The organism is Pseudovibrio exalbescens (assembly GCF_028737195.1).
Lineage (GTDB): Bacteria > Pseudomonadota > Alphaproteobacteria > Rhizobiales > Stappiaceae > Pseudovibrio > Pseudovibrio zosterae.
On record NZ_JAQZAJ010000001.1, the window covers coordinates 857836 to 915506 of the forward strand.

At 57.2% G+C, this 57671-nt stretch carries 42 protein-coding genes (2 of these 42 only partly in view); 17 read left to right on the forward strand and 25 right to left on the reverse strand.

The features are described from left to right. Nucleotides 1-39, forward strand: the end of a protein-coding gene (locus tag PUV47_RS04085; protein WP_274217187.1) for a pirin family protein. It extends 885 nt beyond the left edge of the window; 39 of the gene's 924 nt are visible here — the last part of the coding sequence; its start codon lies beyond the left edge, outside the window; it ends in the stop codon at nucleotides 37-39. Here the strand turns inward: PUV47_RS04085 and PUV47_RS04090 are convergent. From PUV47_RS04090 to PUV47_RS04100, 3 genes are all read right to left on the reverse strand, one after another. Then, nucleotides 36-689 carry a DUF6030 family protein gene (locus tag PUV47_RS04090; protein ID WP_274217188.1) on the reverse strand — a complete coding sequence of 218 codons (654 nt, stop codon included), beginning with the start codon at nucleotides 687-689 and terminating at the stop codon, nucleotides 36-38. The genes PUV47_RS04085 and PUV47_RS04090 overlap by 4 nt on opposite strands. Nucleotides 690-938: 249 nt before the next feature. Beyond that, the gene (locus PUV47_RS04095; protein WP_274217189.1) at nucleotides 939-2438 is read right to left on the reverse strand and encodes a phosphomannomutase/phosphoglucomutase; all 1500 of its coding nucleotides are present in this window, start codon (nucleotides 2436-2438) and stop codon (nucleotides 939-941) included. Between the two features lie 83 nt (nucleotides 2439-2521). Next, the gene (locus PUV47_RS04100; RefSeq protein ID WP_274217190.1) at nucleotides 2522-3928 is read right to left on the reverse strand and encodes a mannose-1-phosphate guanylyltransferase/mannose-6-phosphate isomerase; all 1407 of its coding nucleotides are present in this window, start codon (nucleotides 3926-3928) and stop codon (nucleotides 2522-2524) included. A gap of 198 nt (nucleotides 3929-4126) precedes the next feature. On the opposite strand from PUV47_RS04100, the gene PUV47_RS04105 reads away from it, so the two are divergent. From PUV47_RS04105 to argE, 7 genes are all read left to right on the forward strand, one after another. After that, nucleotides 4127-5407, forward strand: a complete 1281-nt coding sequence (locus PUV47_RS04105) for an acetylornithine deacetylase/succinyl-diaminopimelate desuccinylase family protein (RefSeq protein ID WP_274217191.1) — start codon at nucleotides 4127-4129, stop codon at nucleotides 5405-5407. A gap of 34 nt (nucleotides 5408-5441) precedes the next feature. After that, on the forward strand, nucleotides 5442-6950 hold the full coding sequence (locus tag PUV47_RS04110) for an ABC transporter substrate-binding protein (protein WP_274217192.1): 1509 nt from the start codon (nucleotides 5442-5444) through the stop codon (nucleotides 6948-6950). Between the two features lie 178 nt (nucleotides 6951-7128). Beyond that, complete coding sequence (locus PUV47_RS04115) at nucleotides 7129-8076, forward strand: ABC transporter permease (protein WP_274217193.1); 948 nt, start codon at nucleotides 7129-7131, stop codon at nucleotides 8074-8076. A gap of 2 nt (nucleotides 8077-8078) precedes the next feature. Beyond that, nucleotides 8079-8936: an ABC transporter permease gene (locus PUV47_RS04120; RefSeq protein WP_274217194.1), complete on the forward strand. Its 858-nt coding sequence runs from the start codon at nucleotides 8079-8081 to the stop codon at nucleotides 8934-8936. After that, nucleotides 8936-10585, forward strand: a complete 1650-nt coding sequence (locus tag PUV47_RS04125) for an ABC transporter ATP-binding protein (RefSeq protein WP_274217195.1) — start codon at nucleotides 8936-8938, stop codon at nucleotides 10583-10585. The genes PUV47_RS04120 and PUV47_RS04125 overlap by 1 nt, the downstream gene beginning before the upstream one ends. Before the next feature lie 205 nt (nucleotides 10586-10790). Continuing rightward, nucleotides 10791-11693 (forward strand): ROK family protein, encoded by a 903-nt coding sequence (locus PUV47_RS04130; protein WP_274217196.1) that lies wholly within the window; start codon nucleotides 10791-10793, stop codon nucleotides 11691-11693. Nucleotides 11694-11775: 82 nt separating this feature from the next. Further along, nucleotides 11776-12921 (forward strand): acetylornithine deacetylase, encoded by a 1146-nt coding sequence (argE, locus tag PUV47_RS04135; protein ID WP_337994493.1) that lies wholly within the window; start codon nucleotides 11776-11778, stop codon nucleotides 12919-12921. A 901-nt stretch (nucleotides 12922-13822) separates the two neighbouring features. On the opposite strand, the gene PUV47_RS04140 is transcribed toward argE, so the two are convergent. Both PUV47_RS04140 and PUV47_RS04145 read right to left on the reverse strand, forming a co-directional pair. Beyond that, nucleotides 13823-14470 (reverse strand): ferric reductase-like transmembrane domain-containing protein, encoded by a 648-nt coding sequence (locus PUV47_RS04140; protein ID WP_274217198.1) that lies wholly within the window; start codon nucleotides 14468-14470, stop codon nucleotides 13823-13825. Between the two features lie 19 nt (nucleotides 14471-14489). Continuing rightward, on the reverse strand, nucleotides 14490-14984 hold the full coding sequence (locus tag PUV47_RS04145) for a twin-arginine translocation pathway signal (RefSeq protein ID WP_274217199.1): 495 nt from the start codon (nucleotides 14982-14984) through the stop codon (nucleotides 14490-14492). Nucleotides 14985-15428: 444 nt separating this feature from the next. Here PUV47_RS04145 and PUV47_RS04150 point away from each other — a divergent pair, with 444 nt between their 5' ends. Both PUV47_RS04150 and PUV47_RS04155 read left to right on the forward strand, forming a co-directional pair. After that, nucleotides 15429-17603 (forward strand): anthranilate synthase, encoded by a 2175-nt coding sequence (locus PUV47_RS04150; protein WP_274217200.1) that lies wholly within the window; start codon nucleotides 15429-15431, stop codon nucleotides 17601-17603. A 144-nt stretch (nucleotides 17604-17747) separates the two neighbouring features. After that, complete coding sequence (locus PUV47_RS04155) at nucleotides 17748-17930, forward strand: hypothetical protein (protein WP_274217201.1); 183 nt, start codon at nucleotides 17748-17750, stop codon at nucleotides 17928-17930. 65 nt (nucleotides 17931-17995) lie between these two features. Here PUV47_RS04155 and ilvD read toward each other — a convergent pair whose 3' ends face one another. The 8 genes from ilvD to PUV47_RS04195 all read right to left on the reverse strand — a co-directional run bounded on the left by ilvD (nucleotide 17996) and on the right by PUV47_RS04195 (nucleotide 28760). Then, on the reverse strand, nucleotides 17996-19843 hold the full coding sequence (gene ilvD / locus PUV47_RS04160; RefSeq protein WP_274217202.1) for a dihydroxy-acid dehydratase: 1848 nt from the start codon (nucleotides 19841-19843) through the stop codon (nucleotides 17996-17998). A gap of 278 nt (nucleotides 19844-20121) precedes the next feature. Beyond that, the gene (locus PUV47_RS04165) at nucleotides 20122-20871 is read right to left on the reverse strand and encodes a hypothetical protein (protein ID WP_274217203.1); all 750 of its coding nucleotides are present in this window, start codon (nucleotides 20869-20871) and stop codon (nucleotides 20122-20124) included. A 135-nt stretch (nucleotides 20872-21006) separates the two neighbouring features. Continuing rightward, nucleotides 21007-22347 (reverse strand): NAD(P)/FAD-dependent oxidoreductase, encoded by a 1341-nt coding sequence (locus PUV47_RS04170; protein WP_274217204.1) that lies wholly within the window; start codon nucleotides 22345-22347, stop codon nucleotides 21007-21009. A 73-nt stretch (nucleotides 22348-22420) separates the two neighbouring features. Further along, nucleotides 22421-23188 (reverse strand): 3-hydroxyacyl-CoA dehydrogenase, encoded by a 768-nt coding sequence (locus PUV47_RS04175; RefSeq protein ID WP_274217205.1) that lies wholly within the window; start codon nucleotides 23186-23188, stop codon nucleotides 22421-22423. Between the two features lie 79 nt (nucleotides 23189-23267). Next, on the reverse strand, nucleotides 23268-24695 hold the full coding sequence (locus tag PUV47_RS04180) for an adenylate/guanylate cyclase domain-containing protein (RefSeq protein ID WP_274217206.1): 1428 nt from the start codon (nucleotides 24693-24695) through the stop codon (nucleotides 23268-23270). A 103-nt stretch (nucleotides 24696-24798) separates the two neighbouring features. Further along, nucleotides 24799-25620, reverse strand: coding sequence for an MBL fold metallo-hydrolase (locus PUV47_RS04185; protein ID WP_274217207.1), 822 nt, complete (start codon nucleotides 25618-25620; stop codon nucleotides 24799-24801). Nucleotides 25621-25658: 38 nt separating this feature from the next. Continuing rightward, nucleotides 25659-26096, reverse strand: coding sequence for a cyclic nucleotide-binding domain-containing protein (locus PUV47_RS04190; RefSeq protein WP_274217208.1), 438 nt, complete (start codon nucleotides 26094-26096; stop codon nucleotides 25659-25661). 81 nt (nucleotides 26097-26177) lie between these two features. Beyond that, on the reverse strand, nucleotides 26178-28760 hold the full coding sequence (locus PUV47_RS04195) for an ATP-binding cassette domain-containing protein (protein WP_274217209.1): 2583 nt from the start codon (nucleotides 28758-28760) through the stop codon (nucleotides 26178-26180). A gap of 272 nt (nucleotides 28761-29032) precedes the next feature. Between PUV47_RS04195 and PUV47_RS04200 the strand changes: the two genes are divergently transcribed. Genes PUV47_RS04200 through PUV47_RS04220 form a run of 5 tightly spaced genes read left to right on the forward strand, consistent with a single transcriptional unit; the run spans nucleotide 29033 to nucleotide 34590 of the window. Further along, nucleotides 29033-30274, forward strand: a complete 1242-nt coding sequence (locus PUV47_RS04200; protein WP_274217210.1) for a glycosyltransferase family protein — start codon at nucleotides 29033-29035, stop codon at nucleotides 30272-30274. Nucleotides 30275-30287: 13 nt separating this feature from the next. Next, nucleotides 30288-31511, forward strand: coding sequence for a glycosyltransferase family 4 protein (locus tag PUV47_RS04205; protein WP_274217211.1), 1224 nt, complete (start codon nucleotides 30288-30290; stop codon nucleotides 31509-31511). Between the two features lie 8 nt (nucleotides 31512-31519). Then, nucleotides 31520-32638 carry a glycosyltransferase family 4 protein gene (locus PUV47_RS04210; RefSeq protein ID WP_274217212.1) on the forward strand — a complete coding sequence of 373 codons (1119 nt, stop codon included), beginning with the start codon at nucleotides 31520-31522 and terminating at the stop codon, nucleotides 32636-32638. Next, a complete protein-coding gene (locus tag PUV47_RS04215; protein WP_274217213.1) occupies nucleotides 32639-33790 on the forward strand; it encodes a glycosyltransferase family protein in 1152 nt (383 codons plus the stop codon). Further along, nucleotides 33787-34590, forward strand: a complete 804-nt coding sequence (locus PUV47_RS04220; protein ID WP_274217214.1) for a polysaccharide deacetylase family protein — start codon at nucleotides 33787-33789, stop codon at nucleotides 34588-34590. The genes PUV47_RS04215 and PUV47_RS04220 overlap by 4 nt, the downstream gene beginning before the upstream one ends. Nucleotides 34591-35100: 510 nt before the next feature. Here PUV47_RS04220 and PUV47_RS04225 read toward each other — a convergent pair. The 7 genes from PUV47_RS04225 to PUV47_RS04255 form a co-directional block, all read right to left on the reverse strand. Continuing rightward, the gene (locus PUV47_RS04225) at nucleotides 35101-35691 is read right to left on the reverse strand and encodes a class I SAM-dependent methyltransferase (protein ID WP_274217216.1); all 591 of its coding nucleotides are present in this window, start codon (nucleotides 35689-35691) and stop codon (nucleotides 35101-35103) included. A 65-nt stretch (nucleotides 35692-35756) separates the two neighbouring features. Then, nucleotides 35757-36932 carry an ABC transporter permease gene (locus tag PUV47_RS04230; RefSeq protein WP_274217217.1) on the reverse strand — a complete coding sequence of 392 codons (1176 nt, stop codon included), beginning with the start codon at nucleotides 36930-36932 and terminating at the stop codon, nucleotides 35757-35759. Continuing rightward, a complete protein-coding gene (locus PUV47_RS04235) occupies nucleotides 36929-37954 on the reverse strand; it encodes an ABC transporter permease (protein WP_274217218.1) in 1026 nt (341 codons plus the stop codon). Before PUV47_RS04235 ends, PUV47_RS04230 begins: the two co-directional genes overlap by 4 nt. Nucleotides 37955-38000: 46 nt before the next feature. Beyond that, nucleotides 38001-39848, reverse strand: coding sequence for an ABC transporter substrate-binding protein (locus PUV47_RS04240; protein WP_274217427.1), 1848 nt, complete (start codon nucleotides 39846-39848; stop codon nucleotides 38001-38003). 41 nt (nucleotides 39849-39889) lie between these two features. Then, nucleotides 39890-41785, reverse strand: a complete 1896-nt coding sequence (locus tag PUV47_RS04245; RefSeq protein ID WP_274217219.1) for an ABC transporter ATP-binding protein — start codon at nucleotides 41783-41785, stop codon at nucleotides 39890-39892. 244 nt (nucleotides 41786-42029) lie between these two features. Then, a complete protein-coding gene (locus PUV47_RS04250; protein WP_274217220.1) occupies nucleotides 42030-43838 on the reverse strand; it encodes an adenylate/guanylate cyclase domain-containing protein in 1809 nt (602 codons plus the stop codon). 197 nt (nucleotides 43839-44035) lie between these two features. Next, nucleotides 44036-45187 carry a CaiB/BaiF CoA transferase family protein gene (locus PUV47_RS04255; RefSeq protein ID WP_274217221.1) on the reverse strand — a complete coding sequence of 384 codons (1152 nt, stop codon included), beginning with the start codon at nucleotides 45185-45187 and terminating at the stop codon, nucleotides 44036-44038. Nucleotides 45188-45431: 244 nt separating this feature from the next. Here PUV47_RS04255 and pepN point away from each other — a divergent pair, with 244 nt between their 5' ends. Both pepN and PUV47_RS04265 read left to right on the forward strand, forming a co-directional pair. After that, nucleotides 45432-48071, forward strand: a complete 2640-nt coding sequence (gene pepN / locus PUV47_RS04260) for an aminopeptidase N (protein ID WP_274217222.1) — start codon at nucleotides 45432-45434, stop codon at nucleotides 48069-48071. A 179-nt stretch (nucleotides 48072-48250) separates the two neighbouring features. Beyond that, nucleotides 48251-50599, forward strand: a complete 2349-nt coding sequence (locus PUV47_RS04265) for a PAS domain-containing sensor histidine kinase (protein ID WP_274217223.1) — start codon at nucleotides 48251-48253, stop codon at nucleotides 50597-50599. Between the two features lie 57 nt (nucleotides 50600-50656). Here PUV47_RS04265 and PUV47_RS04270 read toward each other — a convergent pair whose 3' ends face one another. From PUV47_RS04270 to PUV47_RS04290, 5 genes are all read right to left on the reverse strand, one after another. Further along, nucleotides 50657-53653, reverse strand: a complete 2997-nt coding sequence (locus PUV47_RS04270; protein WP_274217428.1) for a bifunctional [glutamine synthetase] adenylyltransferase/[glutamine synthetase]-adenylyl-L-tyrosine phosphorylase — start codon at nucleotides 53651-53653, stop codon at nucleotides 50657-50659. Then, nucleotides 53613-55085, reverse strand: coding sequence for a sensor histidine kinase (locus PUV47_RS04275; protein ID WP_274217224.1), 1473 nt, complete (start codon nucleotides 55083-55085; stop codon nucleotides 53613-53615). Before PUV47_RS04275 ends, PUV47_RS04270 begins: the two co-directional genes overlap by 41 nt. Continuing rightward, on the reverse strand, nucleotides 55069-55749 hold the full coding sequence (locus tag PUV47_RS04280; RefSeq protein ID WP_274217225.1) for a response regulator transcription factor: 681 nt from the start codon (nucleotides 55747-55749) through the stop codon (nucleotides 55069-55071). Before PUV47_RS04280 ends, PUV47_RS04275 begins: the two co-directional genes overlap by 17 nt. 206 nt (nucleotides 55750-55955) lie before the next feature. After that, nucleotides 55956-57458 carry a Do family serine endopeptidase gene (locus PUV47_RS04285; protein WP_274217227.1) on the reverse strand — a complete coding sequence of 501 codons (1503 nt, stop codon included), beginning with the start codon at nucleotides 57456-57458 and terminating at the stop codon, nucleotides 55956-55958. A gap of 158 nt (nucleotides 57459-57616) precedes the next feature. Then, a protein-coding gene (locus tag PUV47_RS04290) for a bifunctional alpha/beta hydrolase/OsmC family protein (protein ID WP_274217228.1) crosses the window boundary here: on the reverse strand, nucleotides 57617-57671 show its end. Its footprint extends 1190 nt past the window's final position; the window shows 55 of its 1245 coding nt (coding positions 1191-1245); its start codon lies beyond the right edge, outside the window — the gene reads right to left on this strand; it ends in the stop codon at nucleotides 57617-57619.

The following is a 57671-nucleotide window of genomic DNA, read 5'->3' on the forward strand; positions in this document are numbered from 1 at the left end:
GATGTGGAAGAGTTCATCCCTCTTCCCGGCATGAGCTAAAATCCATTAGGGAACAGCACAAAGGGTGGGTGACCGCCCTTTGTCCGCCTTGCAAGCAAGTGTCTGCTCACAGGTTTGGCCTCGCCCTCTTCGGTGAGGCCTGACAGCGTCAACACCTTCCAATGCACCCCGCCAATGCGCTGGTCGAAACTGCGCCCTTCCCGGAAAGCGGTCAGAACCCCTTCAGGCGGTGCCTCGCCAAGATCAGCCAGTACCGTTTCCAGTGCATTGGTTATGAGACCAATAGCGGGGCGCATGAGTGCATCCTGACCCGCCGTACCCTGAAATCTGATCGAAGCTACATCGGAGACTGACGGCCCGCGCATGGAAAAGAACACCGTCGCTTGATCGGCTGCCTGTGCGGTCTCATCATCACGCCTGCTTTCAAGGAGCGGGGCGCGTCCAATGGTAATCACATCGGAGCTGCAGCCATATCCGGGCCCCATGGTGAGACGACGCCATCCCTTGTTTTGAAACCCCTCCTCAGCAAATCTTTGGCACAGGTCCTGTGGCGTTGCCTTGATAATGCGGCGAAACTCCTGCTCAAACTCCACTTCTCTGGCCAACATGCGTGCGCTGGTAGGGTCGAGCGCCGATGGACTTGCCGCATCATCACCACCAAGGGCCACGAACCATTGTGCAATCTCCATCCGGTCCCCGGAACTCAAAAGCGCCCAGTAAAGCCCCAGCACACTGCAAGCCATAAACACACTGACGCACAGCGTGGTTGCCACTTGCACAGCAAAGTGGCGCGACCGTCTTTCTGACCCGGATTTTACATTTGTTGGCTTGCTTTCCCTCACAGTCCCAAGGTTGCGCCAAAACAAAAAAAGCGCCACCCCTCGTTCTGAAGGGTGACGCATGAAACTTGAGCCGTTCGCTACGAAACGGGTCAGAAGTTAGAGAGTCTGATTGTACTCACCGACCTCTGGGTTTTCACGAAGGACCGCGTCAACCGCCTTGAACATCTCGTGCAGACGCTCCTCGGAGACCGGGCTTTCCACCACCACGACCAGCTCTGGTTTGTTGGAGGAAGCGCGAACGAGGCCCCAGGTGCCGTCCTCGGAGACAACGCGAACGCCGTTTACTGTGATGAGGTCTGTGATGGCTTGACCGGCGACCTTCTCCCCATTGGCGTGCATGTCCTTGAAACGCTTTACCACCTTGTCGACGACATCGTACTTCTCTTCATCGGAGCACTTGGGCGCCATGGTTGGAGAGCCCCAGGTCTTGGGAAGAGCGCGGCGCATGTCGGCAACGGTCTTGTCTGGATTGCGGTCCATCATGTCGAGAACCGCAATGGCGGAGACAAGGCCATCATCATAGCCACGGCCAATTGGCGCGTTGAAGAAGTAGTGGCCAGACTTTTCGAAGCCCGCAAGGGCCTGAAGGTCGGTCACGCGGCGCTTGATGTAGGAGTGGCCGGTCTTGAAGTAGTCGGTCTTTGCCCCGTTCTCCTTGAGGACAGGATCAGTGTTGAACAGGCCCGTGGATTTAACATCCACCACGAACTGGGCGTTGTCATAGATGGCGGACAGATCGCGAGCCAGCATGACGCCGACCTTGTCTGCAAAGATTTCTTCACCTTCGTTGTCCACGATCCCGCAGCGATCGCCATCACCGTCAAAGCCGAGCCCCACTTCCGCGCCGGTTTCAAGCACCTTGTCGCGGATTGCATGAAGCATCTTCATGTCTTCAGGGTTCGGATTGTAGTTCGGGAACGTGTGGTCCAGCTCACAGTCGAGCGGTATCACATCAACACCCAGCGCTTCCAGAATGCGCGGTGCAAACGCACCGGCCGTTCCGTTACCACAGGCAACCACAGCCTTGATCGGGCGCTTCAGTTTCTCGCGTTTTGTCAGGTCGTTGAAGTAGCGCTCTGCAAAGCCGGCATGGAACTCATAGGAGCCCCCGCCCGGAAGCTTGAAATCGCCAGCAAGAACGATGTCGCGCAAACGTCCCATCTCATCGGGACCGAATGTCAATGGGCGGTTTGCACCCATCTTCACCCCTGTCCAACCGTTGTCATTGTGCGAGGCGGTGACCATTGCAACGCAAGGCACATCCAGCTCGAACTGGGCAAAGTAGGACATGGGCGACATGGCAAGGCCAATGTCGTGAACCTTCATGCCGGATGCCAGCAAACCGTTGATGAGGGCCATCTTGATAGACGCGGAATACCCTCGGAAGTCGTGACCTGTCACGATCTCGGGGCGTACACCGAGCTCATGCACCAGAGTGCCGAGCCCCATGCCCAGCGCCTGAATGCCCATGAGATTGATTTCTTTTTCAAACAACCAACGTGCGTCGTACTCGCGGAACCCCGTTGGCTTGACCAGAGGTGTCGTCTCGTATTCCAGAGTGTTCGGGGTCAACTGAGCAACAGGTTTATCAAACATAAAAGCTCCTAATGCGAATAGGTTGGGTGTTATTTAACAGCCTCTTATGACGTTTTGCCAACCGGCTAAACAAGTCGCAGGCCCTATTCATTGGTTGTTGTCGGTTCTCGCAGGATGTCATCGTCATGAATCAGAGCGCCAGATTGCACCTCGATCATGCGCACATCAATCATCCCCGGATTATGGAGTTTGTGAGGCGCGCCAAGGGGCACGAACACGGATTCGTTTTCACTCACATATTTCGTTGAGCCATTCACAGAGACTTCCAAGGTTCCCCCCATGACGACCCAATGTTCGGCGCGGTGGATGTGCCGCTGCAAGGTGAGTCCCTGCCCCGGTTTGATCATCATGGATTGAACACGGAAGCGGTCTCCGCGTGAGATCTCCTCGGTCCATCCCCACGGGCGATATACCCGGCGGTGCTGCACCGTCTCCGGCCGCTTTTCCGCCTCCAGACGGGCCACGATGTTTTTCACCTGCTCTGCGTGTTCTTTGGAGGCCACCAGCAGCGCATCCTTGGTGTTCACCACCAGCACGTCGTTGAGGCCCAGTACACTTACCAGCGCATCATCAGAGTAGACGAGGCAATCCTTGCTGTCTTCAAAGATGGCTTCGCTCAGCGAGGTATTGCCGTCATCGTCCTTGGGCATGGTCTCCCAAATGGCCCGCCAGGACCCCAGATCGTTCCACTGAGGATCCATGGGAACGCAGCGAATACCGGGTTGCTTCTCCATAATGGCGTAGTCGATGGAGATGCTCGGCACTTTTTCAAAGGCGTGCGCATCCAGACGCAGGAAATCCAGATCAGCGCGGGCGCCAATGTATGCTTCGCTGACCGCGTTCCACACATCAGGAGCATATGTCAGGAAGCTCTCTTTCATGGCCTTGGCACTGAACAAGAAAATCCCGGCATTCCAGAGATAGGTTCCCTCCGAGACGAAACGTTCGGCGACCTCTTGCGTCGGTTTTTCAACGAACCGGTCCACCATCAACGCATCAGCGTCGGACGGGATGAACTTTATGTAGCCATAGCCTGTGTGCGCCATTTCCGGCTTGATGCCGAATGTGACGATGGCCCCATCCGAGGCGGCTGGCACACCCAGTTCCACGGCTGCTTTGAAGGCGTCCTCGTCGCCGATGAGATGGTCAGAGGGCAGCAGCAGCACGAGCGTTTCTTCATCTGTCTCAAGCGCCATCATGGCTGCAAGCGCCGCAGGGGCTGCAGTGTTGCGCCCGCACGGCTCCAAAACGATGCTCTGGGCCTCTACCCCCAGTTCCTGCAGCTGTTCGCCAATAAGGAACCGGTGATCTTGATTGGAGATCACCAATGGGGCAGCAAAGCCATCGCCCATGGTCCGCTTGCAGGTTTTTTGGAAGAGGCTCTCGCCATCGAACAAGGGCAGAAACTGCTTTGGTCTTTCGCGCCGTGACAAGGGCCACAAACGTGACCCGAATCCGCCCGACAAAATCGCAGGAATTATTTTCGGCATCTGTTCCAAGTCCAAATTCAACCTATACGGCAAGCAGCGCCGGTTTCAATCTATCCGCGCCATCAACAACGACAATAAACTTAACTAGCTGCAATAGTTCGCTTTTTCTAGGGCAAGAATATCACTGTCACCAAAAGGCTTCCCATCTTAGCATCTCTACGGCAAGATACCTCCGTTATTTTACGGAGATGCTGTTCAATGCTCGGGGACCTTGGCAAACGAATTGAGAGTAAACGCGAGGAGCTTGTTTGCCTGACCCAAGACTTGATCAGGATACCAACCGTGAACCCGCCTGGAGAAGCCTACGCACCTTGTGCAAAATACATTGGTGAGCGCCTGTTTTCCCGCGGATTTACAGTGGAATACATACGAGGCGAAGGGACGCCCGGCGACAGCGCCAAACACCCGCGCATCAATGTTGTCACCCGCCGCGAGGGCGCTCGCCCAGGCGCAACGGTCCATTTCAACTCACACATTGATGTGGTGCAAGCTGGTGAGGGTTGGACGGTGGATCCTTTCGCCGGAGTTGTGCGCGATGGCCGGGTTTATGGTCGCGGGGCCTGCGACATGAAAGGCGGGCTTGCAGCCTCCCTCATCGCAGTTGAAGCATTTCTTGAATGCTTCCCGCATTTTCCCGGAGCCATTGAGATTTCTGGCACGGTGGATGAAGAATCAGGTGGTCTGGGCGGCGTCGCTTATCTGGCGCAAAAGGGCTATTTCTCTAAACCACGCGTGGACCACGTCATCATCCCCGAACCGCTGCACAAAGACCGCATTTGTCTCGGGCATCGGGGTGTTTGGTGGGGCGAAGTTGAGACCCATGGCGCCATTGCGCATGGATCCATGCCGTTTCTGGGGGACTGCGCCGTACGCCATATGGGAGCGTTTCTGGAGGCTCTGGAGAAGCGCCTTTATCCCAAGCTGGCGGCAAAACACACGGAAATGCCTGTGGTTCCGGAAGGTGCTCGCAAGTCTACACTCAACATCAATTCCATCCATGGAGGTCAGCCTGAGGGCTTTGACGGGCTGCCTTCCCCTTGTGTGCCGGACAGTTGCCGGATCGTGCTGGACCGCCGCTATCTCATTGAAGAAAATCTTGATGACGTTAAAACCGAAGTCATCGCCTTGTTGGATGAACTCAGCAAAGAACGGGATAACTTCCGATACACGATCAAAGACCTACTTGAAGTCATCCCGACCATGACCGAAAAAGACGCGCCGGTCGTGAAAGCTGTGGCAGAAGGCATTGAAGCGGTTCTGGAAAGGCCCGCCGAGATGGTGATTTCACCCGGCACCTATGACCAAAAACACATTGCGCGTCTGGGTCACTTGCACGACTGCATTGCCTACGGTCCGGGGCTTCTTGAAATGGCTCACAGGCCCGATGAGTTTGTCGTGATTGATGACATGGTGGACAGTGCCAAAGTCATGGCGCATGCAACCCACGCACTACTGTTTGGTGGAACAGGCGCACTTTAAGGCTTTGACACCGCCCGTTTTGGAGGGGGATACTATGAAAGTTCAAGGGACACTGAAGGCCCTGCGTTCACTCGCAGTTGGCGTGGCCTTGGTGGTAAGTGCTTCACCACTGGCGTTATCCGTGGCGCACGCAAAATCTGCTCTTTCTCTGGGCATTGTGCTGGAACCGCCGCATCTCGACCCGACTGCGGGGGCGGCCGCAGCCATTGATGAAGTGACTTATGCCAACGTGTTCGAGGGATTGACCCGCATTGGCCCGAACGGTGAGGTTTTGCCTGCTCTTGCAAAGTCCTGGGAGATTTCCGAGGATGGCCTCACCTACACATTCGAACTTCAAGACGGCGTCACGTTCCACGATGGAACGCCATTTTCTGCCGAGGATGTGAAGTTCTCACTGGACCGCGCCCGGGCCGAAGACAGCACCAACGCACAAAAGCCTCTGTTTGCAGCCATATCAGCCGTCAATGTAGCGGATGAAGATACGGTTCAAGTCACCCTGTCAGAACCTGTTGGCAGCTTCCTGTTTAACCTTGGCTGGGGCGATGCGGTGATCGTTTCCAAAGAAAGTGCAGCGGGAAACAAGACCAATCCGATAGGAACCGGCCCTTTCAAGTTTGACCGTTGGATCAAGGGGCAAGAAATTTCGCTGGATCGCTATGAAGGCTATTGGGGCACGCCCGTTGCCTTGGAAGAAGCATCCTTCAAGGTTATTGCTGATCCAAATGCCGCTTTTGCGGCCATGATGTCAGGCGACGTTGATGCATTTCCGAACTTTCCAGCACCTGAAACACTGATCCAGTTTGAAGCGGATCCGCGTTTTAAAGTGGCTGTGGGCTCGACAGAAGGCGAGACCATCCTTGCTATGAACAATGAGAGCGGCCCGCTCTCCAACAAGCTGGTGCGTCAGGCCATTTCGCACGCGGTCAACAAGCAAGCGCTCATTGATGGTGCCATGTTTGGTCGTGGCACGCCCATTGGCTCCCACTTTGCGCCGCACCATCCGGCCTATGAAGATCTGACGGGTACCTACACCTTTGACCCTGAAAAGGCCAAGGAACTGCTGAAAGAAGCCGGCTACGCGGAGGGCTTTACCGCGACCTTGAAGCTGCCACCGCCTCAGTATGCGCGGCGCGGCGGCGAGCTGATCCGCTCTGACCTGCAAAAAGTTGGCATCAATCTGGAAATTGTTCCGCTGGAGTGGGCTCAGTGGCTTTCTGAGGTGTTCCGCGAAAAGAATTACGACTTCACCATCGTGTCTCACACGGAGCCGATGGATATAGGCATTTATGCCCGCGATGACTACTACTTCAACTACAAGAACCCGGCGTTCGACGACATCATCACCCAGCTCAATCGGGAAACCGACGAGGAAAAACGCTATGCCTTGATGAAGCAGGCGCAAGAAATGATCGCAGCCGATGCTGTGAATGTTTTCCTGTTCCAATTGGGCAAGGCCGGTGTTTGGGATGCCAATCTTCAGGGCCTGTGGGTGAACTCGCCGATTCAGGCAAACGACATCACCGGCGTTTCTTGGAAAAACTAGATCAAACAGCAGGATGCGGGTGAAGCCTGTCTTCATCCGCATGGCTGATATTACCCGGAAAGGCTCGCATTAAAAATTGCATGTGCCCGCCGGATAGGTTAGTCCCGACACGAGATGGGCGGGTTTGCCCGCCCTGCTCATTCGCCCGGACCTTTGTTCCTCAAGCCGTTGGTTTGCCATGTTTTCTTACGGAGTGCTGCGCCTTCTCGGCTTATCACTGACACTCTTTGCGGCAAGCATTGTGGTGTTTGTCGTGCTTGAGGTGCTGCCCGGAGATCCAGCTCAGGTGATGCTCGGAATCAGTGCGCAAGAAGATACGTTGGCGGCCTTGAGGGAACAGTTGGGCCTGAACGCCCCCGTCCTGACCCGGTATGTGGACTGGGTTCTTGGCATGCTGCAGGGCGATTTTGGCATAAGCTATACCTACAACGTCCCGGTTTCCGAGCTGATAGCGGAGCGCGCAGCCGTCAGCCTGCCGCTTGCCGCAATCGCCCTGATCCTGTCCACCGCAATTGCGTTTCCCATTGGTATTATGGCGGCTCGGTTCCGAGGCAAGGCACTGGATACGGGGATCATGGGGCTCACTCAGGTGGGCATAGCTCTGCCGAACTTCTGGTTTGCGATCCTGCTTGTTTATGTGTTTGCAATCACCTTGCGGTTGTTGCCCTCAGGTGGTTTTCCCGGCTGGGACCAAGGTGTTCTCAATGGTTTGGAAGCGCTTATTCTGCCAGCAATTGCCCTTGCCTTGCCGCAAGCGGCGATCCTTGCCCGCGTAATGCGCTCCGCCCTGATTGATGTGATGAGCGAGGACTACATTCGTACCGCCCGCGCCAAGGGCCTTTCTGCACGGGTAACCCTGTGGCGTCACGGCGTACGCAATGCCCTTATTCCAGTGCTGACAATCCTCGGCCTTCAATTCTCATTCCTTGTCGCCGGTACCGTCATCATTGAAAACGTGTTTTATCTGCCGGGCTTGGGTCGCCTGATTTTTCAAGCCATCACCCAGAGGGACCTCATCACTGTCAAAAGCGGTGTCATGGTATTGGTGGCATTGGTCGTGCTTATCACTTTCATCGTGGATCTGGCTTATGCAGCAGTCGACCCACGCCTGCGGCGGGGGCGCTGAGTATGGACACGTTCGAAGCCCCAATCCACCCCTTCCGCCGGGCATGGAAGAGCCGCTCCTTCCTTATAGGCCTCTGTCTTGCCTCACTAATTTTGATTGCGGGCTTTATCAGCCTGTTCTGGACCCCTCACGCCATTGACAGCCTGAACGTGGCAAACCGGCTTCAGGCTTCCAGCAGTCAGCATTGGCTGGGGACCGATCAGTACGGCCGCGACATCCTTTCCATGCTTATGATCGGCGCGCGCACCTCCATCATTGTGGCGCTGATTGCTGTAGGCATCGGTCTGCTCTTTGGCGTGCCACTCGGGCTGTTGGCCGCCACAAAACGCGGGCTTGTGGAAGAAGCCGTAATGCGCACCAACGACCTGATTTTTGCATTTCCAGCAATTCTCTCGGCCATCCTTATCACTGCGCTCCTCGGACCGGGCGCTGTGAACGCAGTAATCGCCATTGGCATTTTCAACATTCCCGTGTTTGCACGTGTTGCGCGTGGGGGTGCTCTGTCGCTTTCTGGACGGGATTTCCTGCTGGCGGCACGCCTTTCTGGCAAAAGCGGCCTGCGCATTACGCTTGAACACGTGCTGCCGAACATCGCCAATCTTTTGATCGTACAAGCGACCATACAACTCTCACTTGGCATATTGGCAGAGGCTGGCCTGTCCTATCTTGGCCTTGGGCCGCAGCCGCCGCTGGCGAGCTGGGGACGCATGCTGAATGAAGCGCAAACAATGATGGCGTTTGCACCGCAGCTTGCGCTGTATCCAGGATTAGCCATTGTTGTCAGTGTGTTGGGCTTCAACCTTCTGGGAGATGGGCTGCGCGATCTGCTTGATCCTCGCCTGAGACGGAGGATCCGCTGATGGCCGTTTTCTCCGCAAAAAACCTGAGTGTTTCCATCAACGGAACACCGATCCTGAAGAACGTGAGCTTCTCCCTTGCCAAGGGCGAGATACTCGGGCTTGTGGGCGAAAGTGGCTCCGGCAAATCCATGAGTGCCTTGGCGGCAATGCAGCTGCTGCCGGATGGTGCGACGCAAGACGGCTCCATTCGCTATAAAAAGCATGAGATTGTAGGCGCTTCCGAGCGCACCATGAACGAGGTCCGGGGTCGGTCCATCTCCATGGTGTTTCAAGAGCCAATGACGGCGCTGAACCCCACCAAGACCATCGGCGATCAGGTGAGTGAAGGCTTGTTGTGGCACTTCAAGATGACCCGGCAACGGGCACTGGAGCGCACTCAGAAGGTGCTGGAGCGTGTGGGCCTGCCCTTCGACAATCACATGCTGGACCGTTATCCGCACCAGCTCTCAGGGGGACAAAGGCAGCGCGTTGTCATTGCCATGGCCATCGCCTGCAAGCCGCGCTTCTTGATTGCGGATGAGCCAACAACAGCGCTCGACGTGACCATTCAGGCGCAAATCCTTGCTCTGCTTAAGGAAATTGTTCGCAAGGACCAGATGTCCCTGCTGCTGATCAGCCATGACCTTGCCGTGGTGGCAGATATGGCTGACCGGGTTGCCATCATGAAGGACGGGGAAATCGTTGAACATGGGCCAACCGGCCAGCTGTTCCGAACCCTGTCCCACCCCTACTCACAGCAGTTGGTTGAAGCCTCCAGCCACATTCCCAAAGCGCGCACGCGGCCATTGGACCCGGATGCCAAGCCACTGCTTGCGGTTGAGGGGTTGGTGCGCACCTATCCGCTGCCAAAACGCTCTGTCTTTGAAAAGCGTCAGTACCATACGGCCGTGAACACGGTGTCCCTGCGCATCCTGCCCCATGAGTCCGTTGGGCTTGTGGGCGAAAGCGGATGCGGAAAATCCACCCTTGCCCGAACAGTGCTTGGTTTGGAAGAGCCCACCAAGGGGCATATCAGCTTTCTTGGCAAGAACCCGTTTGAGGTGTCTCACAAGGAAGAAAAGGCGCTAAAGCGCGGAATTCAGGCGGTTTTTCAGGATCCATATGGCAGCTTTGACCCCCGTCACACGATCGCCAAGACGGTAGCAGAGCCGCTGCACCTGTTGCGTCACGAGATTTCCGAGACGGCCAAGAACGGCAAGGTGATTGCCGCGCTGGAAGCCGTGGGCCTGAAGCCGCAGGATGCCCACAAGTACCCCCACGAGTTTTCTGGCGGGCAGCGGCAACGCATTGCCATTGCCCGGGCGCTGGTGACCGAACCACAGCTGATTGTGGCTGATGAGCCGGTATCCGCTCTGGACGTTTCCATTCGCGCTCAAATTCTTGATTTACTTGCAGATTTAAGGGACAGGCTGGGCGTTGCCTATCTGTTTATCAGTCACGATTTGTCCGTTGTGCAGGCCATTACCGACCGGGTGATCGTGATGAATGGCGGCCGAATTGTCGAAGAAGGAAGCACCGAGCAGGTGTTCCGCCACCCAAAGCACCCCTACACCCGCATGTTGGTGGCCGCCGCGCCCGACCTCAACGCGTCATTGAAGCGGCGCCACAAAGCCGAGATCAAGGCCAGAACGGCACGGCAAAAAAGCTAAGGCCCGCGCCTTGGCCGTTGAAGGGGGATAACTTTGCGCTGATCTTGCGTTGGTTTGAATGAAACGCGGAGTTTCTGCACCAGCGCGAAAACAGCCCCCCCCTACAGGGCGTGAATACCCAACTATGTGATTGCGCGGGCTGGTGAAATATGAGGGAGTTCTCATAGACTACGCCAAGCAAATCAAATGGGAGGATGTTCAGGCCATGAGACTTGGACTTGATTGGGGTGGCACTAAGATCGAAATCATCGCACTGTCTGATCAGGGCGAAGAGATGTTTCGCAAGCGCGTGGACACGCCGCGCGATGACTACAATGGCTGTATTGATGCGGTTGTCGGTCTGGTTTCAGCCGCTGAAGAAGCGACCGGCCAACGGGGCTCTGTCGGCATTGGTATTCCGGGTTCAATCTCCCCTTCTTCAGGTTTGGTGAAAAATGCTAATTCAACCTGGATGAACGGCAAGCCATTGGACAAGGATCTGGAACAGGCGTTGGGCCGCCCGATCCGCATTCAAAACGATGCCAACTGCCTTGCGGTTTCCGAGGCAACGGATGGTGCCGGGGCAGGCTTTGCGGTGGTGCACGCCATCATCATCGGCACGGGTTGCGGCTCCGGCATTGCCATCAACGGCAAGCCGCTGCGCGGTGCCAACGGGATTGGAGGCGAATGGGGCAGCACATCGGTGCCGTGGCTCCGGCCTGAAGAGCACCCCGGCCCGACAAACTGGACCGGGCAGCACAGCCCGATTGACCTTTTATGCTCCGGCACCGGCTTTCAGTGGGACTATGAAAACGCCACTGGCACGAAGCTGAAGGGGAAGGAAATCGTGGCGCTGATGCGCAACGGGGACGCCCAGGCGCGCGGCACCTATGAGCGCTATGTCAGCCGGCTTGCCCGCGCCATGGCCATGGTCGCCAACCTGCTGGACCCGGATTGTTTCGTGCTTGGTGGAGGAATGTCTAACCTGGAAGAACTCTACGAGGACTTGCCAAGTGCGATGCGTCCCTACATCTTCTCTGATGGGTATGAAGTTCCAATCCGCAAAGCCTTGCATGGAGATAGCTCTGGCGTGCGCGGTGCTGCGTGGCTCTGGAACGATGCCATTTGAGAAGGCGGGTCCTTCCCCTGCTGCAACAAGTTCCCCGTGAGAGGACACCTCTCGCGGGTTTGAAAAATGAGAAATGAGTGGAATGAACAGTACAGAAATCCTTAGCAAACTGGTTGGCTTTGATACCGCGAGCGCCAACTCAAACCTGCCACTCATTGACTGGGTTGAAGACTACCTCAAGGAATTTGGGCTGGAGCCTTACCGGGTCTATGACCACACTGGTGAAAAGGCGAACCTGTTTGTGACCATCGGCCCTGACGACGCGGCTGGCTACATTCTCTCCGGACATACGGATGTGGTTCCTGTTACCGGGCAAGACTGGTCGCAGGACCCGTTCACCTTGACCGAGAAAGACGGCAAGCTTTATGGCCGTGGCTCCTGCGACATGAAAGGCTTTCTGGCCTGCTGTCTTGCCAAGGTGCCAAAGATGGTGGAAGCGCGTTTGAAAAAGCCGCTGCACCTGGCGTTTTCCTATGACGAGGAAGTGGGCTGCATTGGTGTGCGCGGTCTTCTGGAGGACCTGAAGACCAGGGGTCTTGACGTTGAAGCCTGCTTTGTGGGTGAGCCAACGGACATGCAGGTGGTGTTGGCGCACAAATCCAAGGCATCCTATAGCGTTGTGTTTACAGGACTATCCTGCCACTCCTCGCTGGCGCCGCACGGGGTGAACGCGGTTCACTACGCCGCTCGCTTCGTGAACAAGATTGAGCAGATGGCAAAGGAGCTGGCCGCTGGCCCACGGGATGACTTGTTTGATCTGCCGTTTTCTACGGCGCACACAGGCGTCATTCGCGGCGGGACGGCGCTGAACATCGTGCCGGAACAGTGTGAGCTGATGTTTGAGTTCCGCGTGTTGCCGCGTGAGAGCCTTTCTGCCTGTGTTGCGGAAATCAAGCGCTATGCCATGGAAGAACTGCTGCCGGAGATGCGGGAGGTCTATCCTGAGGCCAATATCGAGTTCATCCCGTCCTCCGAAATTCCGGGGCTGGATACGGAAGCGGAGGAACCGGTGACCATTCTGGCCAAGCGCCTTGCCGGGCGGAACGATCATGCCAAGGTGGCCTATGGCACGGAAGGTGGCCTGTTCCAGCAAATGCTGGGCATTCCAACCGTGGTGGTTGGCCCGGGCTCCATCGAACAGGCGCACAAACCGGACGAGTTCATCAAGATCTCCGAGATGCAGAAATGCGAGCGCTTCCTGGATCATCTGATTGAAACGGCTTCCTAGCGGTGCAAGCCCCTGCCTTGTGGCTGATGGCTTATGGCTTGTGGCTCTGGATGCCGGACCGGCGCTGCGCTGGTCCGGCATGACATCCAAGGGGATGGTGCTCGGGCGTTTTTCATTACCCAGCAACCCCGTGCTTGATTACTAACTGTCATCCCGCACTTGATGCGGGATCCAGCCGGGCAAGCGCACCACCCGCCGTGCCCTGTGGCTCTGGATACCGGATCAGCGGCTCGCTGCGCTCTCCTTGTCCGGCATGACGCTGGTGGGGTGGATGGGGTTGAGGATCGCACTGGCGCTGAAAGGGCCAAGCGCCAGCAATTCAGGCGCTCGCTGTCTCTATGAAACAAGATCTCTTGAAGGCTGGCAGCATTGCCTCAGACCACCATGGTCCTCCCGCACTTGATGCGGGATCCAGTCGGGTGACTGCCCCACCCGCCGCGCTCTGTGGCTCTGGATACCGGATCGGCGGTTCGCTCCGCTCCCCTTGTCCGGCATGACGCCGGTGGGGAGGATGGGGTTGAGGATCGCACTGGTGCTGAAAGGGCCAAGCGCCAGCAATTCAGGCGCTCGCTGTCTCTATGAAACAAGATCTCTTGAAGGCTGGCAGCATTGCCTCAGACCACCATGGTCCTCCCGCACTTGATGCGGGATCCAGTCGGGTGACTGCCCCACCCGCAGTGCCTTGTGGCTCTGGATACCGGATCGGCGGCTCGCTGCGCTCTCCTTGTCCGGCATGACGCCAGTGGGGGATGATAGGGATCGACAAACATGAAAGAACTGGAGAAGCTAAGGCTATAACTAGGCTGAAAAATTATTGTCTTGCGGGTAGTTACTTGCAAGACCGACTTGATGCTGGATTGGTGCTGTGCTGATGTGGGGCGGAGGGCGCGGGTGTTGCCGGTTAGTCTGAGAGGGCCTTGCGGTCTAACCTTCGGCGTCTTGAGAGGGGCTTCACCACCCAATGGAGGGCCAGAGCGCCTGTGGTTGTGGCGAGCACTGCCACGCACAGCACCCATTTGGAGACCTCCTCCATGGCGCCCTGGATCATCACGGCATGGATGACGGTGGAGATGACCACCACGAGTGCAAGGCCATTGTGAACAAGCTGCCAAGTGGAGAAGCGCAGCCGCAACCGGCGGCGGCAAACCACAAGCACTGCCGTGATGACAACGCCCCACATGGCGATGACGCCATAGATGGAAAAAGCGGTGGGAGAGACCAGCAGCAGCGCATCCACTGTGTCCGCCGGGCTGGTGATATAGAGCCCGCCCACATGAAGCAGCACGGCCACCACAATGCTGGCACCGACCCAGCGGTGCCACAAACGGCTGTGCGCCTTGTTCACCCCCGGCAGCGCGCCAAGGGCAAGCAAGGGCTGCAGCAAGAACAGGGCAAGCGCCACTATGCCAGCGAAGCCGCCGATGATGTAGGCCATGCTGCGGTAGCCAAGATAGGGGCTTGTGGTGGCCAGAACGACCGGCACCGCCACCAGAAGCGCGATGCCTGTCCAGATGCCAAAACTGACGAGGTTCTTGTGCTGTTTGGCCATGTTCCTTTCGAAAATCCCGTCAGGCCGGAGCCAACACAAAATCAGCGTTTACCGAGGTGTCGCGGGCACTTGGCATGACCGGGCGCAAGAACACGGTTTTGAAAGCGCCATCATCATAGGCAAGGTGGGCGTGCGGCTCACCGAAGTTTGGAACAATCTGCTCTGTCTCCAGCCGGAAGGTGCCATCGGCGGCGGTCAGCACGCTGCCGTGATTTCGCGGCTCTCGCTCTCCGCCGATTGTGGTTGCGGCCCAGATCTGAATGCGCACGCCGGAAAGCGGTGCGCCATCCCCTGCCCGGCGAACGGTGCCGGTGACCCAGAACCCGGAGCCCAAACGGTCAACAAGGGGCGCATTGGGGCGATAGTTGTTGGCCCCGCCGCGCATGGTGGGCGTTGGGGCAAGGCCCTTGGCCTGTGCCGGAAGCGTGAGCGCAAGGGGGCTTTGGGTCAGCACCAGCCCGGCAGCCCCTGCGGCTACGAGAAACCTGCGGCGGTTCATTTCATTTGATCTCATTGGGATCTCGCTTCTTCGTTAGATGCTGATGCGGCGCTTGGCATGGGCAAAAGCCGACAGACCTAACCTAGCGGAAACTACTTAAACCACACAACAAGGGGCAGGCGCACATTTGCGTGAGGTGGCCCCCATGGCAGGACCACGCCCCCGTAGCGATGGCCTGCGAGCAAAGCAGGCCCAACATAGCTGTTCAGCAGGCGGGGGCCTGACAGATTAGGGCGTTGCCTCTTTCTGTGCTCTGTTGTAAGCAGTTTGCCATGATTATTTTGTCGCATCAGATTCTGCAGGGTTGGTGGCGCGCTTAACGGCGGCCCCTGACAACGCATGTCCTGAGTTGACAAGTTGAACAGAAACCGCCGCGCTCCTTCGCAGGCGGTTTTGTTGTATCTGGCGCCTGTTTTTCGCATGTTTTGCAGGGCGCGGCCAACCAGTTGGAGTTGAGAAATGCCAGACTTGGCGGCACAGACTTACCTGACCAAAGGCGGCATCACCATTCGCCGCAAGACACGCCCAGCGAACTACGAAGCAGGCACGTCTGAGTGGATGGATCGGCTGGATCGGCAGCGCGGTGCTGTTCTTTCGTCCTCCTATGAGTATCCGGGCCGCTACACCCGCTGGGATATGGCGCTGGCGAACCCGCCGCTTCTGCTGGAGAGCAACGACCGGGCGGTGATGATCCGCGCGCTCAACCAGCGCGGTGAAGTCTTGATGCCGGTTGTTCAAAGGGCATTGCAAGATCACCCTGACATTGCCAGCTTCACAGCCGAAGGCAGCCGCATCGATCTGACCATCAAGGTCCCTGATCGTGCCTTCACGGAGGAGGAACGCTCCCGTCAGCCCTCCACGTTCTCGGTTGTGCGCACGCTCATCGAGCTGTTTGGCTGCGACGATGACCAGCTCGGGCTCTATGGGGCGTTTGGCTATGACCTGACATTCCAGTTCGAGCCGATCAACCTGAAGCTGGACCGTCCGGGCGACCAGCGTGACATGGTGCTGTTCCTGCCTGACGAAATCCTGATCGTGGACCACTATGGCCGCAAAGCCCATGTGCTGGAATATGAGTTTGAGGTTGACGGCCAGTCCACGGAAGGCCTTGCACGGACCGGGGAAGAAACCCCCTATGTTCCAGCAGGTGAAACACCGGGACGCGGGGATCACGAACCGGGCGAATATGCACAGCTGGTGCATAAGGCCGTGGAGTATTTCCGCCGGGGTGACTTGTTTGAGACGGTGCCAGGCCAGACCTTTTATGAGGTCTGTGAAAACCCGCCTTCTGCGGTTTCCCGCCGCCTGCAGCAGATCAACCCATCCCCCTATTCCTTCTTCATCAATCTGGGGGAGAGCGAATATCTGGTGGGTGCCTCTCCCGAAATGTATGTGCGCGTCACGGGTGGCCGCCGGGTGGAAACCTGCCCGATTTCCGGCACCATTCGCCGGGGCCGAAACGCCATTGAAGACGAAGCGCAAATTCGAAAGCTGCTGAACTCCGCCAAGGACGAAGCCGAGCTGACCATGTGCTCCGACGTGGACCGTAACGACAAGAGCCGCATCTGCGTGCCGGAGTCCGTGCGGGTCATCGGCCGTCGGCAGATCGAGATGTACTCCCGGCTGATCCACACCGTGGACCATATCGAGGGCACCTTGTTGCCTGATAAAGACGCGCTGGATGCATTCCTCTCACACACCTGGGCAGTGACTGTGACCGGCGCGCCGAAGCGCTGGGCCATGCAGTTCATCGAGGACCATGAGAAAAGCCCGCGGGCGTGGTATGGCGGTGCCATTGGCGCTGTGCTGTTCAACGGCGACATGAACACCGGGCTGACCCTGCGCACCGTGCGCATCAAGGACGGCGTGGCGCAGATCCGCGCCGGGGCAACGCTGCTTTATGACAGCATCCCGGAGGATGAAGAGGCCGAGACAGAGCTGAAGGCTTCTGCCATGCGCGCTGCCGTGCGCGAGGCCGGATTGGCGCTTGCGCCGGAAGCAAAGGCTGAAGCCGCAAAGCCGGGAGCAGGCTTGAAAATCCTTCTGGTGGACCACGAGGACAGTTTCGTCCATACGCTGGCCAACTACTTCCGGCAGACGGGCGCAACAGTGGTGACATACCGCACGCCGGTTGCGGAAGAAGTGTTTGATGAGGTGAAACCGGATCTGGTGGTACTCTCCCCCGGCCCCGGATCTCCAAAAGACTTCGACTGCGCGGCAACCATTGCCAAGGCGCGCGCACGTGAGCTGCCAATCTTCGGCGTTTGCCTCGGTCTTCAGGCGCTCACGGAAAGCTTCAGCGGCACGTTGGGGCAGCTTGATGTGCCGATGCACGGCAAACCGTCTGCGGTCACGTTCACCGAAGGCTCCAAGGTGTTTGCCGGCCTTGCGTCACCTGTAACGGTGGGCCGCTACCACTCCCTGTTTGCCAAACGGGACACGCTGCCGGCTGAGCTGAAAGTGACCGCTGAGACCGAAGACGGAGTGGTGATGGCCATTGAACACGAGAGCCTGCCGATCAGCGCGGTTCAGTTCCATCCAGAATCAATCATGTCTCTGGATCAGGATGCAGGCCATGCAATCATCCGTAACGTGATCAACCAGGCGATTATCTACAGAAAAACACGGATGTAGCCTACATGCACTCAGTGGCGGAAATCCGCCACTGATTTTCCCTAGTATTGTTCCGAGGCCCAGTTAACCATCTTTAGTGAGTTTTCATTAACTCCTGTGGGCTCAGGCTGGGACGTGCCAAGGGAAATGAGGGGGGCATCTCTCGTGAAAAACAAGGAAGCACTCGCGCTTTGTGGCATGGCAGCGGGCGCGTTCATCACTGTTGGACTGCTATTTGCGATGCAATTCACCGGCCCGGCGGAGTACCTCATGGGTGCTGCCATTGGGGCGCTGGTTGCAGATCGCGCATTCAGCTTCTCTTGGTTTCAAAAAGAGAAGCTGTACTGACACAACAAAAAAGCCGGGGATGGGAGTTCCCGGCTTTTTGCTTTTTCAAGGTCTCAAGCGGATGCTCAATCCACCTTGCGCACGGCACCCATAGCCGCGCTGGTTGTCATCTTGGCATAGGCCTTCAGCGCCGTGGAGACTTTGCGCTTGCGCTTTTCAAGCGGCTTCCAAGCGGCATCGCCCTTGGCTTCCATCGCTGCGCGGCGCTCGGCCAGCACCTCGTCGGAAACCTCCATGCGAATGATGCGGTTCGGGATATCGATGTAGATCATATCCCCCTCTTCCACGAGGCCGATGTTGCCGCCTTCAGCCGCCTCTGGGGAGACGTGTCCGATGGACAGACCGGAGGTGCCACCAGAGAAGCGACCATCGGTGATGAGCGCACAGGAAGCCCCCAGACCCTTGGACTTCAGATAGCTGGTTGGGTAGAGCATTTCCTGCATGCCCGGCCCACCGCGCGGCCCCTCGTAGCGGATGATGACAACATCGCCCGCTTTGACCTTGCCGGTGAGAATGTCGCTGACAGCCTTTTCCTGACTTTCAAAGATGCGCGCCGGACCGGTGAACTTGAGGATGCTTTCATCCACCCCTGCTGTCTTCACGATACAGCCGTCGATGGCCAGATTGCCATAAAGCACGGCCAGACCGCCGTCCTGCGAGAACGCATGTTCCTTGGAGCGGACAACGCCGTTTTCGCGGTCGTCATCAACGCCTTCGGCATAGCGAGAATTCTGCGAGAACGCCTGAGTGGTGCGTACGCCGCCCGGCGCTGCTGTGTAGAACTCACGCACACTGTCCGACGGGTTGCGCATGATGTCCCAACGATCCAGCGCATCCTTCATGGTGGCAGAGTGGACGGTAGGAACGTCCGTGTGCAGAAGGCCTGCGCGGTCCAGCTCGCCGAGAATACCCATGATTCCACCAGCGCGGTGGATGTCTTCCATATGGACGTTCTCAATGCTTGGCGCGACCTTGCAGAGCACGGGAACGGAACGTGACAGACGGTCGATATCATCCATGGTGAAATCGATCTCGCCTTCCTGCGCGGCCGCGAGCAGGTGCAAGATGGTGTTGGTGGACCCGCCCATGGCGATGTCCATGGTCATGGCATTTTCGAAGGCGCGGAAACTGGCAATGTTGCGCGGCAATACACTTTCGTCGCCCTGCTCGTAGTAGCGCTTGGTCAAATCCACGATGAGGTGACCGGCTTCAATGAAAAGGCGCTTGCGGTCGGCATGGGTTGCCAGCGTTGAGCCGTTGCCCGGCAAAGACAGGCCCAGCGCTTCGGTCAAGCAGTTCATGGAGTTCGCCGTGAACATGCCAGAACAAGAGCCACAGGTTGGGCAGGCTTCGCTTTCGATGGACTTCACGTCCTCATCGGACATGGAGTCGCTGGCCGCGGCCACCATGGCGTCAACCAGATCGAGCTTGCGGGCTTCGCCGTTGGCCAGAGTGACCTTGCCGGCCTCCATGGGGCCGCCGGAAACAAAGACGGCAGGAATGTTGAGGCGCATGGCGGCCATGAACATGCCTGGCGTGATCTTGTCACAGTTGGAAATGCAGACCATGGCATCCGCGCAGTGCGCGTTGATCATGTATTCCGCCGCATCGGCAATTAGCTCGCGAGACGGCAATGAGTAGAGCATGCCATCGTGCCCCATGGCGATGCCATCATCCACCGCAATGGTGTTGAACTCCTTGGCGACACCGCCCGCCTTCTCCACTTCACGGGCAACGAGCTGGCCAAGATCCTTCAAGTGTACGTGACCTGGCACGAACTGGGTGAAGGAGTTCACAATCGCGATGATTGGTTTGCCGAAGTCGTCATCCTTCATGCCGGTGGCGCGCCACAGGCCGCGAGCCCCGGCCATGTTCCGGCCGTGGGTGGAGGTACGCGAGCGATAGTTGGGCATTGGCTTCCTCTAGAGTTGATTTCCAACCAGCAGCTTGCGCAGCATTGTTAGAAATTCAAGATTATTTCCGCAATTTTCGAAACCCTACACCATTTCAAAGCAAAGGTGTACCCGCCAGTACGGCTTATTCCCCATCGATCGATTGAACTAATCTCTTTAAAGGAACGGTCCAATCTCAATTTTCGAACCATCCCGACGGGGCAAGCCGATACAAAGAAGGCCCGGCAGGATGACCGCCGAGCCTTTTGTTCATGCATTTTGGCGCCGTCGGCGCGGTTCTAGCTGCGCTTGAGTGCGACGATGTAATCCTCTTTGGGGAAGCTGGTGTCGTAGTCAAAACGATAGCCGGTCGCTCCCTCAGGATCCTTGCGGAACCTGAAAACGTTCACGTTGTACAGCACCGGTGCGTTGCTGTTTTCCCAAAGATCCACGCTCTCGCCAATGACATTGAGCTTGAAGGTGGTATCCCCAAGGGTGACCTCGACCCCGTTTTTCTCGCCCTTTGTTCCTGCAACACTGAAGGTCGCTTTCTTTGCATTCACGATGCCCGACAGCAGCACATAGCGATAACGCTGGGAGTTTGCACCGCGGATTTGCGCTTCTTCAATGCGCCAAGCCGCCATTTCCGGGCTGTTCATGACATATCGAGGGTCAACAAACCGGACCGTCTCCACATCATTAAGCTCAATGACCGTTTCCCTTGCGGCCCGCGTTTCCAGCTTTGCCTGCAGATCCGGCGTGAGTTGCACCCCGCTGATTTCTGCATCCACCCCATTGACCGCCTTGGAATAGCGCCTGCCCACTGTTCCGGAGTTGCTGGTATCAAAGTCACCAGCTTGAATATCCAGAACGTGGGTCAAAGACTCCGCTTCCGTGTCCCAGATGAACACCTGCCCATGGGAATACACCTTGGTGTTGACATAGCCCATCGCAGTTTCTGCATTGTCGAAATTCAGTTTCAGTTGTGGAGCACATCCGGCAAGTGCCGCTATGCCCGCAACAACAATAATCCTTGAAAAACCCAGCATTTAAAACCTCAACCCCCAGTAGAATCACCCAATCAATTTTCAATTGTAATGAATTACGTAGCGACACAAACGGTCAGATACTGATTTTCTACTGGTAATTAGGGAATTTCTTTTAAAGACGTGCCTTTTCCTCCTCTAGAGGAAAGGGCCCAGTTCTATTTTTGAACCATCATGGAAACGGTTGAAGCGGAAGCGGGTCATGTCATGACCTGCCGGATTGCCTTCCATGAGATCGCTCATGATGCGCCCTGCCGCCGGGCCAATGCCAAAGCCGTGCCCTGAAAAGCCGGTGGCGATGAACAGCCCCTTATGATCTGGCGCTTCATCCATGATCGGAATGAAGTCGGGCATCGCATCAATCATCCCGGCCCAGATTTCCACCAGCCGGGTGCCTGCCAGTTGCGGAAAGCGATCTGCCAACCGGGCCAGCATGGTGGCTTTTGCAGAAGGTGCTGGTTGCGGGTTCATGACCCGCACATTCTCAAAGGGGGTGACGTCGTTCCCGGTCCATGACCGTTTGTGCCCCCATGAATCCGGATGCCCCTTGGGCCCTTTAAGCCCCAGAGAAACACCTTTGAAGGACACCTTGTAGGACGGCAACCACTTGAACAGGTGCTTGAAAGAGCTAGGCCCGATGAAGTGGTTATGCAGATCGGACAGGGCCAACGAGTAGCCGCCATCCACGCGCCGCCGGAAGGCGAAGTTGCTGTCTGCGGCGTTGCCGTTGAACACATTTTCTACCGGAGCAGTTGCGGCCACAGTGGCGCGCACGGCAAGTTGGGGCATCTTCACGCCCATATTGTCTGCAAACAAGGCGGACCAAGCGCCACCCGCCAGAAGGACACGCCCTGCCTTGATGCGGCCCTGCTCAGTGACCGCTCCTGTGAGCTGGCCGCCTTCAAAGTCCAGCGTGCGCACGGCACAGTCTTCTACGATGGTAACCCCGAGGCGTTCGGCAATGCGGGCGATTGCAGGCACGGCCTGCCACGGCTCTGCACGGGCATCGCTGGGCGTTACCATGCCGCCGCGCCACCTGCCGGGACGCCCCTGAATCTGCTCCAGAACCTGTTTCTCGGTGAGGATCTGGGTATCAAGACCATGCTCCTTGGCGAGCTTCATGAATGCTTCGTAGGAAGCCAGGTCCTTTTCGCTTTCGGCCAGATAGTAAACGCCCTGCTGAGTGAAACCGAGGTCTTCGTTGGTCTCGGTGACGAGCTGCTGCCAGATGCGGTTGGATTCCATGGTGATGGGCAATTCGGCATGGTCGCGCCCCTGCTGACGGATCCAACCCCAGTTGCGGCTGGATTGCTCCCCGGCCACGCGGCCCTTTTCGCAGACCACCACCTTCACGCCCTTCTTGGCCAGATGATAGGCGGTACTGATGCCGATCACGCCCCCGCCGATGATGAGCACATCTGTTGCTTCAGGCAGAACGCCAGCAAACTGCCTTGGGGTTTGATCGGAATACGTGACCATGGCCATCTCCACCGGACCGAGCGAAAAAACAAGAGGGCAGCGGGCCGCCCTCCTTAATCTCCCCTGCGCTGGCTTAGCGCGGTGCCAAGCGGATGGCGCCATCCAGACGGATGACTTCGCCGTTCAGCATGGTGTTTTCGCAGATGCTCTCAACGAGTTTGGCGTAGTCTTCACCCGTTCCCAGACGGGATGGGAACGGCACCTGAGCTGCCAGAGAGTCCTGCACTTCCTGCGGCATGCCCCCGAGCATCGGGGTCTCAAAGATACCCGGTGCAATGGTCATGATGCGCACACCAGACTTTGCCAGATCACGTGCGATTGGAAGCGTCATGCCGACAACGCCACCCTTGGAGGCTGAGTAGGCAGCCTGACCGACCTGACCATCGTAAGCGGCAACGGACGCCGTGCAGATGATGAGGCCACGCTCGCCATCGTCAGTGATTGGCTCCTGCTGAACCATGGAAGTGGCAGCGTGGGTGAGGCAGCGGAAGGAACCGACCAGATTGATGTCGATGACCTTCTGGAAGCTTTCCAGCGGGTGATGCTCACCGCGGGAGGTTGTCTTCATGCCGATGGCGATGCCAGCGCAGTTGACCAGAATACGCGTGGGGCCATGGGCCTGTTCCGCGGCTTTCAGACCTGCGGTCACGCTTTCTTCGCTGGTGACATCAACCTTGATGAACAGGCCGGAGATTTCCTCCGCAATTGCCTGACCGGCTTCTTCGTTCAAGTCAAATAGCGTTACCTTGACGCCTCTGCTGGCGAGCTTGCGTGCCGTAGCTGCGCCAAGACCAGATGCGCCTCCCGTTACGACGGCAGAAACAGTATTATCGAGTTTCATAGACCCTAAAATCCCATTGTTCTCTAATCGGCCCTCCCAAAAACGACGGCCATCTTCGTATTGACCCTAATTCGGACAATTACGCAAGAACAACAAGCTCTACTGTTCCATTGATTCCTGCAACCTCACCTGACCTAAAGTTCAATTCCGCTACGGAAAATCCTTGTTTTACAGCGGCATCATAGGTTGTTCGGTCAGTGAGCACCGTAGACCCCACGGCCTTGTTGGCGTCCTCCAATTTCGCTGCGCGGTTGACCGCATCTCCTATGACGGTGAACTCAAGCCGATCGTCGACTCCAACAACTCCAACCGTCACTTCGCCAGATGCCACGCCAACGCCGATGCGGAAATCCAATGGCCAGCCCGCCTCCCGAAACTGGGGAGCCGCTGCCGTGAGAACCCGGTTCAACTCTACAGCTGCGGCCAGGGCCTTGGCCTCATTGGCCTCGGTTTCTTCAACCGCGCCAAAGGTGGCCAGAATGCCATCACCCAGAAACTTGTCGATCTGCCCACCGGCCTCGGTGATGATCTTGCCTGCAAGCTGCTGATAAAGCGCCAGAACACGCATGGTGGCCTGGGGTGTCAGGGTTGCTGCTGTTGAGGTGAAGCTGCGGATGTCGACCATGAGGATGGCGCTGTCGCGGATCATGCCCTGCCCGGCTTTCACCTTTTCATCCGCCGACACAATGGAGTTGGCGACTTGAGGATCAAAGAAACGGCTGAGATCCTCCACCGCCAGATGCTCTCTGACCGCCGCAAACAGCATGCGCCGGCCGCGTAACAACGCCAAGGACAGCAGGCCCGTGACAGAGATGATGATGATCAGCTTGTCGAGCTCTGCACCAATGAGAATGGCGTTGCTGGTGAGATAGTCCACGTAGTTGCGGGTGATCTTCATGGCGCCCATCTCCGACATGAGGGCGTAAGACACCAACCCCAGCCAACCAACGGTCGCCACAGCGCCTGTCCAGAGCACGAACCGGGGGTCAAACCGCAAGGCCCGCAGCGCAATGAAAAGAAAAACATACATGAGCGTGGGCGTCTTGAGATAGAACGCCGGGTGCTGCCCATACTGGATGTGGAAGGAAAAGATGATGGCCACCAAAAGCGCCACGTCCACACAAACGGAGATGATCAAGTACCAATCCGGCAGCACGGCGCGAAACGAAAGATAAATGCGCACGATCGTGAACAGGAAGTAGCCGGTTATGGCATAGGGCACGAAATTGAACCCTTCAGAGCCCTCGGCGCGCGGTGCGATGGCATAAAGCACCGCAAAAAACACGATGACACCAAGCTGGATGATGCCGATCAACCGCTCGGCAGCCACTTCCTGACGGGCAATTTCCTGACGGACACGGGAGGGAAGAACGCCCTCTGTCACACGAGGGCCAAGGATGCTCTCCCACACAATGCGCATGCGCCGTTTGGGAGCGACTGCGGGCTCTGGGATAGATTTTTCTTCTGGAAGGCGCTCGGAGATTTGCTCTCCGGTGGTCTGATGCATGCAGATGGCTCCCAACTCACACTGGCTCTAACCTTTACGGCCACGCCCTGCGCGCAGAGCACATCTGACGCCAACAGACTGAGAGTGTGACAAAACCGGAAGCCTAGGGGCGGAACACCATTCCTTCCGAGGCGATGAGAGCGCCCGGGTGCCGTTCCTTCGCTGCGATGCCAATTTCGTCCAGTTCGTCATCCGTTCGCGTCGGGTCGTGGTGGAAGATCACCGGCGTCTTGACGTTTGCCTTGACGCACTGCTCAACCACATGCTCCCAAGTGGAATGGCCATAGCCTTTGTATTTTTCGTAGTCTACGCTGGTGTACATGCCATCGTAGATCACAACTTCGGCATCACGAATAAACTCCACGACAGCAACATCAATTTCCGCATCGCCCATTTCATGGTCGGTGATGATGCACATGGACTTGCCATCATAGATAAACTTGTAGCCGCATGCGCCTCCCGGATGGTTGAGCGGAATGGTGCATATGCGCAGGCCTGAGTCCCGGTCCATGCAGCTACCTGCAATGAACTCACCAAACTCGATGCCCTTCAGGTTCGACGCCGTGATCGGAAACACAGGCGGAGACATCACGCGGCAGATCACATCCTTCAGTTCGCGGTGCGGGTTGAAACACCCTGCCCAAACCTTGATGTGAAAGCGCGGGTCATAAGCTGGCTTGAAGAACGGAAGGCCGCATATGTGATCGAGATGAGTGTGCGAAAAGAACAGGTCCACCGGACGCCCTGGCCCTTTGACCAGTTCATAACCGAGGTTGCGCGCGCCAGAGCCGCAATCGACAACAATAAGGTCATCACCCGCTCTGATTTCAAAGCAGGTCGTTTCGCCGCCATAGCGCAGGGTCCCCGTCCCCGGCGTTGGGGTTGAGCCGCGCACCCCCCAAATTTTTAGCGAAAACTCGTGCACCAAACTACCTTCCCGATCCTTTCGTCCAGCCTTTTGCCTCAGGAGTGAGCCTTGGCGTCGGCCAGATCTCTTGTCGTTTTTTCGAGACGCTGCGCCAGTACCCTCATAACCTCCAGCGACATCTCCGGAAACTCCTTCAAGAGTTTAAGAAAATTGTCTTTGGATACGGTCAGCACGTCTGTTGTCCCAACTGCTCTCAATGTAGCGGTTCTTGGGACATCACACAGGATCGCAATTTCACCGACAATGGCATGATGACCCACAGTTGCCACGTGTTCTCCGTCCACCACCACCGCGGCTTCACCGGACAGGATGATGAAAGCGCTGTCGCCCACATCTCCTTGAACACACATGTCCTCTCCGTCCTGAAACTCCATGCGCTCGCTGATGAACGCCAGCAAGCGGAGTTTGGTCTGGTCGATACCTGAGAACAGCGGCACCTTTCTCAATGCTGCAACTTCTGTATCGATACTCACTTCATTTTCCTCCACCCAAACGGAAAGATTTCAATCGGCCACACGGTTCGGACTCACTCACTGCTTCAACCCTACAACTTTTTAGGAGAAAGACGAAACCCTTCCGTTTTCCAAGAGGATATACGCATCAAATTCATCCTTTACCGGAACGTTGGTGGATCCGAAAATGAGCGTTCTTCCTTCCAGCAGTTTGCGAATGCCATTGCGCAATTCACGGTCCGTTTCCGTGACACCGGCAATGGTGTCGTCCAAGATCGTGATGGGTGCCGACTTCATGAGCGCCCGCGCCACACAGATCATGCGGCGCTGGTGCGCAGACAAGCGCGACCCGGCCACGCCCACGTGGTAGTCCAACCCGGCGCGGCGCACGGGCTGGCGCAAGCCCAACTCCATCACAAGCTCGCGCACCACTTCATCAATGCGCTGACGTGCATCACGACGGTCGAGACGCGGACGACCAAACAGCAGGTTGTCCTCAATGGTGAGCGTTGGCATGTACGTGTCGTTGTCGAAGAAGGTGATGACGTCGTTTTCCGCCCCTACGCGGTCGCGGAACTCCTTGCGGCGCTTGACGAATTCTTCCTGCAACGCATCATCCATGACACCGAGACGGTGTTTGGACGGCACCAGTTTGAAGGCCAGGTTGATCATGCGGTTGCGGTCCGCGATTCTGGTCTTCTTCGGCAGCTTGCCCGCTTTCATCTGGCGCAGAATGCGCTCAAACTCAGGCAAATCTTCCTGCTTAATAAAGGAATATGTGTCAAGAAGTTCACTGTCGCCACTCACGTCGGAGAACAGCTCGATCATGATTTCAGCGATCTGCTTACCGATCTCGACGAGGCGCTCATCAAGTCCGGTGTCTTCGAGGAACTTGACGGCCCGTTTGTTCTTCAACACGTCCTCAAGCTGCAGTGAGCTGTCTTTCGGAACCGCGAAAAACAGGTTCTCCGCAAGGCTTGCAGAGGCGTTGAAGGTGTCTATGTCCCACAGCTCAACGAGATTGCGCAGTTTCGGATCGGTCTGAACCTTTCCGGCAAGCACGTGCCGGGCATCCAGAATGCGCTGTACCAGCTCGGCGTCGTGTTCTGGATCGATGACGGATTGAAGGCCGAGGCGATAAAGATCCTTCGACAGACCCAGTACCTCGATGATCTCCAGAACCCGGTTATCAAGCTCTTCCGTGTCTTTTGCGCCAGCACGGTCATAGTCCAGCCAGTTCACATCCAGACTGTACTCCGGATTGGCAGTGGCGCGCGCCTCTTCCATCCAGCGGCGATATTCCGAGGATGAAGCATGCTCTTTGGATGGCTCATCCAGCGGACGGTTGCGCAGACCATAGTAAAGGTTGTCGCGAATTGTGCCGGTCCAAACGTGAACCGAACCGCCCACATAAGCGATCTGACGGCCCAACGTGGCCTCACAGAGCCCTTCCAGATTGTGGGTGCCAATCTCGACACGGCCAGCCGTGGGGCTTAAAAGACCAGCCGCCATCTGGAGCACTTCCGTCCGGCCGGAGCCGTCGACGCCAATCACCGCGAAAGTCTTGCCGCTTTTGGCCGTGAGGTTGATACCGAAGACCTCCTGCCCTGAAGAGCCTCCGGCGAATGTGGCATTGGTCATGACCAGATCGCCATCCAGATTGAAGCTCTCTTCGCCCTTGATGCGCTCCAGTGGGTAGATGTCCTGCGGATCGAAGTTTTCGACCACAGTCTGATACTTGACGTTCACATCAGCGGTCATCTGGTAGTAAGCCAGAAGCTCTTTCCACGGAGCTGCCAGATCCTTGTAGGCCGCGATGACTGCGATCAGAGCACCAATGCTGAGCTCGCCCTTGATGACCAGATAGCCGCCGATCAGATAAAAGAAGAACGGCGTCAGTTGGTTCATGAAGTTATTCACGAACTTGATGAAGTACTTCCGGTTGTAAATATCGAAGCGAATGCGGAAGTTTTTATAGAGGCGATCAGACAGATCCGCCGAGTGCCATGCGGAGGCGTCATTGGCGTGGATCTCCGTGACACCGCCAATGCTCTCCCCGATCTTGTCGGAGATGACACGCACATTGCGTACACGCTCGCGAGACAGCAGAACCACTTTTTTCTGCAGTTTCGGGATAATGTAGGCCTGAATTGGATAGGAGCTGATGGCTGCCAGCCCGAGAAGCGGGTCTTGCAAGAAGATGAAGCCCAGCTGCACCACCAGCATGCCGCCCTGATAAGCTGGCAGAGCGATGGCCTCGCCAATGAAGCCGCCCACATCCTCAACTTCCGCAGTGATCATCGGGATGATTTCACCGGAGCTGACTTTCCTGAAGTGGGGCAACCGGAAACGCAGAACACGCTGGTAGAGGTCGAACCGCAAGCGGCGCAACATGCGCTCGCCGAGGCGGCCCTTGTAGACATTCAGGAACAGCTTGATGCCATTGCTGACCACAACCAGAAACAGGAAAAGAAAACACAGAAAGGCCAGATACTCGATCTGGTCCAGTTCAACGCCCATCACTTCACGCGGAAAGGCAGTTCCCTGAATGGCGTCGTTGGTAATCTGCTTTGGAAGATCCAGCAGCATGAAGCTGACTGGATAGGACAGACAGGTAATCAGCAAAATCGTGATCTGATACCTGGCTGAGTTCTTCCAGATAAACCGAAAGAGGCTTTTCTCCATTAGGAACCTGGTCCACTCATTCTCATTGGCAGGGCGCTGGCATACGGGGTGCCGCGCTGATCTTCGGGCACAGCGCTGGCCGCACCCGACCTTCGGCCTGTGCTACAACCTGCGCTACAGTAGAGATTCAACTATTAACAATCCAGAAGAGACTCAATCCATTTTGACAATCTAAGTCATTGCGGATCAGCCACTATGCTTTTAGTGTCGCAGCAAAAGCGCCGAGTGTACTGGTTGGCGTAAGGGTATCCTCCTATAATTATGATGAGTGCATGACTTCCAACGCCCTCAAGGTTCTGATTTACAGCCACGATACATTCGGCTTGGGCCACTTGCGCCGCTGCCGTGCGATTGCACAGTCTCTGGTGGGCACATTCTCGGAAATGTCCGTGCTCATCCTCTCCGGATCACCGATCATAGGCAGCTATGAGTTCAAGTCTCGGGTGGACTTTGTCCGTATCCCCGGCGTCATCAAGCTGCGCAGCGGGGATTACACATCGCTGTCGTTGCACTTGAACATCGATCACACGCTTGCCATTCGTTCGTCCATAATCGAGCACACGGCTAAGGTTTTTAATCCGGACATATTTATTGTTGATAAGGAACCCTTGGGATTGCGCGGGGAAGTGCTGCCGACGCTGCAATACCTTGCCGACACGCCGACTCAGCTGGTGCTGGGTCTGCGCGATGTGATGGATGATCCGGAAGTTTTGCGCGAAGAATGGGACCGCAAGAACGTGGACCCGGCGCTGATCGACCTTTACGACGAAATCTGGGTCTACGGCCCGTCTTTCATGAACAATCCGCTGGACGGCATGGGCCTGCCGCAGTCCGTTCATGACAAGACGCTTTTCACTGGTTACCTGCAGCGCTCGTTGCCAAAGGTTTCTGCCAACTTTACGCCGCCGTTCGATGGCGCGCCGTACATTCTGGTTACCCCTGGCGGGGGTGGTGATGGCATTGAACTGGTGGACTGGGTGATGCGCGCCTATGAATCTCGTGAGCGCCCCCTCTTCCCAGCCCTGATTGTGCTGGGCCCCTTCATGCCCTCAGAGAAGGTGGAGAACTTTGCCGCACGCGCCGAGGAGCTGCGCGATGTGGAAGTGATCCGCTTTACACCGGAAATGGAGCCCTACATTGACCGGGCGACGGCCGTTGTGGGCATGGGTGGCTACAACACGTTCTGTGAGATCCTGTCGTTTGACAAGCCGACCTTGCTGGTGCCGCGGGTTGTGCCGCGCCGCGAGCAAGCGATCCGCGCCGAGCAAGCCAAACGCCTTGGCCTTGTGCGCGTGCTGCCGATCGACGCCTATCCTGACATCGACCTGATGCTGGATGCGCTTTCCGAGTTGCCGGGGGCACCGGCACCTTCGCAGGCGCAGTCCAGAACCGTTCTCGGCGGTCTTGAGGTTATCAATGCGCGGGTTGATGAAATCTACCGTGCACGCGATATAACCCCAGTCTACAAAGAGGACACCCCCGTGCTGCAATTGGCCGCTCATCGGCCTTCCTAGGTTCAATAATTACATGTCACGTATCGCTGTAGTGGTGAAAGGCTACCCACGCCTTTCTGAGACGTTCATTGCCCAAGAGATTCTGGGGCTGCAGAACAGGGGCATTGGCCAGCTCATCGTTGCGCTGCGCAAACCCTATGATCCTTACATTCACGAGCTGCACCGCCAGATCAAAAGCGACGTGCTGTACTTGCCCGAGTACATCAAGGATGACCCCAAACGGGTAGCCAAGGCCATTTCCTGGGCAAAGAAACAGCCGACCTATGACAAGGCACGGGCGCTGTTTGAGGCTGACCTTGCCAATGAAAACAACAACAACCGCAAGCGGCGCTGGGGGCAAGCCTGTGTGTTTGCCCATGAGCTGCCGGAGGATGTGACCTGGATTCACACCCACTACCTGCACACGCCGTGTTCGGTTTCGCGCTATGCTGCGCACCTGTCCGGCCGCAAGTGGTCGTTCTCTGCCCATGCAAAGGACATTTGGACCTCTCCTGAGTGGGACCTGAAGGTGAAGCTGGCAGACGCGGCATGGGGAGTGACCTGCACCCAGGTGAACGTGGACTATCTGCAAAGCCTGATGGATGCACCGGAGAAAATAGAACTGGTCTACCATGGCTTGGATTTCAGCTCATTTCCGGTAAAGGATGGCGCGCGGCAACCGCTGACGGGGGCTCAAGAGACCCCGGTTACACTGCTTTCCGTGGGCCGGGCCGTTGAGAAAAAGGGCTACGACACCCTGCTTCAGGCTTTGAAAAAGCTGCCGCAGGACCTGAATTGGCGCTTCGTTCACATCGGCGGCGGCGAGCTTGCGGACAAGCTGAAAACACTTGGTGAGAAGCTCGGCATTGCAGACCGGATTGAGTGGCGCGGAGCCCAGCCGCGCGAGGAAGTCATCAAAGCCTGTATGCAGGCAGACCTGTTCGCTCTGCCCTGCAAGATTGCCAAGACCGGCGACCGGGACGGCCTGCCAAATGTTTTGATGGAAGCGCAGGCCATGGGCCTTTGCTGCGTTTCTACGCAGGTTTCTGCCATTCCTGAGCTGATTGAAGATGGCAAGACCGGCCGTCTTGTGGCACCGGAAGCGCCAAAGGAATTGGCAGATGTGCTTCTAGAGCTTATCAAGGATCCGCAGCAGCGTGACAGGCTGGGCCAGGCAGGCTCGGCGCATGTGCGCAGCAGCTTTGAAACCGCACCGGGACTGGACAGGCTGAAAGCCAAGTTCGACACCGTTTTATGAGATAGAGCATGAAGCTGGCCTTCACGGCACCCATGAAGCCTTTGGATGATCCGACGCCCTCGGGAGACCGGACGCTGGCACGGCTCATTGTCAGGGCGTTGGAGCAAGGCGGGCATGAGGTGGAGGTGCCGACCCGGTTCCGAAGCTGGCGCAAGAACGGGGGCGTTGCCATGCAACAGGCCCTCAAAGACGAAGCGCTTTGTGAAGCCGAAGCCATTGCCGCCAGATGGCGCAGCACCGGGTACAAGCCGGATGCGTTCTTGACCTATCATCTCTACCACAAGGCACCGGACTGGATTGGCCCGGCGCTTTCTGAGGAGTTCGGCTGTCCCTACCTCGTGATTGAGGCCAGCCGCGCGCCCAAACAAGCCACTGGCGAGTGGTCTTTCGGTTTTGCCGAGGCAGACAAGGCCCTTTCCGCGGCGGATCAGGTGGTGGCCCTGCACCGCGCAGATGCACAGTGCTTGCGCGACGTTGTTTGCGACAAACTCACCATCATTCCGCCCTTCATTGATGCAGACCCGTTTTTGGGAGCGCCTCCCGTTGCCCTTCGAGAAAACGGCAAGCTCAAGCTTCTGGCAGTGGGCATGATGCGGCCGGGCGCGAAGGTGCAGTCTTATGCCGTGCTGGCGCAAGCCTTGAGGCTCCTGCGCGCTGAAAACTGGAGCCTGACCATCGTTGGCGATGGACCGGAATTCCATGAGGTACGCGAGATGTTCAGCGGCCTGCCGGTTACTTTTCTGGGACCAAAGGTGGGCGATGACATTCCACAGGTCTACGCCGACCACGACGTGCTGGTGTGGCCGGCCATTCGTGAGGCCTTTGGCTTCGTGTTCCTTGAAGCGCAGGCCTCGGGCCGACCGGTGATTGGCGGGGACACGTTTGGTGTGCCCGACATCGTGGAGGATGGGAAAACCGGTTTTCTATCTCCTGAAGGGGATGTGAGCGCAATGGCGGCCAACATTGAGCGCATCCTTGAACGCCCAGAGCTGGCACCCCAAATGGGCAGTGCCGCGCGGGCGCACATTCTGAACCGGCACAGCCTTGCCGCTGGCACACAGAACCTGAACATGCTGCTGGCGCGGGCCCGCGAAATTTTCAAAGAAAAGAACACCCGGAAAACATAGATGAAAGCCTTTATCCACGTTCAGCACCTTTTGGGAACCGGACATGTGGTGCGTGCAGCGGCAATTGGCCGTGCTCTTGCCGCCCGCGGTGTGGAAGTGACCCTTGCCTCGGGCAACACGGTGCCTCCCACGCTGAACACCCATGGTTTGAACGTGGTCGAATTGCCGCCCGTTCGCAGCCCGGATGCGGTCTTCGACAAGCTGGTGACCCCAGACGGCACACCAATTGACGACAGCTGGTTCGAGCGGCGCACGCAAACAACCCTTGAGGCTTTTCAGGCCGACGACTTCGACATTCTGCTGACCGAAACCTACCCATTCGGACGCCGTCAATTCGAGCAGGAATTGTCTCCGTTGCTGCGCTTTGCCAAGGCACAGGAACGGCCGCCACTGATTGCCTCCTCCATTCGCGACATTCTGGTGCGCAAGCAGCAGCTTTGGAAGGAGGAATGGATGGCCAAGCAGGCGGCGCGATACTACGACTGTGTTCTGGTGCATTCCGACCCGGAGTTCGTGCGGCTTTCCGACAGTTTTCCTTTTGCACAGCAGGTGGAGCACCTCCTGCGCTATACGGGGTATGTGGACGCCCAGCGCGACACAATCGCCCCCTCCTCTGATGGTCATGACGAGGTGATCGTGTCATGCGGTGGCGGCGCTGTAGGGGCGCAGTTGCTTGAAAGTGCGCTGATTGCACGGTCCTTGAGCCGCAGGGCCGGTGACACCACGTGGCGCGTGCTCGTGGGCCATGACATCAATGAGGAGACGTTTGCCGCGCTGCAACTGAAAGCCCATGAGGGCTGCATCGTCGAGCGCGCCCGGCCGGACTTCCCCGAGCTTTTGACCCGGGCTCGGCTTTCCGTTTCGCAGGCTGGATACAACACCGTTCTCGACGTCCTTGTTGCGGGCGTTGCCGCTGTGTTCGTGCCGTTTGCTCAGGTGCGTGAGACCGAGCAGGCCCAGCGGGCCGAAGCTTTGGTGCAAAGACAGCGTGCGGTCAGCATTCCGGAGGACACGTTGACACCAGAGGGCCTTGCCGCTGCCGTGGATGATGCGCTTTCCCTGCCCCGCTCCGACATGACCGTGCTGCTTGGCGGTGCCGAGCGCAGCGCCGATATTCTGATTGCCGAGCGTGAAAGACAGGTGATTTCATGACCGCCGCTGATGCACTGGCCCTTGACGCCTTTCGCAGCTCTCTGCGCGACCATCTGGACTGGTTTGCTGCGCGCGGCCAGAAGGTGAGATTCTGGTGGCGAGATGACGATGCCATCGAGCCAACGGACGATCTGGAACGCCTGCTTGACATCGCCAAGCGCTATTCAGTGCCCGTAGCTCTGGCGGTGATCCCCAAACACGCCAAGGAAACTTTGGCCGCACGTCTTGAAACCAGTGATGAGGCGTGGGTTCTCCAGCATGGCTGGCAACACAAGAACTTTCAGCGCAAGGACTTGGGTGAGAAGGCAGCCGAGCTGGGCAGTCGCCGGGACCTTGATGAGATCACGACGCAACTCGAAGAAGGCTTCGCTCGCCTTTCAGAGCTGTTTCCCGACCGCTTCATTCCTGCTGTGGTGCCGCCGTGGAACCGGATTGATCCGGGTGTGGTGCGCCGTCTGGAAGGCATTGGGCTTAAAAGTCTTTCCACCTTCACATGGATGCACCCCTACTCCCTCGCGCAGGTGCAGTCGCATGTGGACATTATCAAGTGGAAGAAGAACAACCGCTTTATCGGCTGGAAGAGTGCCATGGACCGGTTTGATCTGCAGTTCATGCGCCGTCGCACCAACCCGCAGGAGCCGCTTGGCATTCTGACCCACCATCTGGCTCATGAGGAAGGCTGCTACACCTTCCTTGAGGAGTTCCTCAGCATTGCCGCCAATCACCCCGGCGCTGCGTGGCCTGCGCTTCCCGAGCTGTTTGCCGAGGAAGTGGCCCGCGCCAAGGCAATTCGAACCTGACGCCCAAGAGCGCTGACGTTTCTGCTGCACACTCCTTCTGGATCCCGGCTCGGGGGCCGGGATGACGGCAGAGGGTTGAGGGGCCGGATGGCGGCAGAGGGTAAGGCGCTGGATCATGGTGGTGGTCATGCGAGGTGGCGAACGCGACCCAAGCGCCGAGAGATCAGCTCGCGGACCGTGAAAATCTGTATGGCATCATGACCGTCAAGACAACGTGGCCGTGAGACCTTCTACACCATACCAAAACAATCACTGTCATACCGGACAAGCGCAGCGCTGATCCGGTATCCAGAGCCCAAAGCACCGAGGTGCGAAGGAGACGCCCTAACTGGATCCCGGCTCGGGGGCCGGGATGACGCCAGAGGGTTGAGGGGCCGGATGGCGGCAGAGGGATGGGGCGTTGGGATAACGGCGGGAGAAATGGGTGTGTGGTGGCACAATAAGTCGGCAGAGGAGGCATGAAAAAGGCGCCACCCGGGCGCCTTGTGTCATTCTGAATGCAAATGCGGCTTAGCGGACTGGCTTTACCAACCGCATGCGCCATGTGACGTTCTTCTTGTCAGAGCGCAGTGCGTAGTCGTCCAGCACTTCCCACTTGCTTTCATCATCCGTTGCTTCCCAAAGCTTTGCGATGAGCTTGTTGGCACCGGACTCAGGCCGCTTTGGCGAATACATGGAAAGGGCGATGACACCATCTTCCTTGAGGTATGGCACGTAGCGGGCCACAACCGCGCCCGGGTCCTCGGCAAAGTGCAGCACTTCATTGAAGATGATTGCGCTGAAAGTCTCCCCTTCGTTTGGCTCGAAGGTATGCATGTCCCCTGCCCGCAAAGACGCGATGGATGGGTCGACATCAGCAATCTCAAGAGCTGCAGGGGCAAGGTCCATGCCCACATAACGCTTCACGCCCATTGGTGCGAGGCGCTCATAGAGCAGACCTTCGCCGCAGCCGATGTCCAAAATCTCTTCATTGGAATTGGTCAGTGCCAACCACATGCCAATAATACCGTAGCGCCCGCTTTCCGGTAGTGAGCGCAGGAATGCCCAACGGCCCTGACGATATTCCTCATCCCAGCCATCAGCGGTACTGGCGTTTTTCATGGATTAGTCCCCATTGTTGGTGGCGCGGGCCAGAGCCGAAAAAGACTCAATGGCCCGAAAGTGCCTTATTTATAAGGGTCGGCGGCGTCACGTAAACCGTCGCCAAGGAAATTGAATGCAAGAACCACGATAATGATTGGGATCACCGGAGCCATGAGCCACGGGTACAACGTCACAACCGAAATGTTCTGAGCCTCATTTAGGAGCACCCCCCACGATACGGAAGGCCTGCGCAGCCCCAAATTCAGGAAGGACAGCGCGGTCTCCCCCAGGATCATGGCCGGGATCGACAGACTGGCCGAAGCGATGAGGTGTGAGGTGAAGCCCGGCAGCAAGTGCTTGAAGATGATGCGGCGCGGGCGAGCGCCCATCATCACGGCGGCCTTGGCATACTCCTCCTCGCGCAGAGAAAGCAGCTTTGAGCGCACAGCACGTGCAAGCCCCGGCCAATCAAGCAGCCCCAAAATGATGGTGAGGCCAAAATAAATCCAGACCGGTGACCACGTTACGGGCAGCGCAGCCGAAAGCGCCATCCAGAGCGGCAACTCCGGCAAGGAGCGCATGATCTCGATGACACGCTGGATCAGGCTGTCGATGATGCCGCCGAAATAGCCAGCCAGCCCCCCAAGCAGGATGCCGAGGAACATGGAGATGGTGATGCCGACGATGCCCACGGTGAGCGACAGGCGCGCGCCGTAGATCAGCCCGGAGAGCTGGTCACGGCCCAAACGGTCTGTGCCTGCAAGGAACATGGTGCCATCCTGCGCAGGACAGACGAACCGGAAATCCATATCCCACAGGCCCCAGAACCGGTAGGTGCTACCAGAGCAAAAGAACCGCAAGGGCTGCACCTGGCTGGTATCTTCTTCATAGACCCAGCGCAGGGTCTCCAGATCCACATCCGCCTTGTAGCCATAGACAAACGGCCCGACAAAAGAGCCTTCATGGAAGAGGTGCAAGGCTTGCGGCGGGGCGTAGAGGAAGTCGTTGTTGCGCTCGTTCGGTGTGTATGGCGCAATCAGCTCGGCAAATGGCACGCACAGGTAAAACAGAATGAGGATGATGCCAGACCAGACCGCCAGCTTGTGGCGGCGGAACTTCCACCACATGATCTTCCACTGCGACGCCTGATAGTAGCGCTCCTGCTCGGGCGTCAGCACGTCGGTTGAGGTGGGGTCAAACGGTTCCGGGTTGACGTAATGCGGTTCTTCGCGCGGTGTCTGACGGATACGGTTGGTCATGAGCCGCTCCCTCCCCCAAGACGGATGCGCGGATCAAGCACCGCGAGCAACAAATCCGATACCAGCATGCCAACCAAGGTGAGCACGGAAACGAACAGCAAAATGAATGCTGCAAGGAACTGATCCTGCGACTGCAGAGCATTGAGAAGCACTGGGCCTACCGTTGGCAGGTTGAGAACCACGGAAACAATCACGGAGCCGGAGACCAACGAAGGGATCAGGTTGCCGATGTCTGCAATAAACGGGTTAAGGGCCATGCGCAGCGGATACTTTACCAAAAGCGCGCCCTCTTTCATGCCCTTGGCCCGCGCGGTGGTGACGTATTGCTTGTGCAGCTCGTCCAAAAGGTTTGCGCGCAGACGCCGGATCATGGCAGCGGTTCCGGAAGTGCCGATCACGATGGTCGGGACAATCAAGTGCGAGAGCACAGAGAGCGCCTTGTCCACCGACCACGGCTCCCCAATGTATTTGGGATCCATCAAACCACCTATGGCAAGGTCGAACCATGCGTTGGCAAGATACATGAGAACAAGGCCAAGCAGGAAGTTGGGCGTGGCAAGGCCGATGTAGCCCAGAAAGGTGAAACCATAATCGCCCCACGAATATTGCCGAGTGGCGGAATAGATGCCGATGGGAAATGACACCAGATAAACGAACAGGATGGTGGCCGCATTCAAGACAATAGTCAGTGGCAAGGTTGGCCCCACCACCTCGTAGACCGGCTTGTCATACTCAAACGACCAGCCCCAGTTTCCCTGAATGAGACCGTCAAACCCATGCGGTCCCGGCCAGAGGCCAACCCAGATGGCGAACCGCTCAAAAAACGACCGGTCCAGCGCAAACTCCTGACGCAAGAACTCCAACTTGGCTATGGAGGCGGATTCACCTGAGGCTTTCAGAACCGCAATCTGGTTCGAAATGTAATCCCCCTCCGGGAGCTCAATGATGAAGAACGTGAGCAGACTGATCACCAGAAGCGTCGGGATCATGGTCAGTAGTCTGCGGAGGATGTAATAAAGCATTGGGTTTAACGCTCAGGCTTGAAGAAGTGGGAGGGCACGAATGCCCTCACTTCAGATCCGTAAAGTAGAAGGCGTCCATGCGATGAATGCCGAAGTGTGACCCCGGATCCCATCCGTAAATTGCCTTTTCCGGCACATTGGACAGCCCCTTGACCACAACAGGCTGGCGCACTTCGTTGACAAGACCAATATGAATGGTCTCATCCGCATGGATCTGCAGCATCTCATGCCAGATATTGCTGCGCTCCTCGTTTGAAGAACTGGAGAGCCACGCCTCGTAAAGTTCGTTGAGGCGAATTGCAGGTGCCCAGTCAGGCTTTTCGCCAGACTTGCCTTCCGTCTCGTAGTAGTCACCCCAAGTGGCCCAGGAGAGGAAGTCACCACGGGTTGGCGCATAGTCCAGAGGGGGCATTTCGGCGGTTGGAACGCCATTTTCAAAGCCGGACCAGACTGACATGACAAGATCGCCGGAGATGGCGCGGTTACGGATGGTATCGCGCTGGCTCGGCTTCAAGAACGCGCGAATGCCAAGCTCGCGCCACGTCTCGGAAACCAGCTCGATCGCATCATCCTGTGCGCGGCTTTCACCGGTGCTTTCAATGATGATTTCGAGCGGCCGACCGTCTGGCAGCAGGCGGACACCGTCTTCACGGCGCTCTACCAAGCCAATCTCATCCAAAAGGGCGTTGGCCTTGTCCGGATCAAACTCGGCCCATTTGGTGGCGTATTCTTCCCTGAACAGCGGTGACATGCTCAGCACCGTGTCGTTGCCCGGATGTGCCAGACCGAAGTACAGCACCTTGTTGATCATGCTTCGGTCAATGCCAAGGGACAGCGCACGGCGGAAACGTACATCCTGATTGAGCTTGCGCCAGACCGGGTCTTTGACCGCCAGATTTGGCAGCAAGGACACTTCCGAGCCCTTGGTCGAGAGCCAAAGCTGCGTCTTGTACCCCTCGCCTTTTTCCCCGCGCTTCAAAACAGAAATGTCAGAGAAATTCAGGTTGCGGGCTTGCAAGTGGCTTTCGCCAGCCTGTGTCTTGGCCGGAATCAGCTTGCCGTCGGCGACGGTCATCACAACGCGGTCAATGTAAGGCAGTTGCTGGCCCGTGCTGTCGAACCGGTGGAAGTACGGGTTGCGCGAGAAAACGATGCGGCGGTCGTCCCCTTCATCGACCCTGACCCAGGGTTGCAAGGAAGGCAGATCGACGTTGCGGCCGTTGTACATGTCATCCAGCTTGTTGAACAAGGGTGCCCAGCTGCGCACCTTAAACTGGGCCGCCATCTTAGCAATTTCCGCAGGATCGCCATAGGCTTCGTGGAACTGCTTGAGGTAATGGGCCGGCCGGTAGATGAACGGCGGGCGCGACTTGGCCAACTCGGGAAGGAACAGCGGGTTGGGGCTGTTCCAGGTAAAACGAACAGTGGTTTCGTCGATCACCTCAAAGGTGGGTGCTTCGCCGCCAGCCATCATGAACGGTGGCATGCCCCATGGGTTGAGGTCTTCGTTGTTGAGAATGTCCTCGAACCAGAACCGGAAATCTTCAGAGGTGAAGGGGTGACCATCAGACCATTTGTGGCCTTCGCGCAATTTCAATGTGAAAATGCGGTCGTCTTCGTTCTCAACTGATTTGAGGATGTCGGCTTGAAGGCTCAGCTCTTCATCATAGCCCATCAGTCGGGCATAGCCCCAAACATTGATGAGACGCGCATCTTTGGTGCGCCCTACGAGAGTGTGCATTTCTCCGCCCTGCTTGCCTGTGGTGCGGCCAATGCTCTCCATTTCTGTGATCATCGGCTCGACAGGCGCGCGCTCAGCGATCGGCGGCAGCCCCTCCTGCAAACCAGATGTTTCCTGCATGGTGAAGGCCCCAACGGACCCTGCCCACGTCATAAAAAGAGCCGCTGCAACGCCTCTTAATGCAATGCTCTTGTTCAAGACACCCTCTCAACCAACATCTCTATAGTCTCTCTTGTCTTCATCCCCGGTGCGCAGACCATGTGGTCTGGCGCGACCTCGACCAATTCCGGAGCTACCCCTTGCTCCAGACGGAATGGTTCCGGCCAAAGTTCTGGTTCGGACGCGCGCATGGCGTCCAAATGTTCAAAGTCGAGCAGAGCATCAAGGCTCGGCTCGGGCACCGCACTCAGAAGCGCCTTTGTGTATGGATGTATCGGCGCCTCGACGATGGACTGCGTCGGGCCAATTTCTACCAGCCGCCCCCGGCACATGACCGCAATGCGGTCTGCGATGTAGTCAACAACAGCGAGGTTGTGACTGACAAACAGGTAGGTGAGGCCCAACTCCTTCTTCAGATCCTGCAAGAGATTGAGGATCTGCGCCTGGACGGACACATCGAGCGCCGAAGTCGGCTCATCGCACAATATCATTTCCGGGTTGAGCGCAAGGGCACGGGCGATCCCGATACGCTGGCGCTGACCGCCGGAGAACGAATGCGGATATCGGCGCAGGTACTTGGCATTGAGGCCAACAAGGTCCATCAGTTCGCGGGCCCGTTGCTGACGCTCCTGATGGGTGCCAATGCCGTGGATGATCAAGGGCTCCATGAGGATGTCGTTGACCGTCATGCGCGGATTGAGTGAGGAAAACGGGTCCTGAAAAATCAACTGCACACGGCGGCGATAGTCCAGCATCTGCGCACGGTTGAAGGTCGATATGTCGACCGGCCCGGTTCCCTTGTCGAAGGTGATGGTGCCCTGCTCGACCGGAAACGAGCGCAACATGGCAAGCGCGGCGGTTGTCTTGCCAGAGCCGGATTCTCCTACAACGCCGAGGCATTCGCCCCGTTTGACACTGAGGCTCACCTGATCCAGTGCGGTGAAAACCCGAGGACTGGCCCGAAGCAGTCCGCCCTTGCGGGAGGTGAACTGCTTGGTGACGCCGGACATCTGCAGGATGTTCCCGGTCTTGCTGCCACATGCCTCGGCACGGTTTTTCAAGAAGCTGCCCAGATTTGCCTTGATGGAACGGATGGGAACAAGGCGCTGTCCCTCTTTCATTCCAAAGCTTGGAACGGCGTTGAGAAGGGCTTTCAGATAGTCGTGCTTGGGCTCGCGAAACAGATCTTCCGCACTGCCCTTTTCCATGACCTTGCCGTGATAGATGACCACAACATCATCGGCCATATTGGCAACCACGCCGAAATCGTGGGTGATCATGAGCAAGGACATGTTCAGCTCATGTTGAATTTCCCGGATCAGCTTCAGCGTTTCAGCCTGAATGGTCACATCCAGCGCAGTGGTCGGCTCATCGGCAACCAGAAGGGCTGGTTTGCAAATCAGGGCCATGGCGATCATGGCGCGCTGGCGCAAACCGCCAGACAACTCGAAAGGATAGGCATCAATGCCCCGGTTCGGGTCCGGAAACTGAACGAGCGAGAGCATTGTGCGGGTAAGCTCACGGGCTTCGGGCGCGGATACACCCTGATGCAGCTGTGCAGCCTCACCGATCTGATCGCCAATGGTATGGAGCGGCGACAGGGATGTCATTGGCTCCTGAAAGATCATGGCGATGCGGTTGCCGCGAATGGCGCGCATCTGTGGCCCATCCGGGGCGAGCTTTGCAATGTCCAGATCCACGTCCGGGTTGAGCGGATCGTGCAGGAGGATTTGCCCCGAAGAGATGGAGGCACGGGAGGGCAACAGGCCCATGATCGCCTGTGAAATGACGGTCTTGCCGGAGCCAGACTCCCCCACAAGCGCCACTGAGCGGTTCATCGGAATGCGGAATGACACATCGTCGACGGCCCTGATCCTGCCCTCGGCTGTATTAAAGTCAACCGTCAGTCGCTCGAGTGACAATAAATTCAAGGGGTTGCCTCCTGCCCACGTTTTCCGTGGGTCGTTCCCTCCAAATGGTACCTCTGATGCCTAAGTTCCTGCTGTTTTTTACGCAACGTTCACGTGGACGTTGAGGTTTTTATCAGGAACATCTTACATTACTGTGTTTTCTTTAAAACAAAAATCACAGATTGCAGGCAGGGGCAGGCCTGAAACATTGCAGAACTACGCGATGTAAAACGGAAAACCTAGAATTTTGGCCAAATCCGCGAGGTTACTCTTCTTCGTAGGCCCAAATTTCTACTGGTGCATCGCGGCCACGGATCTGGCGTTGACCATGGTTTTGAAGGCCTTCCTTGTGCGAAAGTTGTTCTACGGTCTCACCACTCGCCAGAATCACAGCATGAGCCCCCGGCGCAACGCCCTTTCCCAACCCCTGCAAGCGGTTGGCCACGTTTACCGCATCGCCGATCACGGTGTAGTTCCAGCGGTCCTGCCCGCCAACATTGCCCACGATAACAGCACCGCTGTGAACGCCGATGCGGATCTTGAGCGCAGCCTCCGGATTGGCCCGGTTGTGTTCTGCAATGTCTTTGGCAATACGCCGTGCGGCCCGCATGGCCGCTTCCGCGTGGTCGGGACGCTCATCCGGCGCGCCCCAAAAGGCCAGCAAGCCGTCGCCGAGGAACTTGTCAACGGTGCCGCCCTCATCCTCAATGGCTTTCACGAGAATGGCGAAGTGATCGTTGAGAAGCTCCGCCACTTCGGTGGCACTGTGGGTCTCCGAAATTGTGGTGAACTCGGCAATATCGGTGAAGAGAATGGTGAGCTGTGCCTCGCGCGGCTTGGTTGCGTTGTCGAGCCCCTTGTTCAGCAGCTTGGAGAACAAGGTGCGCGGTACATACATACTCATGGCCTTCAGAGCCTGAGTGCTGTGGTTCATGACCGTTGCAACCTTATCAAGCTCAAGGATCATGCTGCGATCCATGGGCTTGATGTTCTCAAACTCCAAACGGCCGATATGTTCGGCCCGGTCTGCAATCTGGCCCAATGGCCCGGCAACGCGGCGACCAACGATGATGGCCAAAATGGCGGAGATGATCAGAATAAAACCACCAGCCAACGCTGAGCGAGCGAGACGCTGGATCTCCCCTTCAACCGTGCTTTCCTCGAAGTACTGGCCGACGATCCAATCGCTGTAGCCAAAGCCCTGCATTTCGCGAAGGAGGATGATATAGTCCACATCGTCCACGGTGACTTGAAGGACCCTCAGGCCGAGTTCATTCACCGCTTTTGGGCGGGTAAAATCGGCTGCATTAGGAAGCTGCGCCAAAACAGGGTCGCCATATTCCTTTATAGGCGAAAGCAGTGGCCCTTTTTCGACCTCGGAAAACAGGCCATTGCCCGAGTACGCAATCACGTCTCCTCTGTTGCTCAGAACAAAGGTGGTCAGCATGTGATCCACACCGAACTGGGAGAGCGAGCTGCTGAGCTGCTCCATTGAGACACCGGCTGTGACGTGGCCAATAAGGATCTCACGATAATGCACGGGCACGGAGACGTTGGCGAAGATCCGGCCATCAGCCTTAAGCAACCGCCCCCACTGCGGCTCGCCGGAAAGACCATTTACCGAGAAGAAGTTTTGCAGTTGCAGTTCCGAAGGGGCCTGTCCTTCAAATCGGATCAGTTCACCTTCCTTGGTGCGGCCAATGCCCCACGCCCGGCCTGCAAGATCAGTAAAGGCGGCCATGTCGATATTGCGGTTGCCCAAAAGCACGCCGCTCAGAACCTGAGCCAGTTGATCTTCATCTGAGATGTAGATGTCACCGCCTTCAACAAAGTCTCTCAGTTCCTGAATGGAGCTGGAGATCGGGTCAAAAGACGACTTGATCACGCTTTCGATGGAATACAGGGAGAGGTCTGCGGTTTGTTCCAGAAGGTCGCGGGTGTTCTTCAGATTGGCCGAAACGGAAAGGATGAGCACCAGTCCGCCACAGACGGCAACCAAGGTGCCAAACCCGACCCCGACAATGGCCGTAAGCGAAACACGGCGCAGTTTTCGTCTCAGTTGCCACGGCCGCAAAGCCAGTGTCCTGAATAATCGCACAAGACCCCCCGCCCCGCTACACAGCAGGGTTCGTTTCAATCCTCGGACTAGCTCTAATCGAGAGGTACAGTAGGGTCAAACATTGTATCACCACAACACGTCGGTCCGGCGTTTTGCGGCTTATTCAACCTTTGCGCTACGGTTATTTGGGATTATTCCGGCACCTGTGATGCCTATTTGCCGCGCTCCTTGTTGTGCTCGCCGCACTTGGGTGCAGGTCTGGTCAGATTCAGATTCGCATTCCTGAAGGAAATGGGGGTGCGCACATATTTTTGAGAGGTCTGCCCAAGGGACGCGCCTTCCAGTTCCACCACAAGGCCACGATGCTCTACCTGCGGGTCTTCCAGAGCCTCGGCAACGGAGTTGATCGGCCCTGCAGGAACAGAGCGGGCCTCCAGCCTTGCCAGCAGTTCATCGCGCTGCCACTCCTTCAACAACGCCTCAAGTGCGGGGATCAGCTCGTCGCGGTTTTCAACGCGGGCCGGATTGGTGGCAAAACGCGGCTCCTCGGCAAGCCCGGGTACACCAAGAACCTCGCAGAATGCTTTGAACTGGCCGTCATTGCCAACGGCGATAATGAGGTGTCCATCGGCCACGGCGAACACCTGGTAAGGTACGATGTTCGGATGGGCATTTCCCATGCGGCGCGGTGCATTGCCGCTTGCAAGGTAGTTCATGGCCTGGTTGGCAAGCACCCCGACCTGCGTGTCCATGAGGGCCATATCAATCCACTCGCCCTCACCTGTGCGCTGCCGGCGCAAGAGCGCCGCCTGAATGCCGATCACACCATAAAGACCTGTGAAGATATCAGCATAGGCCACACCGACCTTTTGCGGTTCGCCATGGGGATCACCGGTAAGGTCCATAATTCCGCCCATGCCCTGGATCATGAAATCATACCCAGCGCGGTGCGCATAGGGACCGTCCTGACCAAACCCGGTAACGGAACAGTAAATGAGGCGAGGATTAAATTTGCTCAGGGTTTCATAGTCGAGGCCATACTTCTTCAAGCCGCCGACCTTGAAGTTCTCGATCAGCACATCGGCGTCTGCGACCAGATCCAAAACGAACTGACGCCCCTCCTTTGTACTGAAGTCGGCGGTGACCGATCTCTTGCCGCGGTTGCAGGCATGGAAATAGGCCGCGCTTTTGCCGCCTTCATCATCCTCGATGAACGGGGGTCCCCATGTGCGCGTGTCATCGCCGTTGGGGCTTTCCACCTTGATGACGTCAGCGCCAAGATCCGCCAGTGTTTGCCCAATCCAGGGGCCGGCCAAAATCCGAGCCAGTTCGATGACTTTAACGTTCTCAAGGGGTGCGCTCACGGTGTCCTCTCGCCTTTTGCTGCCCGCACGGTGCTAGCGTGTTTCGCCGCAGATGTCGCCGGAGGAACTGTCATGATGTTCCTACCAGCGCTCAAGATGCAGGTCAGCCATGGTTTCGCTATGTTTTGCATTTCAAATGCAAATTCGTGTTTTCAAATCCTCAGCCACCGCTTAGAACGGGTGCCTACAGACACGCGCCGACGCCCCAACGTCGGCTTTCTTAATTGGAATTCAGGAGTACCTCATGCGGTCGGACAACGCTGCTCCCATCTTGCTGAAAGACTACCGCCAGACGCCCTACATCATCGACAACGTTGAGCTGGATTTCAGGCTTCACCCCACAAGCACCACTGTCCGTACCAAGCTGCACATGCGCCGCCGCGACGGCACTGCGGCTGGAACGCCGCTGGAGCTGGATGGCGATGACCTGAAACTGGCAAGCGTTGCCATGGACGACATTCCTCTCGACGATGAGGCCTATGAGGCAACGCCAGAAAAGCTGGTGATCCATAGCCCTGAGGCTGAGCCCTTCACGCTGACCATCGACACGGAAATCAACCCTTCGACCAACACACAGTTGATGGGGCTCTATGTGTCCAGCGGCACGTTCTGTACCCAATGTGAGGCAGAGGGCTTCAGACGCATTACTTATTTTTATGATCGCCCGGACGTGCTGGCCACCTACACCACGCGCATTACAGCCAGCAAGAAGGCCTATCCGGTCCTTCTCGGTAACGGCAATCTGGTTGAAAGCGGCGATGTGCCCAGCACCGACCAGCATTATGCCGTGTGGCATGACCCACACCCGAAGCCATCCTACCTGTTTGCGCTGGTGGCGGGTAATCTGGCCCATATCGATGCGGACTATACCACCGCTTCTGGCAAGGCGGTGAAGCTGAGTATTTTCGTTGAACATGGCAATGAAACCCAAGCCGACTGGGCCATGGACAGCCTGATCCGCTCCATGCGTTGGGATGAGAAGGTTTTTGGCCGCGAATACGATCTGGATGTGTTCAACATCGTTGCCATTTCCGACTTCAACATGGGGGCCATGGAAAACAAGGGCCTCAACATCTTCAACGACAAGTACATCCTTGCGGATCCTGACACAGCTTCTGACGGCGACTATGCGGGCATTGAAACCGTGGTGGCGCACGAGTACTTCCACAACTGGACCGGCAACCGCATCACCTGTCGCGACTGGTTCCAGCTGTGCCTGAAGGAAGGCCTGACCGTTTTCCGCGATCAGGAGTTCTCTGCCGATGAGCGCTCCCGCGCGGTGAAGCGCATTGCCGATGTGCAACGCCTCAAGGCTGCTCAGTTTCCTGAAGACAGCGGCCCGCTGGCCCACCCTGTCCGTCCGGAACAGTATAAGGAAATCAACAACTTCTATACTGCGACCATTTACGAGAAGGGCGCAGAGCTTGTTCGCATGATCAAGATCCTGCTTGGAGAAAGCGGCTTCCGAAAGGGAATGGATCTTTACTTCAAGCGACATGATGGCGACGCCGCCACCATTGAAGACTTCCTGAAGTCATTTGAAGACGCAACGGGTAAGGATCTCAGTGGCTTCTCCGTCTGGTACGCTCAGGCTGGCACGCCAACCCTGACGGCGCAAACCAGCCATGACCCAAGTGTGCAGACCTTCACAATCAACCTGACGCAGGTAACGCCACCAACTCCGGGCCAGCAGGACAAAAAACCGGTTGTCATGCCGGTGCGCTTTGGTCTTGTGGGCCCCAAGGGCAAGGACATGGCGTTCAGCAAGGTGGAAGGCGCGACCGTCGAGGGAGATGTGATCATCCTTGATCGGGCGGAGCAAACTGTTGTTTTCCATGGAATTTCCGAAAAGCCGGTTGCCTCTTTGTTACGCGGCTTTTCCGCCCCTGTGAACCTGCGCAGCGACTTGACGCTTGAGGAACAGCTGTTCCTGATGCGTCACGACATCGACTCCTTCAATCGCTGGCAGTCCGCCCAGACCGTTGCAACACGATTACTGGTCGCCCGCAGCCAAGGCGAAAGCTTGCCGCAAGAAGACGCGTTTATAGATGCAATGGGCGTGATTGCTTCGGATCAAACGCTGGACAATGCCTTCCGGGCGTTGGCTCTTCAGCTGCCATCTGAAGCTGATCTTGCACGCGAGATTGCGGAGAATGTGGACCCTGAAGCACTGGCTCTGGCTCATGAAGCGCTGCGTACAGCGATTGGTCAGCGGCTTTATGGCTGCTTCCGGGAGCTCTACACAGCGCTGACACCTGAAGATGCTAGCTTCAGTCCAAGTGCACAGGCGGCAGGCACGCGCGCGCTGCGCAACCGCCTCTTGGGGTACCTTGCAGCTTCTGGTGAAGCCGAGGGCATCCACCTGGTGAAGGCGCACTTCGATGCTGCCAACAACATGAGCGATCGGCTGGCCGCACTTACCCTATTTGTCCACCTAGATCTTCCTGGCAAAAATGAGGCACTGGACGCATTTGAGGCGCGCCACAAGAGCAATCACCTTGCCATGGACAAGTGGTTCACAGTGCAAGCAACCTCCCCTGCAGCCAGCACGTTGGAGCGTGTCAAGCAGCTGACCGAGCACGCAGGCTTCTCCTGGACCAATCCGAATCGTGTGCGCTCTCTGGTGGGTGCGTTCTGCGCAGGCAACCAACGGCGTTTCAACGAATCTGATGGCTCCGGATATGACTACCTTGCTGAAGTTACTTTGAAGATCGATCCGAAGAACCCTCAGCTAGCAGCCAGAATTCTCAATGCTTTCCGCTCTTGGCGCGCGCTTGAACCGGAACGCCAGATGAAAGCTAAAGCTGCACTGAACAGCATTCTCGCGTCTGAGCAGTCGCTCTCTACAGACACGAAAGATATTGCGGAAAGGTGTCTGCAGTAGAGACTTTACCCACTATCTAGATTTGTCCCTTGAACGGCGGTGCGAAGCATCGCCGTTTTTCGTTGTTTTTCCAATTGAGCCCTAGACAAGACGAATCGTTTAGATTCAAATGGAGGTGATTCGGGCGACGGCAACACCCCGATCACTTGCGGCGGAACTTTACATTTTGGGGGCATTCTATGGCACGGGCCTTTACACAGGGCGCGGCCGCTCGGCGATTCATGCGCTTCCCGAAGCGCATCTCCGGGGCGGAAGCTTTGACGGGACACATCAAGCTACTCGCGGAACCCGCGTATCAAAGGCTTATTACCACCGAACCATTTCTTCGGAAACTGATTCCTGCCCTCTGCATTGTATTTATTGTGTGCATGGCAACCTTTCGTGGTATCGAGCTCACCTACGATTACGACCAGATTGCCCAAAAAGCCGAGGACGACCTGACGCTGATTGCCACGGCCCTGACCGTGAAAATGGACAGCTATGAAGGCACTCTGCCCGAGGTGGGCTATCACACAGCTCTTCAAAACGCCCTCGCTGACTCGCTGCCGCCGCGCGCCACCAGTCAGGGTCGTCAAATCTTGCTTGCTGACCAGAGCGGGAAGATTGTTGCAACTGCCCCTACCCGCCCTGAGATCGAAGGCCTGAGCCTGACCGACATTGTGGGCGCCACCCAGCCAATGACCTTCTTTGGCAAGCGGGCTGGCGTGCTGACCATCAACGAAGGTCAGGACAATGCGTCGCTCGCCACCATCCACCACCTCGCTGGCCGCCTCGGCATGGTGTCTGTGGTGCAACCGGAGGCCGCCGTGTTTGCGAGCTGGCGCTCTGAGGTTTCCGCGAACGTTACAATTTTCGTTGGAACGGCCAGCGTGCTTCTGGTGCTGATCTACGCCTTCTTCGCCCAGGCAACCCGTGCGCAGCAAGCCGACAGCATATACGCTGCAACCCGGTTCCGCATCGACACCGCGCTCACCCGTGGCCGATGTGGCCTGTTCGACTGGGATCTGGCCCGCGGCCGTATCTTCTGGTCCGCCTCGCTCTATGAGATGCTGGGACTGGAGCCGCGCAACGACATCATGGGCTTTTCCGAGATCAGCAAGCTGACCCACCCCGAAGACATCGACCTATATCAGCTCGCGCAGGGGCTGCTTGAAACCGGTCAGACCACAGTAGACCAGCAGTTTCGCATGCGCCACGCCGATGGCTCGTGGATCTGGCTGCGTGCCCGCGCTGAAGTTCAAACCGACGAAGGCACCGCTGAACCGCATCTGATCGGCATCTGCATTGATGTGACCGAGCAAAAGGAACTGGCGGAACAGAGCCGTACTGCTGATCTGCGCCTGCGTGATGCCATTGAGACCATTTCCGAGGCGTTCGTTCTGTGGGATACCGAGAACCGTCTGGTGATGTGCAACTCCAACTATCGTGCGCTTCACAACCTGCCGGACCATGTGGTTCAGGCTGGAACGCCCTATGCGACGGTCATGGCTGCTGCCCGTCAGCGCATCCTGAACACCTCAGAGCCAACCCAAAGCGACGAAATCGATCTGGCGGACACCTATGAGGCTGAGCTGGAAGATGGCCGTTGGTTGCAGGTTTCTGAGCGCCGTACCAAGGACGGTGGTTTCGTCTCCGTCGGCACTGACATTACCCCGCTAAAGCGCCACGAAGAGCAGCTTCTCAACTCCGAGCGCCAGCTGATGGCGACAGTCGCTGACCTGCGTCAGTCCCGCCAGAAACTGGAAACGCAGGCCCAGCAGCTTGTGGAGCTGGCCGAAAAGTATGCGGAAGAAAAGACCCGCGCGGAAGATGCCAACCAGGCGAAGTCCGAATTCCTGGCTAACATTTCTCACGAGCTGCGCACGCCACTGAACGCAATTATCGGGTTCTCCGAGATCATGAACCAGAAAATGTTCGGCACTCTGGGCAGCAACAAGTATGAGGAATACTGCAAGGACATTCACTCCTCAGGCACCTACCTGCTGAACGTGATCAACGACATCCTCGACATGTCCAAGATCGAAGCCGGTCGTCTGGAACTGGCTGTCGAGAACGTGCAGATCGACCACATCGTTGAAGATTCCACCCGCATCATCTCCGCAACCGCTGCCGAGAAGAACATCAAGGTATCCAGTGTGAAGGTTCCTGCGATTGGCATCGACGCCGACCGCCGCGCCGTCAAGCAGATCCTCCTCAACCTGTTGGCCAACGCCGTTAAGTTCACCCCGGACAACGGCAAGGTGACCGTGAGCGGCAACCAGACCAAGGACTTTGTGGCTCTTACCATCGCCGACAACGGCATTGGCATTGCCAAGAAGGACATTGACCGGCTCGCCAAGCCGTTCGTTCAAGTGGAGAACCAGTTCACCAAGACCCATAAAGGCTCCGGCCTTGGGCTTGCGATTGCCCGGTCTCTTTGTGAGCTGCATGGCGGGCGCATGGAGCTGAAGTCCGAGGTTGGCAAGGGAACCGAAGTGACCATCTATCTGCCAATCAAGACGATGGCTAAGAGGGCCGAAGCCGCCTGATTGGCTTCCCAATAAAGATCAACAAAAGGCCAGTTTTCGAGCTGGCCTTTTTGTTGTTTAACCGGCGGCCGCCAATGTGACGGGCCCAATGATATCTTCAAAGCACCGGCGCACTTCGACTTGCTGATCTTCCAGAAGGCGGGTCAGCCGCTCGAAGGTGGGCTCCCCGCCCGCCATGACCAGCAGGTCCAGCATGCCCCTTGGGGCTGTGTTCGGGTCGAACTTACCGGATAGAGTGAGCTTCAAGATTTGCGTCAGGGCCTCGTAGAGACGCAATTGCGGCACAAGCACATCCGCATGGCTTTGGTCCAAAACACCTGCCGAGACAGCGGCCTGCAACGCCTGCTCGGTTTTCTGCTTTAGGACCTGCGGATGATCTTTGCCGTGCGCAAGCTGCAGGTACTGTGCGATGAACTCAATGTCTACCAGACCGCCAGAGACCTGCTTCAGATCCCAAGGGCACTTGGCAGGCTTTTCCTTCTGGATGCGCGCACGCATCTCACAGACATCCTTGCGCAGTTTCTCAAGGTCACGGGCACCGGACTTGATGTCCTCTATGCCGCGCTCGATCCGCATGGAAAAACTGTCTGAGTTTGACGCAATCACGCGGGCGCGGGTCAGCGCCATGTGTTCCCAGGTCCAGGCTTCCTTTTGCTGGTACTCCGTGAATGCGGAGAACCTTGTGGCAAGGGGGCCGGAGTTTCCAGAAGGACGCAGTCGAAAATCAACTTCGAACAGAACCCCTTCTGCCGTTGGTGCTGTGAGCGCGCTCACAAGCCGTTGCGTGAGACGGCCAAAATACTGACTTGGCGCAAGCGGTCGGCCTCCATCACTCTCGTAGACCTCCTCTGGCACCTCATAAAGCAGGATAAGATCGAGGTCGGAACTGCAGGTGATTTCGCGCCCACCCAGCTTGCCCATGGCAAGCAGGGCTACTTCGGCACCCGGAAGCTGGCCGTGGGTTTCTTCCAGTTCGGCCTGAACACGGGCAAGCATTTGCTGCAACACCGCCTGTGCCAGATAAGACAGGCATTCTCCCATCTGCAAAGGTGTGATGCTGTCCGTAAGGAGGCGCAGGCCGAGGAGAAACTGCTGCTCCTGAACGAAGATACGTGCCCGGTCCAAAGCTTCCTCGTAGAACCTTGCTTGCCCCAAGGTGGTTTCCAGGCCGGAGACGATCTGGGCCTGTGTGGGCACATCGCCAAAGAAGGCCGGATCAAGCACAGCGTCGAGCACGTGAACCCGGCGGGAGACGATCTCTGCCATGCGCGGCGCCGAGCCCATGACGGTGGCGAGCAGGTTCAACAGATGGGGATTGGAACGCAGCAGGCCAAAAAGCTGAACACCAGCAGGCAACTTGGACAGGAACGCGTTGAAACTCAGTAGTGCGCTATCTGCGTTGTCCGTCTTTGCAAGGGCATCCAGAAGGACCGGGTGCAGTTCGGTAAGGCGCTCACGGGATTTGGCGGTCCGCATGGCTGGATAGCGGCCATAGTGCCATTCACGAATGATGCGAATGGCCTCTGATGGGCGCTTGAAGCCGAGCCGCTCCAGCGTTGCGACCGTATCCGGATCATCGCTGTCCCCGGTGAAGACCAGATTGCCGAGACTGTCAGTCAACTCCGGTTCATTCTCAAACAGGGCTGAATAGTGGTCCTGAACGGTGTTGAATCGCTTCAGGAGCGCTTCTGTAAACTCTTCCAGGGTTGCCAAGCCCAATAGCTTGTAAACCCGCGCCAGCGCGTCTGGGTCCGTTGGCAGAATATGTGTCTGCTCATCGTTCACCATCTGGATGCGATGTTCAACATTGCGCAGGAACGTGTAGGCCTCTGCAAGCTCTTCGCAGGCGCTTGGATCAATCCAGCCGTGCTCCACCAGCCCCTGAAGGGTCACCAACGTCTGACGCGTGCGCAGGTCCGGATTTCTGCCCCCGGCAATGAGCTGCTGGGTCTGGGCAAAGAACTCCACTTCACGAATGCCACCACGGCCCAGTTTCACATTGTGGCCAGCCACGGTGATCTTTCCGAAGCCTTTGTGGGCATGGATCTGGCGCTTGATCGAATGGACATCGGAGATTGCGGCGTAGTCCAGATACTTGCGCCAGATGAAGGGACGAATTTCCTTAAGGAAGATCTCGCCAGCGGCCACGTCGCCGGCGCAGGGGCGGGCCTTGATGAGGGCGGCACGCTCCCAGTTCTGACCCAGGCTCTCGTAGTAAACCAGCGCGGCGGGAACCGAGATCGCAAGCGGCGTAGCGCCCGGGTCGGGCCTTAGCCGAAGATCGGTGCGGAATACATAGCCATCCCCTGTGCGCTCGCTCATCATCTTCACGATGCGGCGGGTCATGCGCACATACTCAACAGGCGGCTCCGCATTGCCCTGCAAGCGACTGAGCTCTGGCTCATAGAAGACAATGAGGTCAATGTCTGAGGAGTAGTTCAGCTCCCCTGCACCGTGCTTGCCCATGGCAAGAATGAAAAAGCCAGCGTCCTTTTCGGGGCGATCTGCATGGACAGGTTCAAACCTGCTGCGGGCCTGAAGATCGCGGTAACACAAGCGAATGCAGGCATTGAGTGAGACGTCGGCAAAATCGGACAACGCGCCCGTCACCATTTCAAGTGGCCAAACGCCGCCCAGGTCTGCCAAGGCGGTGGTCAATGCCAGCTCCTGCTTGGCAAGGCGCAGGACCCGCATGAGGTCGGCTTCACTCGTTGCATGGTCATAGGCATCATGCAGGCAGAGATCGGTAATTATCGCTTCGGGAGAAGAAGTGAGGATGCGCAAGAGACGCTCCACATCCCTCAAGGAAATCTCTTTCAAAAATGGAGAGTTGACGAATACGCCCGTGAGAAAGGACTTCAGCTTTGGATACTCGTCGCAAGCGCTCTGAAAAGCTTCGGCGATCCCGGCCTTTTCAAGGGCTAGCTCAACATCCTTCCAATGCGCTTCTGCCAGTCGCGTGTCATCAGCGACGGGTATCACCTCAAGACGCTCAGCCAGACAGGATTGATCCTCAAGAGGGTGCGCTACTGAGTTCTCTTTGGCCACCGTCATCTCCACCACTGGTACTCTCCCGGGCCAGTGGCAAGACCAAACGTGCGATCAGGCCCGGGTTACCACTGGCAAGCTCCAACTCGCCATGATGGACCCCAGCTACGGCTTTAATCAAGGCCAGACCCAACCCTGACCCCGGCTCGGTGCGGCTATGGTCAAGCCGCACGAAGCGTTCGCAGACCCGCTCGCGCTCGTCTTCCGGAATGCCGGTCCCGTTGTCGGCCACCTCAAGCACCGCTGTTTGATCCCGTGAATACAGGCTTACGTTGACTTCAGATGGCTTGGCCTCGTCGATAGATCCGCCATACTTGAGGGCATTTTCAATAAGGTTGGCAACGGCCTGAGACAGCAGCTGGCGATCGCCAAGGACCACGGTACCCGTGTCGATTGAACTGTGGAAGACTACACCCTGATCTTCGGCAACAGGCTCATAAAGCTCGCAAAGGTCTTCTGCCACACTCGAGAGCGGCAGGTTCTCCATTTTCACGCCTTCAGAACCCGCCTCTACTCGGGCGATTCTCAGCAGAGCATTGAACGTATTGATAAGCTCATCGGTCTCAACAAGTGTCTCTTCCAGCGCACCACGCAGGCCCGCTTCGTCCTTGTGATCACGAAGCGCACCTTCCACGCGGCCACGCATGCGGGTGAGCGGCGTTTTCAGATCATGGGCAATGTTGTCGGAAACATCCTTAAGCCCCCGGAGCAGCTCTTCAATGCGTTCCAGCATCTGGTTGAGACTGATGGCGAGGCGGTCGAATTCGTCGCCGCTGCCTGTTACCTCGATGCGTCGGGACAGATTGCCCGCCATGATCTGCTGACTGCTCTTGGTGATGCCGTCCATTCGGGCAAGCATGCGGCGGCTGATGAAGAACCAGATGGCCGCAGCAAGCACGACCATGCCGACAAGCCAGAGCTTGAGCGCATCTCCCAAAAGGCCATGAAGCCGGTCCTGCTCTTCCAGATCTCGGCCGACGAGAAGACGGAAATTGCCCGGCAGCTTAAAGACCCGCACGACAGCGTTGTAGCTCTTCTCCTGCCCACGGGCGCTCTCATCACTCCGCTCGTTGAGGCGCTGATAATTGACCACGTGGATTTCACCGTCGGCTTTGTCCAGTACGGCGGTGGGAAGGTGGGAAATGTTGCCGGAGATGAGGTTGCCCGCAAAGTCCACAAGAAGGTAGAGGTTTGCGTTGGGCTGACGCACGCGCCGTTCAATGGCTTGAGCAAGGCCGGTGATGCCGCCAAATGCATAGGGCTCGGTCAGCCCGTTGACGTCTGCATCCACCGTTTGAATAACCTGATCTCGCATCAGGTCATCTGTGTTCTTGGAGATGAACAGGAACATGGACAAGGACAGCCCGATGAACACCAGAATGGTGATCATGGACAGTTTGAATGCGGTGGTTTTTACCAGTCTACCGAGCGCCGTCACGGATGGAATACCCTGCCCCGCGTATTGTGTGAAGGAGCGGCACTTCGAAGCCCTTGTCGATCTTTGAACGCAGACGTGAGATGTGAACGTCAATCACATTGGTCTGCGGATCGAAATGATAGTCCCAGACATTTTCCAAAAGCATGGTGCGGGTCACCACCTGTCCGGCGTGTTTCATCAGGTACTCGAGCAGGCGAAATTCGCGAGGTTGAAGGACGATGGGCTGACCGGCACGGGTGACGCTGTGGGCCAGTCTGTCGAGCACCAGATCGCCTACCTTGAGCTGCGTTTCCACCTGACCCGCACTCTGTCGGCGGCCAAGCGCTTCAACGCGCGCCAACAACTCGGAAAAGGCATAGGGCTTTGGCAAATAATCGTCACCACCTGCCCGGAGGCCTTCTACCCTGTCATCCACCTGAGAAAGCGCTGAAAGAATGAGCACCGGCGTATGGTCACCAGAGGCGCGCAGCTCTTCAATGATGGAAAGGCCATCGCGCTTTGGCAGCATGCGGTCTACCACCAGAACATCCCAGGTCTGGGCGAGCGCAAACTCAAGCCCGGCCTCCCCATCAGCGGCATGATCGGGATTATGTCCTGCTTCCTTGAGCGCTTTTACGAGATATTGCGCGGCTTGTATGTCGTCTTCGATGATCAGGATTTTCATAGGGCAAAGGTCCTTTGGGGGAGTCATAGCACCACACCTTTCTCGGGAAAACAGCTTGATTTTATTATTGAGTTGATAGACCCGGCAGATCTCTGCGCATCAGATAGGAAAGAGGAAAACACCTGAGTGGACGCAGGTGTTTTCCTTGAGTGGGTCGGCTCTTCTTTTGTGTCGGGGCCTAAAGAGCCGACCCTGAGCAATGCTGATCAGGCATCCTCAAAAGGGATTGCCACAAACAATGTGTTTTCATTGCTTGTCACACGCAGGAGAACGGCTTTACGGCCTTGTTCTCTGGCGGCCTCTACCTGCTCGGCAACATCAGCAGGAGTAGAGACAGGATGACCAGCGACTGCGGTAATGATTGCGCCTTGGCGCAAACCCTTTTCGGCAGCAGGACTGTCAGGCTCAACGCGGGTGATGACAACACCCTCGCCTTCCAGACCGGCCTCTTTTGCCGTTGCAAGCTCAATGCCCAGACTATCGACAAGTGCCGTCTTGGTGTCCTTGCTGGTTTCGGCGGAAGCAACACTCTCATCTTGCGGGAAGATGCCAAGCTTGACGGTCTTCTCCTGAATCTCGCCATTGCGCCAGTATTCGATCACAACTTCGGACTCTGGACGGTACTCGGCAATGGTTCGGGCAAGCTCACGTGGGCCGTTCACTTCCTTGCCATCAACCTTCAAGATCACGTCGCCAGCTTCGAGGCCGGCAACCGCTGCGGGCGTATCCGGCTGGGTTTCGGCAACCAATGTGCCATCGGTGCTTTCAAGGCCAAGAGACTCAGCGATGTCTTCGGTTACCGGCTGGATTTGAACTCCGAGCCAACCGCGGGTCACTGACCCATCTTCCTTCAGATCCTGAATGATCTTGCTTGCGGTGGAGGCCGGAATTGCGAATGCAATGCCCACATTGCCGCCGCTTGGAGAGATGATGGCGGAGTTGACGCCAATCACTTCACCATTGATGTTGAAGGCCGGGCCACCTGAGTTGCCGCGGTTCACAGAAGCGTCGATCTGGATGAAGTCGTCGTAAAGACTTGCGCCGATGTCACGGCCACGTGCGGAGACGATGCCAGCGGTTACTGTGCCGCCAAGGCCGAATGGGTTACCCACGGCAACAACCCACTCGCCAACCAGCGGCGGCGTGTCGGCAAACGCGACATAGGTGAACTCCTTGTCAGCATCAACCTTGAGAAGCGCAAGGTCCGAACGCTCATCGGAGCCGACCAAGGTGGCTTCATATTCTTCACCGTCATCCGTTACCACGGTGAACTCGGTTCCATCGCCAACAACGTGTTCGTTGGTGACCAGAAAACCGTCTTCAGAGATGAAAAAGCCAGAGCCTTGAGACTGACCGTAGCGCGGGGCACGGCGTTGTTCCTGGTCCCCATCACGCCCCCCACCGAACTCGTCAAAGAAGTGGCGGAACGGATGGTTCTTCGGCAAGTCGCGGAACATGGGCGGAATGCCGCCACGAACAGAAGACTGCTGAATTTCAGTGCGCACGCGCACACTGACAACAGCGGGCTGCACGGCTTCTACAACAGGCGAGAAGTTTGCAATTGCGGGAGCCTCAACGCGAACCGGGTCTGCAAACGCAGGCGCGCTGTTCACTGCGAGTGGCGCAGCAATCGCACCGGTAACAGCAAAAGCGACAGCACCGGTCAGGAGTTTGGAACGAAGGGAAGCTTTGGAATTTGCAAGTTTCATTGAATTCACTTCTGTTGGTCAGTCACAATTGGGGGAAAGAGAGCGCCCTGGGGAGCGGAGCGAAGGCGTCTCTCTTCATCTTGATCAACAAAATGAACTCGCGAACCTTACAGAGACCTATCTGGCAGATTAAGCTTCTGTAATATTCCGCAGGACCATTACGCAGATTGCGGTTCTGCGATCTTGGTAATCACCGCAGCGCTGCTTTCCAGT

Bases quoted from the DNA above. Each gene is read 5' to 3' on its own strand.
- PUV47_RS04090 (WP_274217188.1), bottom strand. From the start codon at position 689: ATGGAGATTGCACAATGGTTCGTGGCCCTTGGTGGTGATGATGCGGCA.
- PUV47_RS04095 (WP_274217189.1), bottom strand. From the start codon at position 2,438: ATGTTTGATAAACCTGTTGCTCAGTTGACCCCGAACACTCTGGAATAC.
- PUV47_RS04100 (WP_274217190.1), bottom strand. From the start codon at position 3,928: ATGCCGAAAATAATTCCTGCGATTTTGTCGGGCGGATTCGGGTCACGT.
- PUV47_RS04105 (WP_274217191.1), top strand. From the start codon at position 4,127: ATGCTCGGGGACCTTGGCAAACGAATTGAGAGTAAACGCGAGGAGCTT.
- PUV47_RS04110 (WP_274217192.1), top strand. From the start codon at position 5,442: ATGAAAGTTCAAGGGACACTGAAGGCCCTGCGTTCACTCGCAGTTGGC.
- PUV47_RS04115 (WP_274217193.1), top strand. From the start codon at position 7,129: ATGTTTTCTTACGGAGTGCTGCGCCTTCTCGGCTTATCACTGACACTC.
- PUV47_RS04120 (WP_274217194.1), top strand. From the start codon at position 8,079: ATGGACACGTTCGAAGCCCCAATCCACCCCTTCCGCCGGGCATGGAAG.
- PUV47_RS04125 (WP_274217195.1), top strand. From the start codon at position 8,936: ATGGCCGTTTTCTCCGCAAAAAACCTGAGTGTTTCCATCAACGGAACA.
- PUV47_RS04130 (WP_274217196.1), top strand. From the start codon at position 10,791: ATGAGACTTGGACTTGATTGGGGTGGCACTAAGATCGAAATCATCGCA.
- argE (WP_337994493.1), top strand. From the start codon at position 11,776: ATGAACAGTACAGAAATCCTTAGCAAACTGGTTGGCTTTGATACCGCG.
- PUV47_RS04140 (WP_274217198.1), bottom strand. From the start codon at position 14,470: ATGGCCAAACAGCACAAGAACCTCGTCAGTTTTGGCATCTGGACAGGC.
- PUV47_RS04145 (WP_274217199.1), bottom strand. From the start codon at position 14,984: ATGAGATCAAATGAAATGAACCGCCGCAGGTTTCTCGTAGCCGCAGGG.
- PUV47_RS04150 (WP_274217200.1), top strand. From the start codon at position 15,429: ATGCCAGACTTGGCGGCACAGACTTACCTGACCAAAGGCGGCATCACC.
- ilvD (WP_274217202.1), bottom strand. From the start codon at position 19,843: ATGCCCAACTATCGCTCGCGTACCTCCACCCACGGCCGGAACATGGCC.
- PUV47_RS04165 (WP_274217203.1), bottom strand. From the start codon at position 20,871: ATGCTGGGTTTTTCAAGGATTATTGTTGTTGCGGGCATAGCGGCACTT.
- PUV47_RS04170 (WP_274217204.1), bottom strand. From the start codon at position 22,347: ATGGTCACGTATTCCGATCAAACCCCAAGGCAGTTTGCTGGCGTTCTG.
- PUV47_RS04175 (WP_274217205.1), bottom strand. From the start codon at position 23,188: ATGAAACTCGATAATACTGTTTCTGCCGTCGTAACGGGAGGCGCATCT.
- PUV47_RS04180 (WP_274217206.1), bottom strand. From the start codon at position 24,695: ATGCATCAGACCACCGGAGAGCAAATCTCCGAGCGCCTTCCAGAAGAA.
- PUV47_RS04195 (WP_274217209.1), bottom strand. From the start codon at position 28,760: ATGGAGAAAAGCCTCTTTCGGTTTATCTGGAAGAACTCAGCCAGGTAT.
- PUV47_RS04200 (WP_274217210.1), top strand. From the start codon at position 29,033: ATGACTTCCAACGCCCTCAAGGTTCTGATTTACAGCCACGATACATTC.
- PUV47_RS04205 (WP_274217211.1), top strand. From the start codon at position 30,288: ATGTCACGTATCGCTGTAGTGGTGAAAGGCTACCCACGCCTTTCTGAG.
- PUV47_RS04210 (WP_274217212.1), top strand. From the start codon at position 31,520: ATGAAGCTGGCCTTCACGGCACCCATGAAGCCTTTGGATGATCCGACG.
- PUV47_RS04215 (WP_274217213.1), top strand. From the start codon at position 32,639: ATGAAAGCCTTTATCCACGTTCAGCACCTTTTGGGAACCGGACATGTG.
- PUV47_RS04220 (WP_274217214.1), top strand. From the start codon at position 33,787: ATGACCGCCGCTGATGCACTGGCCCTTGACGCCTTTCGCAGCTCTCTG.
- PUV47_RS04225 (WP_274217216.1), bottom strand. From the start codon at position 35,691: ATGAAAAACGCCAGTACCGCTGATGGCTGGGATGAGGAATATCGTCAG.
- PUV47_RS04230 (WP_274217217.1), bottom strand. From the start codon at position 36,932: ATGACCAACCGTATCCGTCAGACACCGCGCGAAGAACCGCATTACGTC.
- PUV47_RS04235 (WP_274217218.1), bottom strand. From the start codon at position 37,954: ATGCTTTATTACATCCTCCGCAGACTACTGACCATGATCCCGACGCTT.
- PUV47_RS04240 (WP_274217427.1), bottom strand. From the start codon at position 39,848: ATGACGTGGGCAGGGTCCGTTGGGGCCTTCACCATGCAGGAAACATCT.
- pepN (WP_274217222.1), top strand. From the start codon at position 45,432: ATGCGGTCGGACAACGCTGCTCCCATCTTGCTGAAAGACTACCGCCAG.
- PUV47_RS04265 (WP_274217223.1), top strand. From the start codon at position 48,251: ATGGCACGGGCCTTTACACAGGGCGCGGCCGCTCGGCGATTCATGCGC.
- PUV47_RS04270 (WP_274217428.1), bottom strand. From the start codon at position 53,653: ATGACGGTGGCCAAAGAGAACTCAGTAGCGCACCCTCTTGAGGATCAA.
- PUV47_RS04280 (WP_274217225.1), bottom strand. From the start codon at position 55,749: ATGAAAATCCTGATCATCGAAGACGACATACAAGCCGCGCAATATCTC.
- PUV47_RS04285 (WP_274217227.1), bottom strand. From the start codon at position 57,458: ATGAAACTTGCAAATTCCAAAGCTTCCCTTCGTTCCAAACTCCTGACC.